The 53,603-nt window shown below is 71.2% G+C and carries 58 protein-coding genes, 1 tRNA gene and 1 other RNA gene (2 of these 60 running past the window's edge); 21 read left to right on the forward strand and 39 right to left on the reverse strand.

Annotated elements, in window-relative coordinates:
• The 3 genes from K8F61_RS06580 to otsB form a co-directional block, all read right to left on the reverse strand.
• Positions 1 to 1,560, reverse strand: the 5' portion of a protein-coding gene (locus K8F61_RS06580; RefSeq protein WP_067245747.1) for an acetolactate synthase large subunit. It extends 243 nt beyond the left edge of the window; only the first 1,560 of its 1,803 coding nucleotides appear in the window; it begins with the start codon at positions 1,558 to 1,560; its stop codon lies off the left edge, out of view.
• Positions 1,561 to 1,623: 63 nt separating this feature from the next.
• Positions 1,624 to 3,357: a dihydroxy-acid dehydratase gene (gene ilvD / locus K8F61_RS06585; RefSeq protein WP_067245744.1), complete on the reverse strand. Its 1,734-nt coding sequence runs from the start codon at positions 3,355 to 3,357 to the stop codon at positions 1,624 to 1,626.
• 9 nt (positions 3,358 to 3,366) lie between these two features.
• On the reverse strand, positions 3,367 to 4,164 hold the full coding sequence (otsB, locus tag K8F61_RS06590; protein ID WP_067245741.1) for a trehalose-phosphatase: 798 nt from the start codon (positions 4,162 to 4,164) through the stop codon (positions 3,367 to 3,369).
• Between the two features lie 142 nt (positions 4,165 to 4,306).
• On the opposite strand from otsB, the gene K8F61_RS06595 reads away from it, so the two are divergent.
• Positions 4,307 to 4,957, forward strand: a complete 651-nt coding sequence (locus tag K8F61_RS06595) for a GyrI-like domain-containing protein (RefSeq protein WP_231821109.1) — start codon at positions 4,307 to 4,309, stop codon at positions 4,955 to 4,957.
• Positions 4,958 to 4,971: 14 nt separating this feature from the next.
• On the opposite strand, the gene K8F61_RS06600 is transcribed toward K8F61_RS06595, so the two are convergent.
• Both K8F61_RS06600 and K8F61_RS06605 read right to left on the reverse strand, forming a co-directional pair.
• On the reverse strand, positions 4,972 to 5,262 hold the full coding sequence (locus K8F61_RS06600) for a DUF3467 domain-containing protein (RefSeq protein ID WP_067245735.1): 291 nt from the start codon (positions 5,260 to 5,262) through the stop codon (positions 4,972 to 4,974).
• A 23-nt stretch (positions 5,263 to 5,285) separates the two neighbouring features.
• Positions 5,286 to 6,701, reverse strand: a complete 1,416-nt coding sequence (locus K8F61_RS06605) for an alpha,alpha-trehalose-phosphate synthase (UDP-forming) (RefSeq protein ID WP_231821110.1) — start codon at positions 6,699 to 6,701, stop codon at positions 5,286 to 5,288.
• Between the two features lie 159 nt (positions 6,702 to 6,860).
• Here K8F61_RS06605 and K8F61_RS06610 point away from each other — a divergent pair, with 159 nt between their 5' ends.
• The 3 genes from K8F61_RS06610 to K8F61_RS06620 are packed head-to-tail and all read left to right on the forward strand — an operon-like array spanning position 6,861 to position 10,056.
• Positions 6,861 to 7,943, forward strand: coding sequence for a Bug family tripartite tricarboxylate transporter substrate binding protein (locus tag K8F61_RS06610; RefSeq protein ID WP_231821111.1), 1,083 nt, complete (start codon positions 6,861 to 6,863; stop codon positions 7,941 to 7,943).
• On the forward strand, positions 7,940 to 8,518 hold the full coding sequence (locus K8F61_RS06615) for a tripartite tricarboxylate transporter TctB family protein (RefSeq protein ID WP_067245728.1): 579 nt from the start codon (positions 7,940 to 7,942) through the stop codon (positions 8,516 to 8,518). Before K8F61_RS06610 ends, K8F61_RS06615 begins: the two co-directional genes overlap by 4 nt.
• The gene (locus K8F61_RS06620; RefSeq protein ID WP_231821112.1) at positions 8,518 to 10,056 is read left to right on the forward strand and encodes a tripartite tricarboxylate transporter permease; all 1,539 of its coding nucleotides are present in this window, start codon (positions 8,518 to 8,520) and stop codon (positions 10,054 to 10,056) included. The genes K8F61_RS06615 and K8F61_RS06620 overlap by 1 nt, the downstream gene beginning before the upstream one ends.
• A gap of 51 nt (positions 10,057 to 10,107) precedes the next feature.
• On the opposite strand, the gene K8F61_RS06625 is transcribed toward K8F61_RS06620, so the two are convergent.
• Both K8F61_RS06625 and K8F61_RS06630 read right to left on the reverse strand, forming a co-directional pair.
• The gene (locus K8F61_RS06625) at positions 10,108 to 10,767 is read right to left on the reverse strand and encodes a response regulator (protein ID WP_067245722.1); all 660 of its coding nucleotides are present in this window, start codon (positions 10,765 to 10,767) and stop codon (positions 10,108 to 10,110) included.
• Complete coding sequence (locus K8F61_RS06630; protein WP_067245718.1) at positions 10,764 to 12,350, reverse strand: sensor histidine kinase; 1,587 nt, start codon at positions 12,348 to 12,350, stop codon at positions 10,764 to 10,766. Before K8F61_RS06630 ends, K8F61_RS06625 begins: the two co-directional genes overlap by 4 nt.
• A gap of 164 nt (positions 12,351 to 12,514) precedes the next feature.
• Here K8F61_RS06630 and K8F61_RS06635 point away from each other — a divergent pair, with 164 nt between their 5' ends.
• Positions 12,515 to 13,519, forward strand: a complete 1,005-nt coding sequence (locus tag K8F61_RS06635; protein ID WP_067245715.1) for a tripartite tricarboxylate transporter substrate binding protein — start codon at positions 12,515 to 12,517, stop codon at positions 13,517 to 13,519.
• Here the strand turns inward: K8F61_RS06635 and K8F61_RS06640 are convergent.
• On the reverse strand, positions 13,512 to 14,801 hold the full coding sequence (locus K8F61_RS06640) for an MFS transporter (RefSeq protein ID WP_231821113.1): 1,290 nt from the start codon (positions 14,799 to 14,801) through the stop codon (positions 13,512 to 13,514). The two genes, K8F61_RS06635 and K8F61_RS06640, sit on opposite strands and share 8 nt — an antisense overlap.
• A gap of 245 nt (positions 14,802 to 15,046) precedes the next feature.
• On the opposite strand from K8F61_RS06640, the gene K8F61_RS06645 reads away from it, so the two are divergent.
• Together K8F61_RS06645 and K8F61_RS06650 are read left to right on the forward strand one after the other, a co-directional pair.
• Complete coding sequence (locus K8F61_RS06645; RefSeq protein WP_067243546.1) at positions 15,047 to 16,246, forward strand: aminotransferase-like domain-containing protein; 1,200 nt, start codon at positions 15,047 to 15,049, stop codon at positions 16,244 to 16,246.
• A 9-nt stretch (positions 16,247 to 16,255) separates the two neighbouring features.
• A complete protein-coding gene (locus tag K8F61_RS06650; protein WP_067243547.1) occupies positions 16,256 to 16,540 on the forward strand; it encodes a hypothetical protein in 285 nt (94 codons plus the stop codon).
• A gap of 12 nt (positions 16,541 to 16,552) precedes the next feature.
• Here the strand turns inward: K8F61_RS06650 and K8F61_RS06655 are convergent, their stop codons facing one another.
• The 3 genes from K8F61_RS06655 to K8F61_RS06665 are packed head-to-tail and all read right to left on the reverse strand — an operon-like array spanning position 16,553 to position 19,192.
• Entirely contained in the window at positions 16,553 to 17,761 is a 1,209-nt protein-coding gene (locus K8F61_RS06655) for an acetyl-CoA C-acetyltransferase (RefSeq protein ID WP_231821114.1), read from the reverse strand.
• Entirely contained in the window at positions 17,758 to 18,408 is a 651-nt protein-coding gene (locus tag K8F61_RS06660) for a CoA transferase subunit B (protein ID WP_174522510.1), read from the reverse strand. Before K8F61_RS06660 ends, K8F61_RS06655 begins: the two co-directional genes overlap by 4 nt.
• Before the next feature lies 1 nt (position 18,409).
• Positions 18,410 to 19,192 carry a CoA transferase subunit A gene (locus K8F61_RS06665; protein WP_231821115.1) on the reverse strand — a complete coding sequence of 261 codons (783 nt, stop codon included), beginning with the start codon at positions 19,190 to 19,192 and terminating at the stop codon, positions 18,410 to 18,412.
• Positions 19,193 to 19,294: 102 nt separating this feature from the next.
• Between K8F61_RS06665 and K8F61_RS06670 the strand changes: the two genes are divergently transcribed.
• The 4 genes from K8F61_RS06670 to K8F61_RS06685 are packed head-to-tail and all read left to right on the forward strand — an operon-like array spanning position 19,295 to position 22,135.
• Entirely contained in the window at positions 19,295 to 20,089 is a 795-nt protein-coding gene (locus tag K8F61_RS06670; protein ID WP_231821116.1) for an IclR family transcriptional regulator, read from the forward strand.
• A 57-nt stretch (positions 20,090 to 20,146) separates the two neighbouring features.
• Positions 20,147 to 20,578, forward strand: a complete 432-nt coding sequence (locus K8F61_RS06675; RefSeq protein WP_067243550.1) for a MarR family winged helix-turn-helix transcriptional regulator — start codon at positions 20,147 to 20,149, stop codon at positions 20,576 to 20,578.
• The gene (locus K8F61_RS06680; RefSeq protein WP_231821117.1) at positions 20,575 to 21,810 is read left to right on the forward strand and encodes an MFS transporter; all 1,236 of its coding nucleotides are present in this window, start codon (positions 20,575 to 20,577) and stop codon (positions 21,808 to 21,810) included. Before K8F61_RS06675 ends, K8F61_RS06680 begins: the two co-directional genes overlap by 4 nt.
• A 49-nt stretch (positions 21,811 to 21,859) precedes the next feature.
• Positions 21,860 to 22,135, forward strand: coding sequence for a hypothetical protein (locus K8F61_RS06685; RefSeq protein WP_067243552.1), 276 nt, complete (start codon positions 21,860 to 21,862; stop codon positions 22,133 to 22,135).
• A 12-nt stretch (positions 22,136 to 22,147) separates the two neighbouring features.
• Here K8F61_RS06685 and K8F61_RS06690 read toward each other — a convergent pair whose 3' ends face one another.
• Positions 22,148 to 22,615 carry a hypothetical protein gene (locus tag K8F61_RS06690; RefSeq protein WP_231821118.1) on the reverse strand — a complete coding sequence of 156 codons (468 nt, stop codon included), beginning with the start codon at positions 22,613 to 22,615 and terminating at the stop codon, positions 22,148 to 22,150.
• A 79-nt stretch (positions 22,616 to 22,694) separates the two neighbouring features.
• The gene (locus K8F61_RS06695) at positions 22,695 to 23,363 is read right to left on the reverse strand and encodes an SIMPL domain-containing protein (protein ID WP_219085576.1); all 669 of its coding nucleotides are present in this window, start codon (positions 23,361 to 23,363) and stop codon (positions 22,695 to 22,697) included.
• Between the two features lie 97 nt (positions 23,364 to 23,460).
• Between K8F61_RS06695 and K8F61_RS06700 the strand changes: the two genes are divergently transcribed.
• On the forward strand, positions 23,461 to 25,161 hold the full coding sequence (locus K8F61_RS06700) for an MSCRAMM family protein (protein ID WP_231821119.1): 1,701 nt from the start codon (positions 23,461 to 23,463) through the stop codon (positions 25,159 to 25,161).
• A 127-nt stretch (positions 25,162 to 25,288) separates the two neighbouring features.
• Positions 25,289 to 25,658: a transfer-messenger RNA gene (ssrA, locus tag K8F61_RS06705) on the forward strand.
• A gap of 79 nt (positions 25,659 to 25,737) precedes the next feature.
• On the opposite strand, the gene K8F61_RS06710 is transcribed toward ssrA, so the two are convergent.
• The 5 genes from K8F61_RS06710 to K8F61_RS06730 are packed head-to-tail and all read right to left on the reverse strand — an operon-like array spanning position 25,738 to position 29,736.
• Entirely contained in the window at positions 25,738 to 26,337 is a 600-nt protein-coding gene (locus K8F61_RS06710; protein WP_231821120.1) for a DUF4304 domain-containing protein, read from the reverse strand.
• A 4-nt stretch (positions 26,338 to 26,341) separates the two neighbouring features.
• Positions 26,342 to 27,217, reverse strand: coding sequence for a protein phosphatase 2C domain-containing protein (locus K8F61_RS06715; RefSeq protein ID WP_231821121.1), 876 nt, complete (start codon positions 27,215 to 27,217; stop codon positions 26,342 to 26,344).
• 23 nt (positions 27,218 to 27,240) lie between these two features.
• Positions 27,241 to 28,296 (reverse strand): phosphogluconate dehydrogenase (NAD(+)-dependent, decarboxylating), encoded by a 1,056-nt coding sequence (gnd, locus tag K8F61_RS06720; protein WP_219085580.1) that lies wholly within the window; start codon positions 28,294 to 28,296, stop codon positions 27,241 to 27,243.
• A 49-nt stretch (positions 28,297 to 28,345) separates the two neighbouring features.
• Positions 28,346 to 28,915: a hypothetical protein gene (locus K8F61_RS06725; RefSeq protein ID WP_231821122.1), complete on the reverse strand. Its 570-nt coding sequence runs from the start codon at positions 28,913 to 28,915 to the stop codon at positions 28,346 to 28,348.
• A complete protein-coding gene (locus K8F61_RS06730) occupies positions 28,912 to 29,736 on the reverse strand; it encodes an inositol monophosphatase family protein (RefSeq protein ID WP_067243561.1) in 825 nt (274 codons plus the stop codon). The genes K8F61_RS06725 and K8F61_RS06730 overlap by 4 nt, the downstream gene beginning before the upstream one ends.
• Before the next feature lie 94 nt (positions 29,737 to 29,830).
• On the opposite strand from K8F61_RS06730, the gene K8F61_RS06735 reads away from it, so the two are divergent.
• A tRNA-Lys gene (locus tag K8F61_RS06735) sits at positions 29,831 to 29,906 on the forward strand.
• A gap of 103 nt (positions 29,907 to 30,009) precedes the next feature.
• Here K8F61_RS06735 and K8F61_RS06740 read toward each other — a convergent pair.
• A complete protein-coding gene (locus K8F61_RS06740; protein ID WP_231821123.1) occupies positions 30,010 to 30,159 on the reverse strand; it encodes a hypothetical protein in 150 nt (49 codons plus the stop codon).
• 471 nt (positions 30,160 to 30,630) lie between these two features.
• Here K8F61_RS06740 and K8F61_RS06745 point away from each other — a divergent pair, with 471 nt between their 5' ends.
• A complete protein-coding gene (locus K8F61_RS06745) occupies positions 30,631 to 31,089 on the forward strand; it encodes a GNAT family N-acetyltransferase (RefSeq protein WP_231821124.1) in 459 nt (152 codons plus the stop codon).
• Between the two features lie 73 nt (positions 31,090 to 31,162).
• Positions 31,163 to 32,167 (forward strand): adenosine deaminase, encoded by a 1,005-nt coding sequence (locus K8F61_RS06750; RefSeq protein WP_231821125.1) that lies wholly within the window; start codon positions 31,163 to 31,165, stop codon positions 32,165 to 32,167.
• 6 nt (positions 32,168 to 32,173) lie between these two features.
• Here the strand turns inward: K8F61_RS06750 and hflX are convergent, their stop codons facing one another.
• Positions 32,174 to 33,679 (reverse strand): GTPase HflX, encoded by a 1,506-nt coding sequence (gene hflX / locus K8F61_RS06755; protein WP_231821126.1) that lies wholly within the window; start codon positions 33,677 to 33,679, stop codon positions 32,174 to 32,176.
• A 74-nt stretch (positions 33,680 to 33,753) separates the two neighbouring features.
• Between hflX and K8F61_RS06760 the strand changes: the two genes are divergently transcribed.
• On the forward strand, positions 33,754 to 34,395 hold the full coding sequence (locus K8F61_RS06760; protein WP_231821127.1) for a class I SAM-dependent methyltransferase: 642 nt from the start codon (positions 33,754 to 33,756) through the stop codon (positions 34,393 to 34,395).
• A gap of 21 nt (positions 34,396 to 34,416) precedes the next feature.
• Here the strand turns inward: K8F61_RS06760 and dapF are convergent, their stop codons facing one another.
• Positions 34,417 to 35,289 (reverse strand): diaminopimelate epimerase, encoded by an 873-nt coding sequence (gene dapF / locus K8F61_RS06765; protein WP_231821128.1) that lies wholly within the window; start codon positions 35,287 to 35,289, stop codon positions 34,417 to 34,419.
• Positions 35,290 to 35,392: 103 nt separating this feature from the next.
• On the opposite strand from dapF, the gene K8F61_RS06770 reads away from it, so the two are divergent.
• Positions 35,393 to 36,031, forward strand: coding sequence for a ClpP family protease (locus tag K8F61_RS06770; protein WP_067243567.1), 639 nt, complete (start codon positions 35,393 to 35,395; stop codon positions 36,029 to 36,031).
• A gap of 1 nt (position 36,032) precedes the next feature.
• Positions 36,033 to 36,635, forward strand: coding sequence for a ClpP family protease (locus K8F61_RS06775; RefSeq protein ID WP_067243568.1), 603 nt, complete (start codon positions 36,033 to 36,035; stop codon positions 36,633 to 36,635).
• A gap of 47 nt (positions 36,636 to 36,682) precedes the next feature.
• On the opposite strand, the gene K8F61_RS06780 is transcribed toward K8F61_RS06775, so the two are convergent.
• The 15 genes from K8F61_RS06780 to K8F61_RS06850 all read right to left on the reverse strand — a co-directional run bounded on the left by K8F61_RS06780 (position 36,683) and on the right by K8F61_RS06850 (position 50,776).
• Positions 36,683 to 37,063, reverse strand: coding sequence for a helix-turn-helix domain-containing protein (locus K8F61_RS06780; protein ID WP_067243646.1), 381 nt, complete (start codon positions 37,061 to 37,063; stop codon positions 36,683 to 36,685).
• A gap of 65 nt (positions 37,064 to 37,128) precedes the next feature.
• The gene (locus K8F61_RS06785; protein WP_067243569.1) at positions 37,129 to 37,668 is read right to left on the reverse strand and encodes a dihydrofolate reductase family protein; all 540 of its coding nucleotides are present in this window, start codon (positions 37,666 to 37,668) and stop codon (positions 37,129 to 37,131) included.
• Positions 37,669 to 37,711: 43 nt separating this feature from the next.
• Positions 37,712 to 38,155 carry a GNAT family acetyltransferase gene (locus tag K8F61_RS06790; RefSeq protein WP_231821129.1) on the reverse strand — a complete coding sequence of 148 codons (444 nt, stop codon included), beginning with the start codon at positions 38,153 to 38,155 and terminating at the stop codon, positions 37,712 to 37,714.
• On the reverse strand, positions 38,152 to 39,129 hold the full coding sequence (miaA, locus tag K8F61_RS06795) for a tRNA (adenosine(37)-N6)-dimethylallyltransferase MiaA (protein ID WP_231821130.1): 978 nt from the start codon (positions 39,127 to 39,129) through the stop codon (positions 38,152 to 38,154). Before miaA ends, K8F61_RS06790 begins: the two co-directional genes overlap by 4 nt.
• The gene (gene miaB, locus K8F61_RS06800) at positions 39,126 to 40,673 is read right to left on the reverse strand and encodes a tRNA (N6-isopentenyl adenosine(37)-C2)-methylthiotransferase MiaB (protein WP_231821131.1); all 1,548 of its coding nucleotides are present in this window, start codon (positions 40,671 to 40,673) and stop codon (positions 39,126 to 39,128) included. The genes miaA and miaB overlap by 4 nt, the downstream gene beginning before the upstream one ends.
• A gap of 106 nt (positions 40,674 to 40,779) precedes the next feature.
• Complete coding sequence (locus K8F61_RS06805; RefSeq protein WP_231821132.1) at positions 40,780 to 41,520, reverse strand: regulatory protein RecX; 741 nt, start codon at positions 41,518 to 41,520, stop codon at positions 40,780 to 40,782.
• A 50-nt stretch (positions 41,521 to 41,570) separates the two neighbouring features.
• The gene (gene recA / locus K8F61_RS06810; RefSeq protein ID WP_067243572.1) at positions 41,571 to 42,623 is read right to left on the reverse strand and encodes a recombinase RecA; all 1,053 of its coding nucleotides are present in this window, start codon (positions 42,621 to 42,623) and stop codon (positions 41,571 to 41,573) included.
• A gap of 272 nt (positions 42,624 to 42,895) precedes the next feature.
• Positions 42,896 to 43,120 carry a DUF3046 domain-containing protein gene (locus K8F61_RS06815; RefSeq protein WP_067243652.1) on the reverse strand — a complete coding sequence of 75 codons (225 nt, stop codon included), beginning with the start codon at positions 43,118 to 43,120 and terminating at the stop codon, positions 42,896 to 42,898.
• A 40-nt stretch (positions 43,121 to 43,160) separates the two neighbouring features.
• Positions 43,161 to 43,469, reverse strand: a complete 309-nt coding sequence (locus tag K8F61_RS06820; protein ID WP_025103227.1) for a helix-turn-helix domain-containing protein — start codon at positions 43,467 to 43,469, stop codon at positions 43,161 to 43,163.
• A 144-nt stretch (positions 43,470 to 43,613) separates the two neighbouring features.
• Complete coding sequence (locus tag K8F61_RS06825) at positions 43,614 to 44,102, reverse strand: CinA family protein (protein WP_231821133.1); 489 nt, start codon at positions 44,100 to 44,102, stop codon at positions 43,614 to 43,616.
• Positions 44,099 to 44,683, reverse strand: a complete 585-nt coding sequence (gene pgsA / locus K8F61_RS06830) for a CDP-diacylglycerol--glycerol-3-phosphate 3-phosphatidyltransferase (RefSeq protein ID WP_231821134.1) — start codon at positions 44,681 to 44,683, stop codon at positions 44,099 to 44,101. The genes K8F61_RS06825 and pgsA overlap by 4 nt, the downstream gene beginning before the upstream one ends.
• A complete protein-coding gene (locus K8F61_RS06835) occupies positions 44,683 to 47,469 on the reverse strand; it encodes an FtsK/SpoIIIE family DNA translocase (RefSeq protein WP_067243576.1) in 2,787 nt (928 codons plus the stop codon). The genes pgsA and K8F61_RS06835 overlap by 1 nt, the downstream gene beginning before the upstream one ends.
• 83 nt (positions 47,470 to 47,552) lie before the next feature.
• Complete coding sequence (locus tag K8F61_RS06840) at positions 47,553 to 49,229, reverse strand: ribonuclease J (RefSeq protein ID WP_067243578.1); 1,677 nt, start codon at positions 49,227 to 49,229, stop codon at positions 47,553 to 47,555.
• Between the two features lie 106 nt (positions 49,230 to 49,335).
• Entirely contained in the window at positions 49,336 to 50,313 is a 978-nt protein-coding gene (gene dapA / locus K8F61_RS06845; protein WP_231821135.1) for a 4-hydroxy-tetrahydrodipicolinate synthase, read from the reverse strand.
• A gap of 28 nt (positions 50,314 to 50,341) precedes the next feature.
• Positions 50,342 to 50,776, reverse strand: coding sequence for an EF-Tu/IF-2/RF-3 family GTPase (locus K8F61_RS06850; RefSeq protein WP_231821136.1), 435 nt, complete (start codon positions 50,774 to 50,776; stop codon positions 50,342 to 50,344).
• Positions 50,777 to 50,819: 43 nt separating this feature from the next.
• Here K8F61_RS06850 and K8F61_RS06855 point away from each other — a divergent pair, with 43 nt between their 5' ends.
• The gene (locus tag K8F61_RS06855; protein WP_067243585.1) at positions 50,820 to 51,359 is read left to right on the forward strand and encodes an NUDIX domain-containing protein; all 540 of its coding nucleotides are present in this window, start codon (positions 50,820 to 50,822) and stop codon (positions 51,357 to 51,359) included.
• 22 nt (positions 51,360 to 51,381) lie between these two features.
• Here the strand turns inward: K8F61_RS06855 and K8F61_RS06860 are convergent, their stop codons facing one another.
• Genes K8F61_RS06860 through K8F61_RS06870 form a run of 3 tightly spaced genes read right to left on the reverse strand, consistent with a single transcriptional unit; the run spans position 51,382 to position 53,425 of the window.
• Positions 51,382 to 52,143, reverse strand: a complete 762-nt coding sequence (locus K8F61_RS06860) for an SDR family NAD(P)-dependent oxidoreductase (protein WP_231821137.1) — start codon at positions 52,141 to 52,143, stop codon at positions 51,382 to 51,384.
• Complete coding sequence (locus K8F61_RS06865; protein WP_067243589.1) at positions 52,143 to 52,619, reverse strand: dihydrofolate reductase; 477 nt, start codon at positions 52,617 to 52,619, stop codon at positions 52,143 to 52,145. Before K8F61_RS06865 ends, K8F61_RS06860 begins: the two co-directional genes overlap by 1 nt.
• Positions 52,616 to 53,425 carry a thymidylate synthase gene (locus tag K8F61_RS06870; protein ID WP_231821138.1) on the reverse strand — a complete coding sequence of 270 codons (810 nt, stop codon included), beginning with the start codon at positions 53,423 to 53,425 and terminating at the stop codon, positions 52,616 to 52,618. Before K8F61_RS06870 ends, K8F61_RS06865 begins: the two co-directional genes overlap by 4 nt.
• 124 nt (positions 53,426 to 53,549) lie before the next feature.
• Here K8F61_RS06870 and K8F61_RS06875 point away from each other — a divergent pair, with 124 nt between their 5' ends.
• Positions 53,550 to 53,603, forward strand: the 5' portion of a protein-coding gene (locus K8F61_RS06875; RefSeq protein WP_231821139.1) for a TlpA family protein disulfide reductase. It continues 408 nt past the right edge of the window; 54 of the gene's 462 nt are visible here — the first part of the coding sequence; the start codon lies at positions 53,550 to 53,552; the stop codon falls past the right edge of the window.

Consider the following 53,603-nt stretch of genomic DNA (forward strand, 5'->3'; position numbering starts at 1 on the left):
CGAGCCGTGGCCCGTGTTGAGGTCCGTGTTGGAGTGACGGCCGTCGTAGAAGAGCGTCTGCCACTGCCGGACCATGCCGAGCGAGGAGTTGTTGATGATCGCGACCTTGATCGGGATGTTGTTGATGACGCAGGTCGCGAGCTCCTGGTTGGTCATCTGGAAGCATCCGTCGCCGTCGATCGCCCACACCACGCGGTCGGGCTCGGCCACCTTCGCGCCCATGGCCGCCGGCACCGCGTACCCCATGGTGCCCGCTCCCCCGGAGTTGAGCCAGGAGTTGGGGCGCTCGTACTTGATGAACTGCGCCGCCCACATCTGGTGCTGCCCGACCCCGGCGGCGTAGACCGCCTCGGGTCCGGTGAGCTCGCCGATGCGCTGGATCACGTGCTGCGGCGCGAGCAGGCCGTCCGTCGTCGGCGAGAAGCCGAGCGGGAACTCGGTGCGGAGGCCGTCGAGGTACGACCACCACTCCTCGATGTCGGGCTTCTGGCCGCCGGTGAGGCCGCGGAACGCCGCGTCCAGGTCCGTCAGGACGTCCTTCACGTCGCCCACGATCGGCACGTCGGCGGTGCGGATCTTGGAGATCTCGGCCGGATCGATGTCGACGTGCACGACCTTCGCGTTCGGGGCGAACAGCGCGGCCTTGCCCGTCACGCGGTCGTCGAAGCGCGTCCCGACGGCGAGCAGCAGGTCCGCCTCCTGGAGCGCGAGGACCGCGGGAACCGTCCCGTGCATCCCCGGCATGCCGAGGTGCTGCGGGTGCGAATCCGGGAACGCGCCGCGCGCCATGAGCGTCGTCACGACGGGCGCGCCCGTCGACTCGGCGAGCTCCTTCAGCTCCGCCGAGGCACGGCCGCGGACGATGCCGCCGCCGACGTACAGCACGGGCTTGCGGGACTCGGCCAGCAGCGCGGCGGCCGCCTGGATCTGCTTTCCGTGCGCCTTCGTCACCGGGCGGTACCCGGGCAGGTCGTACTTCGGCGGCCAGACGAACGGAGCCTTGGCCTGCTGCGCGTCCTTGGTGATGTCCACGAGGACCGGGCCGGGGCGCCCGGTGCTGGCCACCTCGAAGGCGGCGGCGATGGCGCCGGGGATGTCCTCGGCGCGCTTGACGAGGAAGGAGTGCTTCGTCACCGGCATCGTGATGCCCACGATGTCGGCCTCCTGGAACGCGTCGGTGCCCATCAGCGTGGAGAACACCTGGCCGGTGATCGCCACGATCGGGATCGAGTCCATGTAGGCGTCGGCGATCGCCGTGACGAGGTTGGTCGCGCCGGGCCCGGAGGTGGCGATCGTGACGCCCACCCGGCCCGAGGCGGTCGCATAGCCCTCGGCGGCGTGACCGCCGCCCTGCTCGTGACGGACGAGGATGTGGCGGACGCCGGTGGAGTCCAGCAGGGGGTCGTAGACCTCCATGATGGCGCCGCCGGGGATGCCGAAGACATCCGTGACCCCGAGGAGCTCGAGGGAACGGACGACGGCTTGGGCTCCCGTCAGTTCGGGAGCGGCTGCAGGACGGGCGGGCGGCCGTGGCACGGCCGGCGCGGAGTCAGCGGTCATGGGATTCCTTGCGATCGATGATCGGATGACGGGGTGGGCGCCGCCGGACCGGCGGCGCGGGCCTCAGCCCGTCGTGGCTCCTTCGGCGGCGGAGCGCACGAGTCGGGAGTACTTGGCAAGAACGCCTCGGGTGTAGCGCGGAGGAAGCGGCTCCCAGCCTTCCCGGCGGGAGCTCAGCTCGGCCTCCTCGACGAGTAGGTCGAGAGTCCGAGCCGCGATATCGACCCGAATCAGATCACCATCGCGCACGAAGGCGATGGGACCGGCGTCCACCGCTTCGGGTGCTATGTGGCCGATGCACAGGCCGGTTGTGCCGCCTGAGAATCGTCCGTCCGTCAAGAGTAGTACATCTTTTCCGAGCCCCGCGCCCTTGATGGCCGCGGTGATCGCCAGCATCTCCCGCATGCCGGGGCCGCCCTTGGGTCCCTCGTAGCGGATGACCACGACGTCGCCGGCGCTGATCTCTCCGGCTTCCAGCGCGTCCATCGCCGCGCGCTCGCGCTCGAACACCCGCGCGGGCCCCTCGAACACGGCGGCGTCGAAGCCGGCCGTCTTCACCACGGCGCCCTCCGGCGCGAGGCTGCCGTGCAGGATCGTCAGGCCGCCGGTGGCGTGGATCGGGTCGTCGAAGCGACGGATGACGGTGCCGTCGACCGGCTGCGGGTCCAGTTCGCGCAGGTTCTCGGCGAGGGTCTTGCCGGTGACGGTCAGCGCGTCGCCGTGGAGCAGCCCCTCGTCCAGCATCGCCTTCATGATGACGGGGATCCCGCCGTGACGGTCGACGTCGTTCATCACGAACTGGCCGAACGGCTTGAGGTCGCCCACGTGCGGCACCTTGTCGCCGATCCGGTTGAAGTCGTGCAGGGTGAGGTCCACCCCGGCCTCGCGGGCGATCGCGAGCAGGTGGAGCACCACGTTGGTCGAGCCGCCCAGCGCCATCGCGAGCGCCACGGCGTTCTCGAACGCCTCGGGCGTGAGGATGTCCCCGGTCGTGATCCCCAGGCGCAGCAGGTTCACCACGGCCTCGCCGGAGCGGTGCGCGAACTGGTCACGGCGGCGGTCCGCGGACGGCGGCGCGGCGGAGCCCGGAAGGCTCAGGCCGAGCGCCTCGGCGACGGACGCCATCGTGTTCGCCGTGTACATGCCGCCGCACGCGCCCTCACCGGGCGCGAACGCGCACTCGATCCGCTTGAGGTCCTCCTCGCTCATCCGGCCGGACAGGCACGCGCCGACGCCCTCGAAGGAGTCGATGATCGTGATGTCCTTCTCCGTCCCGTCGGACAGCTTCACCCAGCCCGGGGCGATCGACCCGGCGTAGAGGAAGACGCTGGAGAGGTTGAGCCGGGCGCTGGCCATGAGCATGCCGGGGATCGACTTGTCGCACCCGGCGAGCAGCACGGACCCGTCGAGGCGCTCGGCCATCATCACCGTCTCGACCGAGTCGGCGATGACCTCGCGGGAGACGAGGGAGAAGTGCATCCCCTCGTGCCCCATCGAGATGCCGTCGGAGACGGAGATCGTGCCGAACTGCAGCGGGTATCCGCCTCCCGCGTGCACGCCCTCCTTCGCCCCCTGGGCGAGCCGGTCCAGGCTCAGGTTGCACGGCGTGATCTCGTTCCAGCTCGACGCGATGCCGATCTGGGGCTTGTCCCAGTCCGCGTCGCCCATGCCGACGGCACGGAGCATGCCGCGCGAGGTCGTGGCCTCGATGCCGTCGGTGACGACGCGGCTGCGGGGCTTGATGTCGATGTCTGAGCGCGCGGCGAGCGCGCCGGTGGAAGGCTCGTTCGGGGACATGCTCGCAGTCTATTCCTGCGCCGACGCCCTCTCGTGCGCGAGAACGCCGAGGAGCAGGCCCATCCCTTGTGGATCCTCCACACGAAGGACCGCGGCCGTCTCGCCCGGGCCGACGCGGACTCCGACGTCCTCGGGACCGAGCGTGCGCATGGCGTCCTCGTCGGTGACGTCGTCGCCGGCGAACAGCACGGCGGTGGCGCCGTAGTGCTCCCGCAGCCGCGCGATCGCGGCGTCCTTGCCCTCGCTGCGCCAGGAGAACTCCCGGATGTGGTGGCCGGTCCGACGCCGCCAGCGCGGGATCCGCCGCGCGGCCCATTCGTCCACGAGGGCGAACGCGCGGTCCTCGTCCCCCTGCGTCGCGCGGCGGGCGTGGACGCCGAACCCGAGGCTCTTGGGCTCGAAGTCGATGCCAGGGATCGGGCGGATGAGCTCCTGCACCTCGGCCTCGATCTCGCCGCGTCCGTCCGGCTCGGCGAGCGCCGCGTCATCGTCGCCGCCGGCCTCTCCCGGGAACCAGTACTGCACGCCGTGCGACCCCGCGAGCGCCAGCCGCGAGTCGTCGGCGTGCTCCGCGATCTCCCGGAGGTGGTGGAGGCTGCGCCCGGAGACGTACGCGACCGTCGTGTCCGGCAGCGCGGCCAGCCGCGCGACCGCCTCGGCCACCTCCGGGAGCGCGCGCGCCGACATCGGGTCGTCGACGTGCGGAGACGCCGTCCCGTCGAAGTCGAGCGCGACGAGCAGCCTCGGGGTCCGGGCGAGCGCAGTCAGCGCATGGTCGGCGGTCTCGGGCGTCCAAGGGCGGGTCATCGTTCCTCCGTGTTCGCAAGCGGTCGGTTCCAGTATCCCGTGCCGGTCCCGCAACGGGTCCGGGGGTCCTGCTCTCACGGACTCTCCCGTTCCCGCGCACGGTGACGTTGCGGCCGGGCGCCCGCTGTGCTCGGCTGTCCTCATGAGTCCCGAGCGCCCCGTCACCAGCCGCCCGGCCGGAAAGGCCGACCTGGTCAAGACCCTGGACGCGTACCGGGCGCGCCGCGGCGAGTTCCGTGTCGTGGACGTGCCGCCTCTGCAGTACCTGATGGTGGACGGACACGGCGATCCCAACGTCTCCCCCGACTACGCCTCGGGGATCGAGGCGCTCTATCCGCTCGCCTACGCGCTGAAGTTCGCCAGCAAGCGCGTGCTCGGGCGGGACTACGTCGTCCCGCCCCTGGAGGGACTGTGGTGGGCGGAGGACATGGAGACGTTCACCGCCCGCCGCGACAAGTCCCAGTGGGACTGGACGCTGATGATCCTCACCCCCGACTGGATCGGACGGGAGGCGTTCGAGGAGGCTCTCGCCGCCGTCCGTGCGAAGAAGGCCCCGCCCCGCATCGACGACGTGCGTCTGGAGACACTCGAGGAGGGGCTCTGCGTGCAGACGCTGCACCTCGGGCCGTACGACGATGAGGGGCCCGTCCTGGAACGGATGCACGACGAGATCATCCCGGGCGAGGGACTGCGACGGACCGGCATCCATCACGAGGTCTACTTCAGCGACGCCCGGCGGACCGCGCCCGCGCGTCTGCGCACACTCCTGCGCCAGCCCGTCGAGCGCGTCTGAGGACGACGTCCCGCCTATCGACGGCCCTGCTCGGCCTCCCACGCGCTGTACTGCTTCTCCAGCGCCTTCATGATCTCCCACACCTGCGCGGCCGGGACCCGCACGCGGCTGACGAGCTCCGCATCGGCGACCGTCTGCCCGGCGTTCTCGGGATCCGGACGCATCGGCTGAGAGAGGGCGAGGAAGTCGAGCACGAAGGTCTCGCTGGTGTGCCAGACGCCGGCGAAGTCGGCGTAGTGGCCGGCGACCCGGTCGTCGGGGACCTTGACGTTGAGTCGGGGCGGGGAGGACGCGGGCTGGCTCATCACCCCATGCTATGAGGCCCGTCTCAGCCGCGGGCGGCGCGCACCTCCCCGAGAGCCGTGAGGAACGCCGAGGACCACGCCGTGACGTCGTTCTCCAGCACGCGCTTGCGCAGCGCGCGCATGCGACGCCCCTGCTCGGCCGCCGGCATCTCCACCGCCGTCATGATCGCGTCCTTGAGGCCTTCGATGTCGTGGGGGTTGACCCGCACGGCCTGGCGCAGCTCGTCCGCGGCACCGGTGAACTCGCTCAGCACGAGCACGCCGCGGTTGTCGGCGCGCGTGGCGACGTACTCCTTCGCCACGAGGTTCATCCCGTCGCGCAGCGCCGTCACGAGCATCACGTCGGCGGCCAGGTAGAGCGCGACCATCTCCTCCCGGGGGTGCCCCTGGTGCAGGTAGCGGATGGCGGTGTGGTCCATGGTGTCGTGGTTGCCGTTGATCCTGGCGACCGCGAGCTCGATCTCGTCGCGCAGGTGCACGTAGGCGTCCACCCGCTCGCGGCTCGGGCTCGCGACCTGGACGAAGGTGCAGTCCTCGACGGAGAGGCGGCCCTGGTCGAGGAGCTCGCCGAACGCCTTGATGCGGTGCCGGATGCCCTTCGTGTAGTCCAGCCGGTCCACGCCGAGCAGGATCCGCTTGGGGTTTCCGAGCCCCTCCCGGATCTCCGCGGCGCGGGCCTGGATGTCCGGACGCGCGGCGAGCTCGCGGTACGGCCGGGTGTCGATCGAGATGGGGAACGACCGGGCGACGACCGGGCGCGTCCCCCCGCCGGGCACCGGCACGGAGACCGTGGAGGCCTTGATCTCGTGCTTCAGCCTCCGCCGGACCGCCGTGAGGAAGTACGTCGCGTCCTGTGCCCGCTGGAAGCCGATGACATCGGCGCCGAGCAGTCCCTGGAGCACCTGATCGCGCCAGGGAAGCTGCGCGTAGAGCCCGTGGGCGGGGAACGGGATGTGGTGGAAGTAGCCGATGGTGAGATCGGGACGCAGCTCGCGCAGCAGCTGCGGGACGAGCTGGAGCTGGTAGTCGTGCACCCAGACCGTCCCGCCGTCCGAGACCGCCTTCGCCGCCGCCTCGGCGAAGCGCCGGTTCACGCGGACGTAGGCGTCCCACCACTCCCGGTGATACTGCGGCGGCGCGATCACGTCGTGGTACAGCGGCCAGATCGTGTCGTTCGCGAAGCCCTCGTAGTACTCCTCGACGTCGGTCGACGAGAGCGTGACCGGGATCAGACGGATCCCGTCGATCTCGAACGGGGCGAGATCCAGGTCGGGCTGCCCCGCCCACCCCGCCCAGGCGCCGTCCACATCGTGCATGACGGGTTCGAGCGCGGCCACGAGTCCTCCCGGCGAGCGCCGCCAGGACTCCTCGCCGTCCCCGCTCACCACCCGGTCGACGGGAAGACGATTGGCGACGACGACGAACTCGGCAGCGGGCATGGTGCTCCTCCTCGGGGTCGGATTCCGCTTCCCAGGCTAGCGAGCGCCGGCCGTCCGGTTGACGCAACTTACGAAAGCTATGCGCGCCGCCGCCGCGCGACGCACCCTGGGTGGGCGGGTCATCGAGGATCCGCCCTCGTTCATCCTCTGAAAGGACAGATGATGCACTCAGAGCCCCGCGCCGACGCGGGCCTGCAGAACGACCCGGCGGTGGCCGTGTACACCGGGGTCCTCCCCGCGGAGAGGCCGCCCCGCCGCTGGCCCCGGATCGTCGGACGTGCCGCGTTCGCCGTGATCGCGGTGTCCTCCATCGTGGCGGCCACGGCCTTCTCCTTCGCCTCCGGCAGCACGGGCGCAGACCCGCGCTCCTCGCTGACGCTCATCGCGCCGGCAGGCGTCGGCGGCGGCTGGGACGGCTTCGCCCGGGAGCAGCAGCAGGCCATGCGGATCGACGGCATCGCGAACAACGTGCAGGTCGTGAACATCCCGGGTGCCGGCGGGACCATCGGCCTCAGCGCCTTCACCGGCATGGAGCCGACGGCCAACACGCTGCTGGCCACCGGCGCCGCCATGCTCGGCGGGATCGTGCTGAACCGCTCCTCGGTCGATCTCTCCGACGTCCGCCCGATCGCCCGCATCGCCGAGGACTACTCGGTGTTCGTCGTGCGCGCGGATGCGCCGTGGGACACGGTGGACGACTTCGCCGCGGCGTGGGACGCCGACCATCGCGGGATCCGCTTCACCGGCGGATCCGCCGGGTCGATCGACCACCTGCTCATCGCCCAGTTCGCCCAGGTGCAGGACATCCCGCCGGCGGAGATCACGTACATCCCGAAGTCCGGGGGCGGCGAGGCGATCCAGACCCTCATGTCGGACACCGCGGACGTCGCCGTCACGGGCTACAACGAGGTCGCCGACCAGGTCGAGGCCGGCCGGGTGAAGGTGCTGGCGATCTCCGCGCCGCAGCGACTGCCCGGCGTCGACATCCCGACGTTCGAGGAGGAGGGATACGGCGTGAACCTCGTCAACTGGCGGGGCCTGCTGGCCCATCCCGGCATCTCGGACGAGCAGTTCGAGGCCGTGCGTCAGATCGTCCGGGAGACGGCCGAGTCCGACGCGTGGGCGGATGCGCTCGCCCGGAACAAATGGGTGGACTCGTACCTCGACGGCGAGGAGCTCGAGAAGTTCCTCGTCGAGGACCAGGAGCGCACCGCCGCACTCGTGAAGGAGCTGGGACTGTGACCGCTGTCGACACCGCTGCCGCCGCCACGGCCAGGACCTCGTGGTGGACCGGGCGCGCGGGGCTCGTGATCCCCGCCATCCTCTTCGCCTTCTCGGCCTATCTCACGGTCGGGATCCTCACGATGCAGGTCCCCGAGGGCGCCTCCGCGCCCGGGCCGGCCTTCTTCCCGGCACTCATCGCGATCGCCGGGTTCGTCGTCTCGGTCCTGCTCGCACTCCAGTACATCCGCACTCCGGAGCCGGCCGAGCCCGCGACCTACAGCGAGTTCGACGAGGTGTCGGACTCCGCCCGGGCCGAGGCGGAGGCCGCCGCCCGGGTGAAGTACCGGTTCTTCTCCGACTGGGTGTGCGTGGCGTGGGCGGCCGGCGGGTTCCTCGCGTTCTCGCTGCTGCTCGTGCCCGCGGGATGGATCCTCGCCGGCGCGCTGCTGTTCTGGTGCGTGGCGCGGGCGATGGGCTCCCGCAAACCCCTGCTCGACGCGGTCATCGCGCTGATGATGTCGAGCCTCGTCTACCTGGCGTTCGGCGTCGCGCTGGGTCTGGACCTGCCGTCCGGCGTCCTGGGAGGTCTGTGATGGATGCGATCGGAATGCTGATGGAGGGGTTCGCGCACGCGTTCACCCCGATGAACCTGCTCTTCGTCGTCGTCGGCTGCCTCCTCGGCACCGCGGTCGGCGTGCTGCCCGGGCTGGGGTCGTCCATGGCCGTGGCGCTGCTGCTGCCGATGACGTTCGCGCTCGATCCGACGGCCGCGTTCATCATGTTCGCGGGCGTGTACTTCGGCGGGCTGTTCGGCGACTCCACCATGGCGATCCTGCTCAACACCCCGGGACAGGCATCGTCGATCGCCTCCACGTTCGAGGGGCACAAGATGGCGCGTGCGGGCAGGGCTCCCCAGGCCCTGGCCACCGCGGCCATCGGCGCCTTCATCGGCGGCATGGTGTCCTGTGTCGTCGTGGTCTTCCTGGCCCCGGCTCTCGCCGCGCTGTCCAGCGCGTTCGGACCGGCCGAGTACTTCGCCCTTGCGCTGTTCGCCTTCATCGCCACCTCCTCGGTGGTCGCCGACTCCGTGCTCAAGGGCATCGCGGCGCTCATCCTGGGCCTGGGGCTCGCCACGATCGGGATCGACTCGGTCTCGGGGGCGGAGCGCTTCAGCTTCGGCGTCCCGCAGCTGTTCGACGGCGTCTCGCTCGTGACCGTGACGGTGGCGATCCTGGCGCTCGGCGAGGTGTTCCACATCGCCAGCCGGATCCGCCGCGACCCCACGTCGCGGATCCTGCGCAGCAAGGGACGACCGTTCCTCAGCCGAGCGGAGTTCCGGGAGGCGATGCCGGCCTGGCTGCGCGGGACCGGGATCGGGCTGCCGTTCGGCGTGATCCCCGTCGGCGGTGCGGACGTACCGACCTTCATCGCCTATTCGGCGGAGAAGGCGTTGGACAAGCGGCGCAAGGACCCGCAGTTCGGACGCGGTGCGATCCGCGGTCTCGCCGCCCCGGAGGCGGCGGGCAACGCGACCACCGGGACCGCGATGGGCGCGCTGCTCGCGCTCGGGCTGCCCGTGTCGGCCACGGCCGCGATCATGCTCGCCGCCTTCCGCCAGTACGGACTGCAGCCGGGACCGCTGCTGTTCGAACGCGCACCCGAACTGGTGTGGGGGCTGCTCGCGAGCTTCTTCCTGGCCATGGTCGTACTGCTCATCCTCAACCTGCCGTTCGCGCAGCTGTGGGCGAAGCTCCTGCTGATCCCGCGCCCGTACCTCTACGGGGGCATCGCGCTGATGTGCGGCCTGGGCGTGTTCGCGACGTCCTCGTCGTCCTTCGAGCTCCTGTTGCTGCTGGGCGTCGGTCTGCTCGGGTTCGCCATGCGCCGCTTCGGAGTCCCGCTGGCGCCGCTGCTGATCGGCATGGTGCTCGGACCGCTCGCGGAGACCAGCATGCGTGACGCACTGCTGAGCTCCGGCGGCGACTACGGAACGTTCGTCGCCGGTCCGATCCCGCTCGTGATCTACGCGCTCCTGCTCGGGGCGCTCGCGATCTCGGTGGTGGGCCGGATCCGGACCCGGAAGACGGCCGCTCCCGTCGCCGCACCCGAGAAGGAGACCGCCGACGCCTGAGCCGTGACCCGGACCCCGCGTTCCCGTTCGCCGGAACGCGGGGTCCTCGCGTCACGGGAGCAGGTAGCGCCGCTCCGGGCGCCCCGCTCCGTAGCGCAGCCGCACCCGGACCTCGCCACGCTCGTGCAGATGCTCCAGATAGCGCCGCGCGCTCACCCGCGAGATCCCGATCCGGTCGGCCGCCTCCTGCGCGGACAGGTCCTCCTCTGCGGCGGCGAGCACCTCGCGCACGGCCCTCAGCGTCTCCTCCGCCAGTCCTCGTCCGGACCGGCCGGCGGCGGGGCCCGCGCCGAACACGCGGTCGACAGCGGCCTGGTCGGCCAGCCCCTCTCCCGGCGCGTCGTGCAGGTGGACCCGGTAGCGGGCCAGACGGTCGCTGAGCTCCTGACGCTCGAACGGCTTGACGAGATAGCCCGCGACGCCGCCGCGCAGCGCCTGCGCGACCGTGCGCTGCTCGCGCGCCGCGGTGATGACGATGGCGTCGAGCTCGGGACGGATCTGCCGCAGCCTCGGCAGGAGAGCCAGGCCGTGTCCGTCGGGCAGGTGCAGATCGAGGAGGACGAGATCCGGGGCGCGTTTGGCGACAGCGTCGAGCGTCGCACTGACGGTGTGCGCGATGCCGCACACGCGGAAGCCGGGCTCGTCGGCGACGAAGCCGGCGTGCAGGCCGGCGACGGTCGGGTCGTCGTCGACCACGAGGACGTCGATCACGGGTTCTTCTCTCCTTCGGCACGGTCTCCGGCGCGGCGAAGGAGCGTGGCGGTGAACACCGCGCCGTCCGTGTCCGCGCCCGTCACGTCTCCCCCGTTGCGGCGACAGACGTGCCGGACGAGGGCGAGTCCGTATCCCCGGCCTCCGGGGTCCGCGGCCTCCTTGGTGCTGACGCCGCGCGCGATCAGCAGCTCCGGATCCACGCCGCCGAAGCCCGGACCGGAGTCCTGCACGGTGACGGTGATCACCCCGTCCTCGTCGCGGACGTCGACGTCGACCTCTGCCGCCTCCTGCCCGGAGACGGCGTCGAACGCGTTGTCGATGAGGTTGCCGACCACCGTGATCAGGTCGTTCGACAGCGCAGGGGCGACGGCGCCGAGCTGTGCGTCCTCGTCCAGCAGCAGGCTCACCCGTCGCTCCGCCGCGACCGAGGACTTGGCGATGAGCAGCGCGGCGAGGGGCGGGTCCGCGATCTGCTCGGTCACGGCGTCCACCATGGCCGAGCGGGTGAGGGCGATGCCGGAGATGTAGCGGAGAGCCTGCTCCGCCTCCCCCGTCTGCAGCAGCCCTGAGACGGTGTGCATCTGGTTGGCGAACTCGTGGGTCTGGGCACGGAGCAGGTCGGTCGTCGTCCGGCTCGCCCCGAGCGCCTCCTCCAGCGCCAGCAGCTCCGTGCGGTCGCGGAGCGTCGTCACCGTGCCCACGGCCCGATCACGGGCACGGATCGGGCGGCGGTTGACCACGAGGAGGCGGTCGGCCACGACGAGGGGGGCGTCCGATCCGGGTTCGGCGGCGTTCGGTGCGAGGGCGAGCCGGACGGCGGGATCGGTGTCGATCTGGTCGAGCCGCTGCCCCTCCCTGACGCTCTGCCAGCCGAGGAGCTCTCGCGCCGCCTCGTTGAGCACCGAGACGCGGCCGTCCGCGTCCACGGCCACCACGCCCTCCTTCACCCCGCGGATCAGCGCCTCTCGGTGCTCGACGAGCTCCGCGATCTCCCCCGGCTCCATGCCGAGCGTCTGCCGCTTCAGCCGGCGCGACAGGAGGTAGGAGCCGCCGACGCCGATGGCCCCGAACACGGCGAGCGTGACGAGGAGGTCCGGGACCGCCGCGCGGATCCGCTCGGGCCACTCCGGGTAGTCCTGGACCGCGACGGCCACGCCGATGAGGGCTCCCGTCTCGTCGAGGACCGGTGCCCGGGACAACAGCACCGGGTGCGCCTCGAGGGAGGCGGTGCCGGTCCACGACCGGTCCGGTTCCGCCCCCGCCATCTCGGGCGGTGCCGGCTTGCCGCTTCGCGTCGGGTCGGTCGAGGCGACCACGCGCCCCTCCGCGTCGACGATCGCGGTCTCCGACAGCCCCGCGACGCCGCGGGCCGATTCGGCGGCGACGAGCAGCGCCTCGGGAGGGGCGCCCCCGGCGTCGGCCTCGGGCAGCAGCGCCCGCAGCAGCGGCGAGGCGGCGAGCGACTCGGCTGTCGAGAGGGTCCGACGGCTCTCCTGCTCCTCGAAGGTCCGCAGCGACTGGCCGAGGGACAGGTAGAGGACGCCGGAGAGCGCACCGGCCAGCACCACGAGCTGCAGCACGAGCAGCTGCGCGGCGAGGCTGAGGCGGACGGGCCCGCGGGGTTCGGCCAGGAGTCCCTCCCGATAAGGTGTGCCCAGGCGGGACGTGGGTGCGGTTGTGCTCCACCCTAGATCGACCGGGCGTCGAGCGGGGCGCATCCCGCCGCGAGCAGGAGGAGGCGACGATGCGACGACCCGCGTCCTCCGCCCTCCCCGCCGCGTCCTTCTCCCGGCGCACGCTACTGCGCGGTGCGGTCGCGGGGGCGACGGCGGCGGCCCTCGCCGGGTGCGCTCCGCTCGGACCCCAGGAGATCGACTCCCCTGCACGGCGGATCCTCGTTCCCGCCGCCGTCGGAGGCGGCTACGACCTCACTGCGCGCACGGCCGCGAAGATCCTGCTCACGGAGGGCATCGTCGCCCCGTTGCCCGACGTGTTCAACGTCCCCGGCGGAGGCGGTGTCCCGGGCCTCGTCCGGACGATCGCCGCCGCGGGCGAGGAGCATCTGGCGCTCGCGATGGGGCTCGGGATCGTCGGAGCGGCGTGGGCCTCGGGGATGACGGACGAGCTCGCCGCGCTCACCCCGCTGGCCCAGGTCGCCACCGAGCCGGGGGTCGTCCTCGTGCCCCCGGACTCGCCCTTCCGCACGCTCGACGCGGCGTTGGCGGCCTGGCGCGCCGACCCGGCGGGGCTGCGGGTCAGCACCGGCTCCTCCCCCGGGGGCCCCGATCACCTCCTCGTGGTGCAGGTGGCCAGGGCCGCCGGCGTGGACCCCTCCGCGATCCGCCTCTCCGCCGCCAGCGGTGGCGGAGAGCTGCTCTCCCGCCTGCTCACGGGCGAGGCGGACCTGGCGTTCGGCGGAGCAGGAGAGCTGCGCAGGCAGCTCTCCGCGGGAGTCGTGCGGGCGGTGGCGGTCTCCTCCGCCGAGCGCGTCGCCGGGCTCGACGTCCCCACCTTGACGGAGTCGGGCATCGACGTGGTGTTCCGCAACTGGCGGGGCTTCGTCGCACCGCCCGGGATCGGGGCCGCGGCGCGCGAGCGGTGGATCGACGACCTCTCGCGCATGCGGCGCGCCCGCGCCTGGCGGGACGCCCTCGTCGAGAACGGCTGGGACGACGCGTTCGTGACCGGCGCGGCGTTCGGGGAGCGGATCCGGCAACAGCTCGGCGTCGTCGCCGCGACCCTCAGCTGAGCGCCGCGACCCCGCCTCGGGCCGACCGGCGCGGGCCCCGCGCGCCGCGGTTCACCAGCGCGTTCGCGATCCCGGCGGCGACGACCACCGCCGCGGCCACGATCGGCAGCAGCAGGGCGGTCGCGATGCCGATCTCCTGCGCGACGTTCCCCGTGACGGCCGCGCCGACCGCCTGCCCGACGATCACCGCCGACCCCAGCATCGTCATCACCGTCGCCGAACGTCCCGCGGGGCTCAGCGCGGCGCCGAAGCTGTACTGGGTCACGAGCGTGGGGCCGATCCCGATCCCCATGACGGCCAGCGCCAGGACCATTCCGGCCACGTCGGACACGGTGAGCAGGATGAGCGCTCCGCCCAGCAGGATCCCGGCGAAGACGAGCCAGCGGGCCCGCAGGGAGAACCGCGCGGGAAGGAGGACGACGCCGAGGGCCAGCACCGCCGAGCCGATGCCCATCACCCCATAGAGCAGGCCCGCGGCCTCGGGATCTCCCCGCTCGGTCATGAACGCCGTCAGAGAGGTCAGCATCGTGCCGAAGAACAGCCCGACGCCGAAGATGCCGAGGACGACGACGAGCAGACGGGGCCGGAACAGCTCCCGCGCGGAGGACGGCGCCCGCCCGTCCTCCGTCCGTTCCCGCGAGACGTGCGCGGCCGAGGGGTGCAGGGCGAAAGCCCCGACCGAGAGCACCGTGAGCGCGGCGCCGATGGCCAGCGGCGCCCAGGGCGCGATGAAGGAGGCCAGCAGCCCCACGAGGAACGGCCCGATGATGAACACCGTCTCGTCCGCCGCCGACTCGTACGCCATGGTGGACGACACCGATCGCGCTCGGCGCTCCTCGGGGACGCGCTCGCCGATGAGAGTGACCAGACGCGAACGCGACAGCGGCGCCACCTGCGGAGCCGTCGCACCGATGGCGAAGGCGCTGGCGAGAAGAAGGGCCTCGGGGACGCCGAGATACACCGCGGACACGAACAGCCCCAGCGCCGTCGGATTCGCCACCGCGAGGACGAGCAGCACCCGCCGCTGCCCGAACCGGTCGGCCGCCGCGCCGAGCAACGGGCCGAAGCAGGCGGTCCCGATCCCGACCGCCGCCGAGGTCAGTCCGCCCAGGGACAGCGAACCGCGTCCCGCCACCGCGAGGGTGAGGACGCCGACGACCATCATGGCGAAGGGCATCCTGGCCAGGAAGGCGATGACGAAATACGGCAGGCCCGCGAGCCCGAAGACGCTCGGGGGTCGGGAGTCCGCGGCGAGCGAGGAAGAGTCTGTCTGCGTGATCATGGCGTCCGTCCGGGTGCAGGGCGGACGGCGAGGACACGTCCACGACGTGGCCCTGACCGATTCGGCCCTGGATCGAGGTGGCAGAGTGCCGCCGCATCCGTCGGGGAGCCGACGGCCGGTGGATGCACAGCTGGGTCGCGAGGGACGCGACCCGACCATTCTAGCGTTCCCGACACACGCGCTCCCGGGCGGTGTGCGGTGCCCTAGGGTGAGGGGATCATTCTCCCCGTGACGAAGGCCGGACGATGACGAGTGCCCCTCCCTCCCCCTCCACAGCATCCCTGCCCCCGCGCTCGACGCGCGTCGGGGGCGCGAAGACCTCCCCCGTCCGCGACCTCCTCGCGCTGACCGCGCGCCCCGAGGTCATCTCGTTCGCCGGCGGCCTGCCCGCCCCCGAGCTGTTCGACCTCGACGGGATCCGCGCCGCGTACGACGAGGTGCTGCGCACACCCGACGTGCTGCAGTACTCCCTGTCGGAGGGGGATCCGCGACTGCGGGAGCTGGTCGCCGAGGGATACCGGGCGGACGGGCTGGAGACGAGTCCCGCGGACCTCCTCGTGACGACCGGGTCGCAGCAGGCCCTGGGGCTGCTTTCCACCGCCCTGCTGGACCCCGGCGACGTCGTCCTCGTCGAGGAGCCCTGCTATCTCGCGGCCCTGCAGACCTTCTCGCTCGCCGGGGCCCGGATCGTCAGCGTCCCCTACACCGGCGAGGAGCTGGACCTGGAGGCCCTGGACCGGCTCGCCGCCGCCCACGCGCCGCGGTTCTTCTACACCGTTCCCACCTTCCAGAACCCGACCGGCCGCACGCACGACGAGAGCGCCCGCGCCCGGATCGCCGAGATCGCGCAGCGCCACGGGTTCCGCATCGTCGAGGACGAGCCGTACCGACAGCTCCGCTACTCCGGCTCTCCCCTGCCGTCCCTGGCGGCGTACGCCCCCGAGCACGTCATCAGCCTCGGGAGCTTCTCGAAGGTGATCGCCCCGGGGCTGCGCATCGGCTGGCTGCGTGCGACTGCCGACGTGCGACCGTCCGTGACGATCGCGAAACAGGCCGCGGACCTGCACACCTCCACCATCGACCAGGCGGCGGCTGCGCACTACCTCGATTCCGGGCGCGCCGCCCCGGCCCTCGAGCGGATCCGCGCCGCCTACGCCGAACGCCGGGACGCGATGCGCGCGGCGCTGCCCGAGGCGCTTCCGCCCGGGAGCACCGCGAACAGTCCGGACGGCGGCATGTTCCTCTGGGTCCGGCTGCCGGAGGGCCGCGATGCGACCGCCGCCCTGCGGACCGCGCTCTCCCACGACGTCGCGTTCGTCCCCGGCGCTCCCTTCTTCGCCGGCCCGCCGGACGAGCGTGCGCTGCGGCTGTCGTTCACGACCTACTCCCCGGAGAAGATCCGCGAGGGCGTCCGCCGCCTCGGCAAGGCGCTCGCCGACGGGTAGCGTGGAGGGATGCGAAACTACCTCTTCGGCAGCGGACTGTTCGCGGCGGTGACGAGCGGCATCGCCCTGCTGCGGGGCTCCCGGGACACGCCGGTCACCTGGCGGGCCCTGCTCGCATGGCTCGCCTGGGGGATCTCGCTGGCGCTCGCCATCGGCGCCGTCGTCGACATGCGCCGCGACGCGCGCGGGATCCCGGTGCCCGACGACTCCCCGGTCGCCGCCACCCAGCGCAAGCGTGCGGAGAAGGCGGAGAAGATCGCCGCCAAGCAGGAGAAGAAGGCCGCCAAGCGCTGATCCCTCGGCGGGTCAGCGGGTGAGGATCAACGCCTCGCCCTGGCCGCCGCCTCCGCACAGCGCCGCCACGGCCGTCCCGGAGCCCCGGCGTGCGAGCTCGTGCGCCAGGTGGACCGCGAGTCGCGCGCCGCTCGCCCCGATCGGGTGCCCGATCGCGATCCCGCCGCCGTGGACGTTGACGACGTCATCGGACAGGCCGAGCTCGCTCTGGGAGCGCGCGACCACCGCGCCGAACGCCTCGTTGATCTCGACGAGGTCCAGGTCCTCCACCGTGATCCCCTGCTTCTCCAGCGCCTTCTCTATCGCGCGTGCCGGCTGCGCGTGCAACGAGTTGTCCGGGCCCGCCGTCTGCCCGCTCGCTCCGACCGTCGCCAGCACGGGCCATCCGTGCTCCGCGGCGTGGGCCCGGGTCGTCACGACGAGGGCCGACGCGCCGTCCGAGATCTGCGAGGAGTTGCCGGCGGTGATCGATCCCCCCTCGGCGAACGCCGGACGGAGGCCGCCGAGGGTCTCCGTCGTGGTCTCCGGACGGATGCCCTCGTCACGGGTGAGCACGAGCGGGAACCCCTTGCGCTGCGGGACGGTGACCGGGACGATCTCGGCGTCGAAGACCCCCGCCTCGGTCGCCGCGGCGGCGCGCTGGTGCGACCGTGCCGCCACGGCGTCCTGCGCCTCCCGCGTCACCTCGAAGCGGGCGTTGTGCCGTTCCGTCGACGATCCCATGCTCTCCCGGTCGTACGCGTCGGTCAGGCCGTCGTACGCCATGTGGTCCAGCACCTCCACGGAGCCGTACGCCCATCCGTCCCGCGACCCCATCAGCAGGTGCGGCGCCCGCGTCATGGACTCCATTCCCGCGGCGACGACGGTGGTCGCGTCTCCGGTGCGGATCATTCGCGCCGCATCGATCACGGCCGTGAGCCCGGAGAGGCACACCTTGTTGACGGAGTGCGACGGCACGTCCCAGCCGATGCCCGCCCCGATCGCGGCCTGGCGCGCGGCGTTCTGTCCCGATCCGGCGGCCAGCACCTGCCCGACGATGACCGCGTCGACGTCCTCCGGCGCCACCCCGCCCTGCGCGAGTGCGCCGCGGATCGCGAACGCACCGAGCTCCGGGGCGGTGAACGGGGCGAGCTGTCCCTTCAGGCGCCCCTGCGGGGTCCGCGCGGCGGCGACGATGACGACGTCGTCCGGTCCTTCTGTACGCGCTGCGGCGTCGTTCATGCGTTCTCCACTCCCTCGGCGATCACGAGCGGCGGCTCGGTCGCATCGATCACATCCTGCACCGAGACCCCGGGAGCCGTCTCCACGAGGACCAGGCCGTCCTCGGTGACGTCGATCACGGCGAGGTCCGTGATGATCCGGTCGACGACGCCCTTGCCGGTCAGCGGCAGCGAGCACTCGTCGACGATCTTGGCCGAACCGTCCCTGGCGACGTGCTCCATGAGCACGATCACCCGACCGGCTCCGTGCACGAGGTCCATCGCGCCGCCCGGCCCCTTCACCATCTTCCCCGGGATCATCCAGTTCGCCAGGTCTCCGGCCGCCGACACCTGCATCGCGCCGAGGATGGCCGCGTCGATCTTTCCCCCGCGGATCATGCCGAAGCTCATCGCCGAGTCGAAGAACGACGTCCCCGGCAGGGTCGTCACGGTCTCCTTCCCCGCGTTGATGAGATCGGGGTCCACCTCCTCCTCCGTCGGGTACGGGCCGACGCCCAGGATGCCGTTCTCCGACTGGAGGACCACCGTCACACCCTCCGGCACGTGGTTCGGCACGAGCGTCGGGAGCCCGATCCCGAGGTTCACGTAGGCGCCGTCCCGGAGCTCCCGGGCGGCGCGAGCGGCCATCTCGTCGCGGCTGAGCGCCATCTCAGGCTCCTTCCTTCGTCGTGTCGCGGACGGTGCGGCGCTCGATGCGCTTCTCGATGCCCGTCCCGACCTCGACGACGCGGTGCACGTAGATCCCGGGCAGGTGCACGGCGTCGGGGTCCAGCTCCCCGGGCTCGACGAGCTCCTCCACCTGTGCGATGCAGATCCGCCCGGCCTGCGCGGCGAGCGGGTTGAAGTTCCGCGCCGCCTTGTTGAAGACGAGATTGCCGTGACGATCGCCGCGCAGCGCGTGGACGAGGGCGTAGTCGGTGACGATGGCCTCCTCGAGCACGTAGTCGTGCTCGATGCCGGCGGGGGCGAAGCGCCGCACCTCCTTGGCGGGCGACGCGACGGCCACTCCCCCGGCGCCGTCGTACCTGCGGGGCAGCCCGCCCTCGGCGACCTGGGTGCCGACGCCGGTCTGCGTGTAGAACGCCGCGATCCCCGCTCCGCCCGCTCGGAGCTTCTCGGCGAGGGTGCCCTGCGGGGTCAGCTCCAGCTCCAGCTCGCCGGAGAGGAACTGCCGCTCGAACTCCTTGTTCTCGCCGACGTAGGACGAGGTCATCTTGCGGATGCGCCCGGCGCCGAGGAGGATACCCAGGCCCCAGTCGTCGACGCCGCAGTTGTTGCTGACGATGCTGAGGTCGCGGGTCCCGCGCGCGTGCAGCGCCTCGATGAGCGCCATGGGGTTCCCGGAGAGGCCGAAGCCGCCGACCGCCAGCGACGCACCGTCCGGGATGTCCGCGACGGCCTCCGCGGCGGAGGCCCAGCTCTTGTCGATCACGCCGCACTCCTTCGTCGGTATCCCTCCACCGTGCGCGTCGCGACGAGCACCCGACAAGCGGATGATTGCCATGTGGACCCGCGTGTCGATACCGTCCATATCGTGGAACGCAACGACGCATCCCGTCGCACGGTGCCCGGAACCCAGGCGGTCGCCCGCGCGGCGGGCCTGCTGCGCCTCGTCTCGGCCTCCGCAGAGGGGGCCTCCCTGCAGGAGCTCTCCCGCGCCGCCGGACTCAGCCGCCCGACCGCTCACCGGCTGCTCTCCGCCCTCCGCGCGGAGGGGCTCGTCGACCAGGACGCCGAGACGGCGCGCTGGATGCCCGGCCCGGAGCTCTATCTCATGGGAACGGTGGCCGCGGCCCGGTACGACGTGACCGAGCTCGCCCGCGACATCGTCCGGTCGCTGGCGGTGAAGACGGAGGAGAGCGCCTTCCTCTCGGTGCGCCGCGCCGACGAGACGGTGTGCCTCCTGCGCGAGGAGGGGTCGTTCCCGATCCGCTCCTTCGTGCTCAGCGAGGGCGTGCGCTTCCCCCTCGGCGTCGCCAGTGCCGGGCTCGCGATCCTCGCCTTCCTCCCGGACCACGATGTGGATGCCTACCTGGACCGCCACCCGGAGCTGCCCGAGCGGTGGGGCCGCGCGCACGGCGCGGGTCCGCTGCGGGCCCGCCTGGCCGAGACCAAGGCGCGCGGATACGCCGTCAATCCCGGTCTCATCGTCGAGGGCAGCTGGGGCATGGGCGCCGCGGTGTTCGACCGGGACGGCCGCGCCGAGTGGGCGCTGAGCCTCACCGGCGTGGAGTTCCGCTTCGGCCCGGATCGGCTCCCCTCCCTCGGACGCACCCTCCTCGCACACGCCCACCAGCTCTCGTCGCGCCTCGCCGCCGCCCGGCGTTGACCTCTCATGGGCCCGGACTCCGGCCCATTTACATACCAGTTGATATATACTTGCGGCATGAATCGCGCCGAGATCATCCCGTCGATCGTCTTCTCCGCGCACGCGCTCACCCGCATCGCGGCCCACGCGACCGGCAACGAGGCGCCCGCCGCGCAGTGGCGCGCGCTGAGCCTGCTGGACGCCCAGGGCCCCCTCCGCGTCGGTGAGCTCGCGCGGGCGAGCCGGACGACCCAACCCGGGATCACCCGCCTGATCGGGCAGCTCGAACAGGACGGTCTCGTGACGCGCTCCCCCGATCCGGAGGACTCGCGGGCGACGGTCGTGACGGTCACCGAGGCCGGACGGGACGCGGTCCGCTCCTGGCGCCGCCAGATCCAGGAGGCGCTCGAGCCACGGTTCTCCGACCTCGACGACGACGACTGGGCGGTCCTCGCCCGCGCCGCCGCCCTCCTGCACAGTCGCACCGTCTCGGAAAGGACCCCCCGTTGAGCAGTTCCCCCTCCTCCGCACCGACCTCCATCTGGCGTCAGCCCGCCCAGGTGTGGGCCGTCGCCTTCGCCTGCGTGGTCGCCTTCATGGGCATCGGCCTCGTGGATCCGATCCTCCCCGCGATCGCCGACGCGCTGCAGGCCTCGCCGGTCCAGACCGAGCTGCTCTTCACCAGCTATCTGCTCGTGACCGGTCTCGCGATGCTCGTGACGAGCTGGATCTCCAGCCGGATCGGGGCCAAGTCCACGCTGCTCGTCGGGCTCGGCCTGATCGTGGTGTTCGCGCTGCTGTGCGCCGTCAGCGGGAGCGTCGACGCCGTCATCGGCTTCCGCGCCGGGTGGGGCTTGGGCAACGCGCTGTTCATCTCCACCGCGCTCGCCACGATCGTCGGCGCCGCCAGCGGCGGCAGCAGCGCCGCGATCGTCCTGTACGAGGCCGCCCTCGGCCTCGGGATCGCCGTGGGCCCGCTGCTGGGCGGACTGCTCGGCGAGCAGAGCTGGCGCGGGCCGTTCTTCGGCGTCGTCGCGCTCATGGCGATCGCCTTCATCGCGGTGCTCGTGCTCCTGCGGGGACCGGGTGAGAAGCGCGCCCCCGTCCCGTTCTCGGCGCCGTTCACGGCGCTGCGTCGCCCCGCCCTCGCCGTCCTCGCCGTGGCCGCCCTGTTCTACAACATCGGCTTCTTCGTGCTGCTCGCCTTCTCGCCGTTCCCGCTGGGCTTCGGGGCGATGGGCATCGGACTCACGTTCTTCGGTTGGGGCGTCGCCCTGGCGATCACGAGCGTATGGCTCGCGCCGCTGCTCCTGCGCCGCATGCCGCTGACGAGAATCATCCTCGTCGTCCTCCCGCTGCTGGCGGTGGATCTGATCGCGGCGGGGCTGCTGGTCTCGTCCCCCGCCGCTCTGGTGGTCTGCATCGTCGTCGGCGGTCTACTGCTGGGAGTCATGAACACCGTGCTCACCGAGGCGGTCATGGAGGCGACGGATCTCCCCCGCGCGGTCGCGTCGTCCGCCTACTCCGCGGTGCGGTTCCTCGGCGGCGCCGCGGCCCCTCCGCTGGCCGCGCTGCTGTGGCACGCGTTCTCCGCCACCGTGCCGTACCTCTTCGCGGCCCTCTCGGTGCTGGTCGCCGCCCTCGTCGTGCTCCTCGGGCGCCGAGCGTTGCGCCACATCGACCGCGGATCGCACGACGCCGCCGAGGACGCGGAGGCGATCCTCGTCGGCGACGCGGCCTGAGCCGCCCCACCGGCCCGGCACTGTCCGTGGAGACCTCTACCCTGGAAGCATGCTGATCGGTCTCATCCGCCCCGTCGAAACCCGTACCGCCACCGTGCAGGGCCACGAACTGGACGAGATCCAGGACCTGCTCGCCGCCCAGACCCCCGAGGGCTGGGAACTGGCGTCCGCTCCCGTCACCATGGCGAAGAAGGACACGGTCCTGACCGCCGAGGGGCTCATCGTGCGCCGCGACGGCCTTCAGGAGATCGAGGCGGAGGACCTGGCCGCGCTCGAGGCGAAGGTGCCCGCCGGTCACATGCTGATCTCCGTGCGCGAGGCCTGACGCGGCTCCCGGTCACTCGACCTCGAGGTCCTCGACCTCCAGATCGTCGTCGAGCTGACAGCGGATCGCCGAGCCTGGATACTGCTCCGGCGCGACGTAGAGCAGCGCCATCGCTCCATCGTCGAACACCACCACGCCGTCGAGCGAGATGTCGGCGGCGAGTTCGGCCTCGCGATCCACGGAATCCTCGTCGTCGCCGTAAGCGGCGGCGGTCAGCTCGGCCACCACGTCGTGCTCGCGGGCGTCGAGGACCTCCTCCGTCAGCCGGGCGAGCGCGTGACGGACGGTCTCCTGCATCCGCGCGAGGTCCGGATCGGCCGGCTCGCGCTCGTCGTCGTCCGCCTCGTCGTCGTCGTCGACGTCCAGGTCCTCCTCGTCATCGACGGCGAACTCCACGGTCACGTGCCGGTCCCCGGGGAGCACGGCCGTCGCGGTCAGCGTGCCGTCCTCGTCGGCGTCCACGTCTTCGAGATCGATCATTTCGCCTCCTCGCGATGCCATGATCGCACCGCCGCCGCGCTCGCGGAAGTGCCCGCGAGGAGGATTCGGACGAGGCCGCTCAGCGTGCGAGGAAGCGGGCCTCCACGGTCGCCGCGACGACGATGTCCTCGGCCTGGAACTGCATCCCGGCATCGCCCGCCGGTGCCGCGAAGGCCGCCGCGGCGCGCAGCGCTCCGCGCTCCTGCACGACCGGCGTCGGCCGGGACGAGATCATGCCCGTGTCGGCCACCTCGATCGGCTCCACCCGTTCGTAGCCCAGGGCCGTCGCATAGGCGGTCGCCCGGGACACGGCCACGCCGACCGCCTCCGCCGCCACTTCCTGCTCCACCCGTCGACGGGTCTGCGGCGTCAGCTTCCAGACCGTCGCTCCGATCGTCACACCTTCCCCGACGGAGACCTCCGTCACCCAGACGGACATCTCGGAGAGGTCGGAGAACGTGGCCGTGAACTCCACCGTCGCGTGGTAGACCGGGGCGAGGCGCTTGCCTTCGCTGTTCCACGGGCGCTCCGCACGGACCCCCATGCGCGTGCTGGACCACTCGGCGATCGCGCCGCTCTCCTCTCGGGCCGCGATCCCGTCGCGGACGGGAGCCGCGAGCGCCAGGGCACGCTCGACGACGTCCTCCCGGTGCGGGCCCTCGATCGTCACGGAGAGGTGCACGGTGGCCTGCTCGGGGGCGATGCGGACCTCGTGCTCGCCGCGCACGGTAATGGTGAGTTCGCTCATGCGGCGACTCTACGTCAGACGCCGTCATGAGAGGAGCCGAGGATTCCCCGGGCCCGGTTCGCCGTGACAACATACCGGTATGCGACGAACGACAGCGATGACGGGAATCGGCCTTCTCGTCGCGACGGCAGCCGTGGGCACCGCCCTCTCCGCCTCCGCCGCGACCACCACGTCCTGGGCGTCCTGGGACCCGCTGGAGGGCGGGCCCGGCGCGTACACGGGCGCCGTGACGATCGCCGACCAGCCCCCGCTGCGGGCGACGCTCGACTCGAACTCGCGCGGCGGCGTGGGCGTGTTCTCCGGCGGCAGCACGTGGCTCTCCGCGGACACGCCGGTCGGCCAGAAGTACGGCAGCAGCCGAGACCAGCCATATCTCAACCTCCGCCCCCAGGCGGACGGCCCGACCACCCCTTCGGTCACCACCTATACGTTCGACACCCCGGCTCCCGGCGCCGGATGGGCCTTCGTGCTCGGCGACATCGATGCGGACCAGGTGCAGATCTCGGCCGAGGGACCCGACGGCCAGGCGCTGACCTCGGACGAGCTCGGATACCGCGATTCGTTCAACTACTGCGACCCGGCGCTGTCCGGGAAGCCGTCCTGCACGGGCGACCCCGCGGACGTCCCCTCATGGGACCCGACGACCGCGACCCTGACCGGCAACGCGGACGCGAACGACACGGCCGGAGCCGCGGCCTGGTTCGAGCCGAATGCGCCGATCTCCTCTCTCACCTTCACATTCACCCAACGGTCCGGCTTCCCCGTGTACCAGACGTGGTTCGCGGCGTTGAGCCGGGACATCGCCGGCACTGTGTCCGACGCCGACAGCGGCGAGCCGGTCGCCGACGTGACGATCCGTCTGCTCGGCCCGGACGGGGCCGTCATCGGGGAGACCACGACCGGCCAGGACGGCACCTACCTCTTCCCGGAGAACCTCGCCTCCGACGGGTACACGGTCGAGATCGTCCCGCCGCCCGGTCGCGTGGCCGACGTCCCCCGGCGTGCCGTGGACCTCTCGGAGTCCGACGGCGTCGCCGACTTCACCCTGGGGGATCCCGCATCCGTGACGGTGCCGGTCTCGGGCACCGTGACCGACGAGGACGGCAACCCGGTGCCCGGCGCCGTCGTGACGCTCGACGACGGCACCACGGCGACGACCGGCGACGACGGCGCCTATGTCTTCTCGGAGGTCGGCCCCGGGGAGCACCGCGTCACGATCACGCCGCCGGACGGCTACACCCCGATCCGCGTGCCCGAGCCCTTCACCGTGCCGGAGCAGGATGCGCGGCCGATTCAGGACGTCGACTTCGTCCTGCAGTCCCCCTCCTCGATCTCCGGCTCCGTCGTGATCGACGGCGACGGGGTCGCCGAGGTCGTCGTCGACGTCGAGGGGCCGGTCGACCCGGATCCGGTCGTGACGGACTCGGAGGGCCGCTTCGAGGTGCCGGGCCTGGTCCCCGGCGACTACCTCGTGACGATCGATCCGCCGGCCGGTTACGTGGTCGACGGTGAGCCCACCCGTGAGGTGACGATCATCGACGGCGACGTCACGGGGATCTCGTTCGACGTCGTCCCCGCGCCGGGACCGACGCCCACCCCGACGCCTTCGCCGACCCCTTCGCCCACGCCGGGACCGACGACCTCGCCGTCGCCGACCGTCTCGCCGACTCCCGCCCCGGCGCCCGGCGGCGCGCTGCCCGCCACGGGCGCGGACCCGGCGGCGCCCCTGGCGATCGGCGGGCTCCTCCTGCTCCTCGGCACCGTCGCGCTCGTCGCCGTCCGCCGCCGACGGGCCTGACCGGGACGCATCCGTCGCCCGCGGAATGGCGTGGGCGGCGGATGCGTTGTAGTCTGTGATGCTCGGGTGCTTCGGCGCCCCTGACAACTCCACAGCGCGACAGCGGCTCCTTCGAGAGAAGGACCACGGGGCTGATCGGTTTCGACAGCGCCTGTGAATCCACGAGAAGCGGGCCGAGGATGCAGGGTTATCTCGTGAACGCTCCCTGCAAAACAATAAGTGCCAATGCAAAGCGCACTGACTTCGCCCTCGCTGCGTAAGCGAGCCCGATAGTCCGTCAGACCGTATGTGATCCCGGTACGGATTCTGGCGTCATCTAGGGATCTTGCTGTGCGGTGGCGTCCGGACGCCGCACGGGACTCTTCCCGGACTGGGCCTGTCGACTTAGGTGTCTGTGACAAAGGTCGGGGCCGAGCAGAACGTCTGCACAGACTGCGCCCGGAGAAGGCGTGGAGACTCAGCGTTGGACGGGGGTTCGATTCCCCCCAGCTCCACCAGCCGCTGTCGCTGTGGAAGGCCCCTCGGTCCCGTGCATACGGGCCGAGGGGCTTTTTCATATCCGGGCGGCCCCGGCGCTCACTCCGCGATGCGCTCCAGCGAGGCCCGGAGCGAGGTCGCGCGTTCGGGCACCCGAGGCAGTGCCGCAGACGCCAGCCGACGGGAGAGCTCGTCCTCCCCCGCCATCCGGGCCACCCGCGCCCACGTGAGCATGGTGGCGGGGTGCGGAAGGGTCGTGAGCGCCTCGCGGGCGGCGTCGAGGAACGTGTCCGGATACGCCGCGTACGGGCGAAAGAACGCCTCCGACTGCCGCGGCCACTCGGAAACGAGGAAGGCGACGGACTCCCGCGCCTCCTCGTCCGTCGCGCCCCACGCGAACTCGGCGTCGTCCGCGTTCCGGAATCCGGAGACGATCCCACCGCGCCAGGCGCAGTCGTGGTCCCGGAAGCGTTCGATCTCGGGCGCCTCTGCGCCGGCCACTCCGCCGAGGCCGAGCAGATGCGCGCCGAGGTTCACCTGGAACAGGTGCCGTCGAGGCTGGTGCTGGAGGTCCACGACGTGGACCACGCCGCCGTCGAGGACGCGCCTGGCCACATCGCCCTTGCGGGTGAACCCCTCGGCGGCGAGGAGGGGGAAGAACTGCGCGCGCAGATGCGCGTTGACGGTCGTCCGGTCCATGTCGTCACGCTATCGGTTCGGGCGTCGCGCCACCGTGCGGCGAGGAGAGGGACGCTGGGGGCACGAAGGACCCGACGACGATCGTCAGGTCGTCGAAGGGCTTGCCGCGGAACGTGCCGCGTTCGCGCAGACGCTCCTCCCCCGTGCGGATCTCGGCGGCGAGCTCTTCGAGCTCGCCCGACGCGGCGCGGGCCGCGAAGGAGGCGAGATCATGCGCTCCCACCAGTTGGAAGCCTCGCGTGCCGCCGTCGGACGCGGCGAGCACGGCAGCCGCTCCCCCGTCGCCGATCCGGCGTCGACCGGTCAGCGCCTCCCCGGCCGCGGCCGGGTCGGCCTGGGCGCACCAGAAGCCGCCCCGCACGTTCCGGGTCTCCTCCAGGGCGCGGAACCGCGTCGACCAGACCTCCTCGGGCGTCGGCGGGCGAGGCCCCGCCGTCTGAGCCAGGATCTCGGCCGTGCGACGCGTCACGGCCTCCTCGATGCGTCGGTCCGTGATCTCCTCAACACCTCCGTCCGCATGCAGGACCACGATCGAGGCATCGCACAGCACGAGGTGCTCCACGTCGTCGTCGTCGACGCGCCAGGCGGCGACCGTGGCGCTCGGCGATCCCCCGATCAGCGAGCAGCCGTCGCCGTGCGAGGCGGTCACGATGCGGATCGCCTCGGCGAGCGCGTCCGTCATCGCGACCCGGCGGTCCTCCAGGAGCTCGCCGAAGGCCGCCGCGAGGCTGCGGGCGTACCAGGCGACGCTGTGCACGCAGCCCCGGCGGACCGAGGCGTCCAGTCCCGCTCCGTCGACGACGACCCCGATGCCCGGGCGCAGGACGACCGCGTCCTCGTTCTCCCGATCCGGCCCCGCGGGCCACGACACCGCGAACATGCGCGGCGCCCCTCGTCGTGCGCTCACCCGGCGTCGGCGCTGCGTCCGCCCGCCTCCAGCACGTCGCCGGCCGGGCGCTCCTGATGTCCCCCGAACTGCAGCCGCATCGCAGAGAGCACCTGGTTCGCGAACTGGTCCTCGCCGCGCGACGCGAAGCGGCCGAACAGCGCCGCGGACAGGACCGGGGCGGGAACCCCCACGTCCACCGCCGCCTTCACGGTCCATCGGCCCTCTCCGGAGTCCGAGACCCGCCCGGCCAGCCCGTCCAGCGTCGGATTCTCGTGCAACGCCGCGGCGGTCAGGTCCAGCAGCCAGGAGGAGATCACCGAGCCGCGACGCCACAGTTCCGTGACCTTCGCGGTGTCGATCGGGAACTGGTAGAACTCCGGCTGCTCCAGCGGCGCGACCTCGGCGGAATGCTCCGCCTCGCGGACGCCCGCGTCGGCGTTGTGCAGGAGGTTCAGCCCCTCGGCGAGCGCCGCCATGGCGCCGTACTCGATGCCGTTGTGCACCATCTTCACGAAATGGCCCGCGCCGGACGGCCCGCAGTGCAGGTAGCCGAGCTCCTCCGGGGCCAGCTCGCCCTCGCGCCCGGGTGTGCGCTCCACGTCTCCGGCGCCGGGGGCGACCGTGCGCAGGATCGGCTCGATCAGCGTGACCGCCTCCTCCGGACCGCCGACCATGAGGCAGTAGCCTCGCTCCAGGCCGAACACCCCGCCGCTCGTGCCGATGTCCACGTAGTGCAGGCCGCGCGGGCGCAGCGCCTCGGCGCGGCGGACGTCGTCGTGATAGTTGGAGTTCCCGCCGTCGATGATGACGTCTCCCGGCTCCAGCACCGCCGCCACCTCGTCGACCACCTGGCCCGTGATCCCCGCCGGGATCATCACCCACACGACGCGGGGGCCGTCGAGCTGCGTCGCCAGGTCCGCGATGCTCTCGGCCCCGACCGCTCCCTCGGCGACGAGCTCGGCGACTGCCGCCGGGTTGACGTCGTACACCACGCATTCGTGCCCGTCGCGCAGCAGCCGCCGCACGATGTTCGCACCCATTCGGCCGAGTCCCACCATGGCCAGTCGCATCACGGTCCTCCTTGTCGTCGCTCCGCCCGGCGCCGCCCGCCGGACGGTCTCAGCGTGGTGCCTCGATCAGCACCAGTCCCTGCCGCGTGTCCGAGAACGTCACCCAGCCGTCGCCGAAGAGGTAGGTCGATCCGTAGCCGTCCGCGTCCTTCTCGAACGCGAAGTCCGGGTCGATGGTGATGTAGACACCGCGGTCGCTGTCCTCACGGATCCACCCCTGTTCGACGAGCTGGTGTTGAAGCGTCGCCGCGCGCTCGGCGTCGATCGGCGCCCATCCGTACATCTGCCCGCGGTCGGATGCGTGGGTGAAGTCCGCCCAGAGGCAGAGGAGGCCGTCGGGGACCACCTCCGGCCCGACCGAGAACTCGCGCTGTTCCGAGGTCCAGCCGAGCTTCTTCAGCGCATCGACGGTCGTGGCCGAGATCAGGGTGTCGCACGTGGGCGGTCCGGTCGGCTGATCGGACGGGGTCGCGGATCCGGCCGTGTCCTCGGACGGCGAGGAGGGCGCCCCGCTTCCCGTGCCCGCGCCCGAGGCGGAGGGGCTGCAGGCGCTCAGCATCGCCATCATCCCGACCGCGAGAACGGCCGGGAGGAGTCTGCGCGGCGCCCGCGCCGTCATGCGGTGTCCGCCGGTGCCGACGGAGGCCCGCCGAGCAGGCCCAGGAAAGCGTCGTGCAGGCGCCCGTTGGTGGCGAGCGCGGAGCGTCCGGACAGGGTCTTCCGCCCGTCGAACGCCGTCGCGCGGCCTCCCGCCTCCGCGACGATGGCGAAGGCGGCGGCGATATCGTACTCCTTCACGTCGAACTCGGCCACCATGTCGATGCGTCCCTCGGCGAGCAGCATGTAGGAGAAGACGTCTCCGTACGCGCGGTCCCGCCAGACGCGGCGGCTCAGCGCCACCAGGTCGTCGAGATGGCCGGCCTCGTCCCACTGGGCGATGCTCTGGAAGCTCACGCTCGCCTCGTCGAGGGAGGAGACGTCCGAGACGTGGATCCGGCGAGGCTCGGCCTCCGTGCCCGTCCACGCGCCGAGGCCCGCGCCGGCCCACCACCGACGCCCGAGGGCGGGCATGCTCACCACGCCGACGAGCGGCTTGTGGTCCACGGCGAGGGCGATCATCGTGCCCCACAGCGGAACGCCGCGCAGGAAGTTGGCGGTACCGTCGATCGGATCGATGATCCACTGGCGGTGCGTTCCGCCCTCTGCTCCGTACTCCTCGCCGAAGATGCCGTCCTCGGGACGCTCGGCCTGGAGGATGGCACGGATCGCGCGCTCCGTCGCCAGATCCGCGTCGGTGACGTGGGAGTGGTCCGCCTTGAGCGACACCGTCAGATCGGCCGCGTCGAAGCGCGGGAGCGACTGGGCGTCGGCGGCGTCGGCGAGGCGGAGGGCGAGCTCGAGGTCACCCCGGAAGTCGGTGGCAGCGGGGGTTTCAGACACGTCCTCAGAATACCCGCCGGGTCGGACCCGGCTCGATTTCGCGTCCTACGGATCCCCTGCTAGTGTTGTTCCTCGGCCGGGGAACACCGGCCACGCACCTCTAGCTCAATCGGCAGAGCAACTGACTCTTAATCAGTGGGTTCTGGGTTCGAGTCCCAGGGGGTGCACCACACCAACGACGGAAGGCCTGCTCGGGCGTGAATCCCGAGCAGGCCTTCCGTCGTTTCGGGCACGGGGACCGACGCCGGTCCGTCGTTCCCCGGGCGCGGGACGCTAGGCGGCGACGGTGTGCACGCTGAGGAACACCACGATCCATAGTGCGGTTCCCAGCGCGAGCGGGATCACGGTCACGAACCGGCGTCCCGTCCCTGGCCATCGGAGAGCCGCAGCCGTGAACACGACCAGCAGCACACTTCCGGCCATACCAGCGACCGTCGTCGGCCAACCGGTCTGAACACTGACCGTTCCGCCGCCGGCGCGATCCCATTCGCAGAGGATCCCAGCAGGAACGGCCGTCAACGATGCCTGACGCAGGGCATTGTCTATCGACGCCACGTCATCCGGCGCAGGGACATAAAAGCAACTCCCTACGACATTATCGCCACGATCGACGTATTGGCTTCCGGCCATGACGAGAACCGGAAACACGCACAGAACCGCGGCGAGGAAGAGAAGCCACCAGGTGGACCTTCGCGAGGCGCGCGGTACTGTGCGTGTCATGGTCGCGACACCCTAGCAGGCGGCCTGAACCGCCGCGTCGTCGCCGTCGTTCGACTCCCGCGGTGGTACCCGCCGACGGGTGCGGCCGCCACACGCTGACGGCGAAACGCCCGCCTGCGAGGGTGAGTCCGGATCGGGTTTGAACCTGCTGGCCGGGTCGGCCAGGATGATCTGATGCCCGAGGCCGCCCGCTCCGTCACGCTCCGACCCGCTCACGGACCCGCGGAATATCCGCAGCTCACCGAGATCTGGCGGAGCGCGGTCCGCGCCACGCACGACTTCCTCGAGGATGCGGACTTCGCCCGCATCGAGAGCAACCTCGCCTCCGTCTACTTTCCGGCCGTCGAGCTCATCGTCGCCGACCGGAGCGGCACCACGGTGGGGTTCGCCGGCGTCGCGGAGGGCAGCCTCGAGATGCTGTTCGTCTCCGACGACGCACGAGGCACAGGAATCGGCAGCCTCCTCCTCACCGAGGCCATCGCCCACCACGGCGTCATCAGGGTCGACGTGAATGAGCAGAACACCAGCGGCCGTGGCTTCTACCTCAGCCGGGGGTTCGTTCAGGTGGGCCGTAGCGAGCTGGACGGGGACGGCCGACCCTACCCGATCCTCCACCTCGCCCTCCCCGCATGACCGCGATCATCGGCACGAACTGCGAAGCGGGACGCTGACCACGAACGGCGCGGCGAGCGGCTACGGTGACCCCATGCCCACTTCGGATCCGATGACGACAGCCCCGGCCGCGAAAGAGAACCCGCCGTTCTGCGAGCTCCATGTGCACATCGAGGGAACCCTGGAGCCGGCGACGATCTTCGAGCTGGCCCGGGCGAAGGGGCTCACTCTGCCGTACGCCTCCGAGGAGGAGCTCCAGCAGGCCTATCGGTTCACGGATCTGCAGTCCTTCCTCGACCTGTACTACGACAACATGCGGGTGCTCCAGACGGAAGACGATTTCTTCACGCTGGGCGCGGCATACCTCCGCCGCGCCCACGCCGGCGGCGTGGTCCACGCGGAGATGTTCGTCGACCCGCAGGCGCACGCGAAGCGCGGGATCCCCGAGGCGGTGGTCCTCGCGGGACTCCATCGGGCGATCGCGGAGGTCGGCGGCCAGACCGGCATCACCGCGTCGATCATCGTCTGCGTCCTCCGGGACGACCCGGTGGAGGACGCCGCCCGCATGCTGGATCGCGTCCTCGACACCGGCTTCGCGGTCACCGGTCTCGGACTCGACTCGGCCGAGGTCGGATACCCGCCGTCGCTCTTCGCCGGCGTGTTCGACCGCGCCAGGGACGCCGGGCTGCGGCTCGTCGCACACGCGGGAGAGGAAGGACCGGCCGACTACGTCTGGGAGGCCCTGGACATCCTCGGCGTCGAGCGCATCGACCACGGGAACCGCGCGCTGGAGGACCCCTCGCTGGTCGCACGGCTCGCCGCCGACCGCGTCCCGCTGACGATGTGCCCGTTCTCCAACACCCGCCTCCGGGTGATCCGGGAGCTGTCCGACTTCCCCCTCCGGCGGGCGCTCGACGCGGGGCTCCAGGTCACGATCAACTCCGACGACCCGGCGTATTTCGGTGGCTACCTGGACGACAACCTGCGGGCGCTGGCCCGCACGTTCTCGCTGACCGCGGACGAGCTCGCGGAGCTCGCGCGCACCAGCGTGCGCGCGAGCTTCCTGAGCACCGATCAGAAGCGCCGCCTCGGCGCCTGACCCGCGTCAGACGGCGAACGGAGCCAGTTCCGCGGCCAGACGCTCCGACACGTGGGCGTGGATCGCCGTCCCCGCCTCCTCGTGCTCGGCCGAGACGAGCAGGCCCGTCTCATGCACGGCGGCCACGAGATCGCCGCGGTCGTACGGGACCACCGCGCGGATCTCCACCGCCGGCTTCGGCAGGGTCTCGTCGATCGTCGCCCGCAACTCCTCGATCCCCTCGCCGGTCCGAGACGACACGAAGTGCGCCCCCGGGACGAGGCCCCGCAGCACGAGCCGCTCGTCGTCGTCCAGCAGATCGGCCTTGTTGAAGACCACGATCTCCGGCAGGTCGCGCGCGCCGACGTCGCCCATCACGTCGCGGACGGTCTGGAGCTGACCGGCGGGGTCCGGGTGGGACCCGTCGACCACGTGGACGATGACGTCGGAGTCCGCGACCTCTTCGAGCGTGGATCGGAACGCCTCCACCAGCTGGTGCGGGAGGTTCCGGACGAACCCGACCGTGTCCGTCAGCGTGTAGACGCGGCCGTCGGCCGTCTCCGTCCGCCGGACCGTGGCGTCGAGCGTCGCGAACAGGGCGTTCTCGACGAGGACGCCCGCGCTCGTGAGCGCGTTCAGCAGGCTCGACTTGCCGGCGTTCGTGTACCCGGCGATGGCGACCGACGGGATCGTGTTGCGCTTGCGCTCCGCGCGCTTGGCCTCGCGAGCGGGAGCGAAGTCGCGGATCTGCTTGCGCAGGATCGCCATCCTCGTCCGGATGCGGCGGCGGTCCAGCTCGATCTTCGTCTCACCGGGTCCGCGCGACCCCATCCCGGCACCGCCGGCGCCGACCTGTCCACCCGCCTGGCGGCTCATGGACTCGCCCCAGCCGCGCAGCCGCGGAAGCATGTACTCCATCTGGGCGAGCTCGACCTGGGCCTTGCCCTCTCGGCTCTTCGCGTGCTGACTGAAGATGTCCAGGATCACCGTCGTGCGGTCGATCACCTTGACCTTCACGACGTCCTCCAGCGCGCGGCGCTGGCTGGGGGCGAGCTCGGTGTCGGCGATGACCGTGTCGGCGCCGAGCGCCGCGACGATGTCACGGAGCTCCTGCGCCTTTCCCCGCCCGAGGTAGGTCGCGGGATCCGGGTGCGGGCGGCGCTGGAGCACGCCGTCGAGGACGACGGCACCGGCGGTCTCCGCCAGCGCCGCGAGCTCGCGCAGCGAGTTCTCCGCGTCCTCCTGCGCGCCCTGAGGGTACACGCCCACCAGGACCACGTTCTCCAGGCGGAGCTGTCGGTACTCGACCTCGGTGACGTCTTCGAGCTCGGTGGACAGCCCGGCGACGCGCCGCAGCGCATGCCGGTCCTCGAGGTCCCACTGCTCGCCGTCCGCAGAGGAGTACGTCGCCGTCGCCTCGTCCTGCAGCGCCTGCGCGGCGCCGAAGACCCGCGGCTGCGTGCGCTGCTCCCCCGCTTTGAGGACGCGCTCGATCGCGTCGTCGTGATCGTCGTTCGTCGTGGACTGCGTCATCCGCACCTTTCTGTCGCTCTCCGCACCGGAAGAGCGCCTTAACCTTAGCCCCGGCTCTCCGCTACGCTCACCGTATGGGGTCCGACCACTACTTCACTGCGGCCCCCGCAAGCCCTGAGAACCTGCGTCGGATCCGGGTCACGCTTGCGGGCCGTGAACTCGAACTCACCACCGCCTCCGGGGTCTTCAGCCCCGATCATGTGGACGCCGGGACGTCCGTGCTGCTCGCGAACACCCCGCCTCCCCCGCCCGGCGGCAACCTCCTCGATCTCGGCTGCGGATGGGGTCCGATCAGCATCTCTCTCGCGCTGAGCGCCCCGCACGCGACGATCTGGGCCGTCGACGTCAACGAGCGCGCCCTGGATCTCGTACGCCGCAACGCCGCCGAACTGGGACTCGATAACGTCAACGCCGTCACGCCCGACGATGTTCCCGACGACGTCGTCTTCCGCACCATCCGCTCCAACCCTCCGATCCGGGTCGGCAAGAACGAGCTGCACGGACTCCTGGAGCGCTGGATCCCACGGCTGGACGAGCGCAGCGACGGCTGGTTCGTGGTCAGCCGGAACCTGGGATCGGACTCCCTGCAGCGATGGCTCGGCGCGACCTTCTCCCCCGGTTACAGCGTGTACCGCGCCGCCACGGGCCGCGGCTTCCGCGTCCTCAAGGTGCGCCGCCACGGCACGCCTCCCACCGAGGGCATCCCGGTCATCTGACCTTCACCGGGACGAGCAGCGTCAGGCGAGGTCGATCTCGCCCTGGAACACGATCTGCGCCGGACCGGACAACGCGACGTGCTCGCCGTCCTCCGCGGGGAACATCCGCACGCCGAGGACCCCGCCGGGGACCTCGACCCGCCAGGCGTCCGGTGCCGCGGACCCGGCCCAATACCGCACCGCGAGCGCGGTCGCCGCGACACCGGTCCCGCAGCTCAGCGTCTCTCCCACGCCTCGTTCGAACACCCGCATCCGGACGCGTCCGACACCGTCCTGGACGAGGGGGTCCGCCGGGACGACGAACTCCACGTTCGCCCCGGCCTCGGGGGCAGGCGCCAGCTCCGGCGACCGGGTCAGATCGAGCCCGTCGAGCTCCTCCTCCGAGGCGAGGGCGACGACGACGTGCGGGTTCCCCACGTCGATCCCCTGCCCCGGCCGGGGAACGCCGAGGCCGTGGGCACGAGCGAGCGGTTCACCGCCTGCGAGACGCCAGCGCCCCAGATCCACCTGATAACCGGTCTCGCTGCGCATCACGTCGCGCACGCCCGCACGGGTCCCGATCGGCAGCGTCGCGCCGTGCTCCAGCTCGGCGAGGCCGGAGCCCAGCAGGTAGTGCGCGAAGACGCGGACGCCGTTCCCGCACATCTCGGCGATGGAGCCATCGGCATTGCGGTAGTCCATGAACCACTCCGCCGCGGGCTCCTCCGCGAGAGCCGCCGCCCCCTCGGGGAGCGCGCGCGAGCGCACCACGCGCAGCAGCCCGTCCGCACCGATGCCGAAGTGCCGGTCGCACAGCGCGGCGACCTGCTCCGGCGAGAGGTCGAGCTCTCCGTCCGGGTCGGCGATGATGACGAAGTCGTTCCCGGTGCCGTGACCCTTGGCGAATGCGACCATCGCCCCAGTCTACGGGCCGGTCCTGCACCGCCATCCGCTCAGGGTGGATCAGCCCACGGCGGATCCGGGGCCGTGCCGATCCGCGACGCCGCAGGCTGGTCGCATGACAGAAGACGCTCCACGCAACCTGTTCGACGCGGACACCCGTCGCATGCTCTACGCCCGTCGGATCCTCGTCCTCGACGGCCCCCTCGACGACGACAACGGCGTGCTGCTGATGACGCAGCTGCTCGCCCTCGCCGCCGACGACGACCAGGCCGACATCACCCTGTGGATCCACTCGCCCGGCGGCTCGGTCCCGGCCATGCTCGCGATCCGGGACCTCATGCGCGCTGTCCCCTGCGACGTCGGCACCGTCGCGTTCGGGCTCGCCTGCAGCGCCGGCCAGTTCCTGCTGTCCGCGGGAACACCGGGGAAGCGCCGAGCGCTCCCGCACAGCCGCGTCCTCCTGCACCAGGGATCCGCGGGGATCGGCGGCACGGCCGTGGACGTCGAGCTGCAGGCCGCAGACCTCCGCCAGACCCGCGACACGGTGCTCGGGCTCATCGCCGAGGACACCGGCCAGCCCCTGGACCGGGTCTTCGAGGACTCCCTGCACGATCGCTGGTTCAGTGCCCAGGAGGCGCTCGAGTACGGCTTCATCGACGAGATCACGTCGTCGTTCCCCGTCATCATGCCGAAGGTCGCACGCCGCGCCGTCGGCCTCGTCGCCGAACCCGCCCCGCTTCGGGAAGGAGCCTGACATGGCCCAGTTCCTCATCCCCAACGTCGTCGCCCAGACGCCCCGCGGCGACCGGGTCATGGACGTGTACTCGCACCTGCTCGCCGAGAGGGTCATCTACCTCGGCACACCGCTGGACTCCGACGTCGCCAACTCCCTCGTGGCCCAGCTCCTCTACCTGGACGCCCAAGGCGGCGACCGGGACATCCAGCTCTACATCAACTGCGAGGGCGGGGACCCGAGCGCCATGCTCGCCGTGTACGACACGATGCGCTTCATCCGCTCCGACGTCGCGACGTTCTGCATGGGTCAGGCGGTCTCCGTGGGGGCCGTGCTCCTCGCTGCGGGCGCGAAGGGCAAGCGTGCCGCCCTCCCCCACTCGCGGATCGTGCTGCATCAGCCGGCCGCGCAGGGACGGGGTGCGATCCCCGACCTCATCCTCCAGGCCGACGAGATCGTGCGCGTGCGCAGCGAGCTCGAACGGATCCTCGTCGCGCACACCGGCCGGGCGGCGGAGGATCTCCGCTCCGACACCGATCGGGACCTGGTGCTGACCGCCGACGCCGCACGGACGTACGGGATCGTGGACGAGGTGATCGCTGAACGCCGGGAGCTCGTGCCCTGATCAGCTCGCGCGATCGGGGCCGGCCGGTGTCCCGGCCGGCCCCGTCGTCACGCCGCGAGGGCGAAGGCCGCCCGCGAGAACGTCGCCGCGGTCACCGCCGCGGGGACGGCGCGGGGAGCCATCCGCTCCGCGACGCCGAGCGTGAGATCCAGCAGCGTGAGGTCGAGGGCGCCCGCGACAGCAGCCAGCATCTCGCTGGACGGCTCCTTGATGCCCCGCTCCATCTCCGACAGGTACTGCGGGGAGACGCCGGCACGCCGCGAGGTCTCCACCAGCGTCTCGCCCCGGTCCATCCGCTCGGCGCGGAGCAGGTCGCCGACCACCTCCCGCCAGAGCGGCTCGGGCTCCCGCAGCGGCGCGACGGGACGAGGCGAGTCGGGGACGGATGCGTCGGGCTCGGGCGCGGGGCGGGGGGCGTTGTCGGTCATGGCCACATGCTAGGCGTGCGGCCGCGACGGCATCGAGCGGATCCGCTCAGAGCAGAACGCTCGGGTCAGACGTTCGTCCGGCCCGTCAGTACCCGGTATCGGCCGCACAGGAAGGCCCGGTTGCGCGCCACCTCCTGCAGCTCGAGGTCCAGCCGGCGCGGAAGCAGCGGCATCCCCGCGCCGAGCGTGACCGGAGCGTATTGGATCCAGACCTCGTCCAGCAGCCCCGCATCGGCGAACTGTCCCGCCAGATCCCCACCGCCGACGATCCACACGTCCTTGTCTCCCGCGGCCTCGACCAGCTCGGCGTGGACGGTCGGGATGTCCGCCTGCGTGAGCCGCACATCCCCCTGCGTCGGAAGGTCGAGATCGCGATGCGTGAACACCCAGGTCGGCTGACGATAGCTCCACCGCCCCTCTTCGTTGCGCATGACCCATTCGTAGGTGGAGGCGCCCATCGCGAGCGCGCCGATCCCCTCGACGAAACCGGGATAGGCCATGGGCCCTTCCATGTCGATGTCCTGTGAAAGCAGCCAGTCGAGCGAGTGGTCGGTCGTCGCCAGGAAGCCGTCCAGCGAGGACGCCGTGAAGTAGTGAGTCGCCATGCGCCCATCATCCCCGGGGCCACGGACATCGCCGGCCGTGCGGTCAGGCGCCCGGGCTGTCGGCGATCAGCCGCTTGCCCATCATCGCGACGTCGACCGGCTCGTAGTCCAGCCCTTCGTAGAACCGGAGGACCTGCTCGTTCTCCCGCCGGACCATCAGCTGGACCTTGGGGCAGCCCATCTCCGTCAGCAGCCGCTCCGCCTCCGTGACGAGGAGCCGACCGATCCCCTGCCCCCGTGCGGCGCCGGCCGTCGCGAGGTAGTACAGCCACCCGCGGTGCCCGTCGTACCCGGCCATGACGGAGCCCACGATGCGGTCCGCCGGATCGACCGCGACGAGGAAGAGCTCGGGCTGTACGGACAGCTTGCGGAGGATGTCCGCACGCGGATCGTTCCACGGTCGCGTGAGCCCGGCCTCCTCCCAGAGCGTGACGACGGCCTCGGTGTCGCTCGGTTCGAACGCGCGGAGCCGTGCTGCCGCCGTCATCGGGGCCTCTCCTCGGCGACAGCCTCCCGGAGGAACGAGGCCGTTCCCGCGAGAGCGTCGTGCCAGCGGACGTCCTCGTACCGCCGGAACCAGGACACCTGACGGCGCGCGTACCGCCGGGTCAGCGCCTGGGTCTGGGCGATCGCCTCCGCCTCCGACAGTTCCCCGGCGCCCTGCGCGAGCGCCTGGGCGTACCCGATCGCGCGGCGCGCGGTGATCCCCGATTCCAAGCCGTGCTCGCGCAGCCCCGCCACCTCGGCCATCAGTCCTTCCTGCCACATGCGCTCCACGCGTCGATCGAGCCTCTCCACGAGGACCGACCGCTCCACCGTCAGCCCGAGGATGCGCGTCCGCGGATGCCACGGCACGGGGCGGTCCGGCAGAGCCGCCCCGTGGGTCGCGCTCCCCTGCTCCAGCACCTCCAGCGCCCGGACGATCCGGCGCCCGTTCCGCGGGTCGATCCGCTGCGCGGTGACCGGATCCCGCTCGGCCAGCTGCGCGAACAGCGCCGACGGCCCCTTCTCCGCCAGCTCCGACTCCCAGCGCGCACGCACCGTCTCGTCCCGGGGCGGGAACCGGAAGTCGTAGAGCACGCTCGACACGTACAACCCCGATCCGCCGACGAGGATCGCGTCGGCACCGCGGGCATGGATGTCCTCGATCGCCGAGCGGGCCAGGGGCTGGTACCACGCCACGGCCGCCTCCTCGGTGACCTCCCGGACGTCGAGGAGATGGTGCGGGATGCCGCGCCGAGCGGACACCGGCAGCTTGGCCGTGCCGATGTCCATCCCGCGGTACAGCTGCATGGCGTCGGCGTTGACGACCTCCGCCTGCACCCCGTGCGATGCCAGGGCCTCGGCGAGATCCAGGGAGAGCTCGCTCTTCCCGGTCCCGGTGGCTCCGACGACCGCCCACAGCCGGGGCGGACGGCGACCGTCGCCCGGGCCGATCGCGTCCGGTCCCGGAAGGGTCACACGCCGACGCGCAGGGTCGGCAGCCCGAGGGAGACGGGGCGGGCCCCCGCGCCGTCGGCGGGCGCCGGAACCCCGCAGCTCTCCGCCTGCGCCCGGTCCCATGCGTCCCCGCCACGGGTGCGACGGATGCGCAGCGGCTTCCCGTCCGGGGAGTCCGCGAGGAGATGGAACGGCGCGGCGTGCGTCACCGTGACGGTCACGACGTCACCGGGCCTGGGGATGTCGGAGCCCTCCGGGACCTCGAAGTGCACGAGTCGGTTGTCCTCCGCGCGCCCGGTGAGGCGATGGGTCTCCGCGTCCTTCTTGCCCTCGCCGACGGAGACCAGCACCTCGATCTCTCGTCCCTGCTGCTTCTGGTTCTCCTCGAGGGAGATCCGCTCCTGCAGGGCGATCAGGCGGTCGTAGCGCTCCTGCACGACCTCCTTGGGAACCTGGTCTTCCATGGTGGCGGCCGGGGTGCCCTCGCGGATCGAGTACTGGAACGTGAAGGCGTTCGCGAACCGCGCCTGCTCGACGACGCGCATCGTGTCCTCGAAGTCCTCGTCCGTCTCGCCGGGGAAGCCCACGATGATGTCCGTCGAGATCGCGGCGTGAGGGATGCGCTCGCGGACGCGGTCGAGGATCCCGAGGAAGCGCTCGCTGCGGTAGGAGCGGCGCATCGCGCGGAGGATCCGGTCGCTGCCGGACTGCAGAGGCATGTGCAGCTGGGGCATGACGCTCGGCGTCTCCGCCATGGCGTCGATGACGTCGTCGGTGAACGCCGCCGGATGCGGGCTCGTGAAGCGGATCCGCTCCAGCCCCGGGATCTGCCCCGCCGCACGCAGCAGCTTTCCGAACGCCTGTCGATCACCGAACTCGACACCGTACGAGTTCACGTTCTGCCCGAGCAGCGTCACCTCGATCGCGCCGTCCTCGACGAGGAGGCGGATCTCGTTCAGGATGTCTCCCGGGCGGCGGTCCTTCTCCTTGCCGCGCAGGCTCGGGACGATGCAGAACGTGCACGTGTTGTTGCAGCCGACCGAGATCGAGACCCACCCGCTGTGAGCCGAGTCCCGCCGCGTGGGCAGCGTGGAGGGGAAGACCTCGAGGGACTCGAGGATCTCCATCTCCGCCTCGCCGTTGTGCCGGGCGCGCTCCAGCAGCCCCGGGAGGGAGCCCATGTTGTGCGTTCCGAACACGACGTCGACCCACGGCGCTTTGTTGAGCACGGCGTCCTTGTCCATCTGGGCCAGACAGCCGCCCACCGCGATCTGCATGCCCTCGTGCTTGTCCTTGCGGGACTTCAGGTGGCCGAGGGTGCCGTAGAGCTTGCCCGCCGCGTTGTCGCGCACCGCGCAGGTGTTGATGATGACGACGTCCGCCTCCGCGCCCTCGTCCACACGCACGTAGCCGGCGCTCTCCAGGGATCCGGACAGACGCTCGGAGTCGTGCACGTTCATCTGGCACCCGAAGGTGCGGACCTCGTAGGTGCGCGGGCGTCCCGCGTCGTCGAACGCTGCGATCGAGGGTGCGATGATCGTCGGCTCACTGGCTGGAGTGCTCATGATGTCAGCCATTCTACGGTCGGTCGGAGCACCCGGGCCCGCCCTCCGAACGGATCCGGACCGATGTACCGCCGCCCGGCCCCGCGGGCGTCCGAGCTCGACGGCGTCAGTCGGAGTCCTCGAAGCGGACGCGTCCGCGTGCTCCCGAGGAGCGGGTGTTCTCCCGCAGTGCCGTCCTGGCCGCCGTCATCGCGACACCGCCGCCGTAGCCACGCCGCGCGAGCTGCCCGACCAGGCGCCGCATCGCGGTGTCCTCGTCGTATCGCGCGAGCGATGCGGCCTTGCTCCGGGCGAACTCCAGCGCGCGATCGGCGTCGTCGTCCTCGAGCTCGGCCAGCGCCGCATCAGCGGTCTCCCGAGGGATGCCGCGTTGCTGGAGGGTTCGACCGATCGCGACGCGTCCCTGCCCCTTGCGCTGGGACCCCGCGGTCACGAGGTACTCCGCCAGCGCCGCATCGTTGAGGTAGCCGCGCTCTTCGAACTCGGCGATCACATCCGCCGCGTCGTCCGCCGGGACACCCTGCTCACGCAGTGCCTCCCGTGCTTCCCGGCTGGAGAGTTGCTTGGTCCTCAACCGGCGCACGAGGTACTCGGTCGCCTCTTCGATCCCCGGTCCAGCGTCGTCGGTCGCATCTCTCCGGGAGAAGCGGTCCGCCCGCTCGTCCGCGGCGAGCGGCCGCGGCGACTCCCCCGACGTCGACCGACGAGACGGATGCGCGGGGTGTCGCGAGCTCGGTGCCCTCTGCGGCTCCTCGGCCGTCGCCGCGTTCGGTCGGCGGGCGCCGCCGAACAACGGGATGACGGGAGCGAGCCGGTCGTCCTCCGAAGGCCCGCCCCCGCTATGCATGGCCCACCGCACTCATCGAGTCGCGTCGAGACATGGTCATCGCTTCCGGATCAGGCGGGACGCCGCTGCGCCAGCTCGTCCGCGGGCGCGGCCTCCGGAGCCGCTGCCCCGCCGACGCCCAGCTTCTGCTTGATCTGCGTCTCGATCGCGGCGGCGATGTCCGGGTTGTTGATCAGGAAGTTCCGGGCGTTCTCCTTGCCCTGCCCGAGCTGATCGCCGTCGTACGTGTACCAGGCCCCGGACTTCTTCACGATGCCGTGGTCGACCCCGAAATCGATGAGGCTGCCCTCGCGCGAGATGCCCGTGCCGTACAGGATGTCGAACTCGGCCTGCTTGAACGGCGGGGCCATCTTGTTCTTCACGACCTTCACGCGGGTCCGGTTCCCGACCGCCTCGCTGCCGTCCTTCAGCGTCTCGATCCGGCGGATGTCCAGACGTACCGAGGCGTAGAACTTCAGCGCCTTACCACCCGCGGTGGTCTCCGGCGAGCCGAAGAAGACGCCGATCTTCTCGCGGAGCTGGTTGATGAAGATCGCCGTGGTCTTCGTCTGGTTCAGGCCACCGGTGAGCTTGCGCAGCGCCTGCGACATCAGGCGAGCCTGCAGACCCACGTGGGAGTCGCCCATCTCGCCCTCGATCTCGGCCCGGGGAACCAGGGCCGCGACCGAGTCGATGACGACGAGGTCGATCGCGCCGGAGCGGATCAGCATGTCGGCGATCTCCAGCGCCTGCTCGCCCGTGTCGGGCTGGGAGACGAGCAGCTGGTCGATGTCGACGCCGAGCTTCTTGGCGTACTCGGGGTCGAGCGCGTGCTCCGCATCGACGAACGCCGCGATGCCTCCGGCGCGCTGGACGTTGGCGATCGCGTGCAGCGTCAGAGTGGTCTTACCGGAGGACTCCGGTCCGTAGATCTCGATGATGCGGCCGCGCGGCAGTCCACCGACGCCGAGGGCGACGTCGAGGGCGATGGAGCCGGTCGGGATGACCTCGACGGGAGCACGCTCGTCGCTGCCCAGTCGCATGACCGAACCCTTGCCGAACTGCTTGTCGATCTGAGCGAGGGCCGACTCGAGGGCCCGTTCGCGGTCTGCGGGTGATGGCATGGGATGCTCCTTCTTGCTCGCGTACTGCCGCCTGTAGGCTGTCGCGGCCGCCCCGGCTGGGGCGACTCTCCGACAAGGCGCATGACCTCTTCGGTCCGTCTGCCACGGTATGCGGGGCCACCGACATTCGCGTCGGCTCCGGGACCATCCGTGGACAACGACACCTCGTTGTCATCTGTGCAGAACGATACCCGTTTCTCGAACACAGCTTCGATGACACGCCGACGATCGACTGCCGTGTCATCGAACACGCCGAGAACGCGACGTGGGCGTCAGGAGCGCTTCGGCTCCTGACGCCCTGCTCCGTAGCGGCGGTGCGCCGGAACGTCCGTCTCCTCGCACAGTGCAAGCCAGATCTCCCGCGGCGGGACGCCGGCCGCGAGCGCTTCGGACGCCGTGCGCGTGCCGAGGGTGGTCAGGACCAGGTCGTCCAGCAACGCCGTCGCCCGGGCTCCGAACTCACCGTCGACGGCGCGGAGGAACTCGCTTCTTCGCACGCGGAGGGGCTCCACGCGTCGATACGCCGACCCCGAGGGGTCAGCGCAGCGACAGCTCCGGCTCGACCGAGGCCACGAGGTCGTCCGGAACGACGTCCGGGAAGACCTGGATGCCCTCGAGCACCGAGATGCGGTCCCCCACCTCGCGCATGATCGTCGAGATGGGCACGTCGAGCGCCTCGGCCACGGAGGCGAGGATCTCGCTCGACGCCTCCTTCTGACCGCGCTCGACCTCGCTGAGGTAACCGAGGGCGACCGAGGCCTTGCTCGCGACCTGGCGCAGCGTGCGACCCTTCTGCAGTCGGAAGTCCCGCAGCACGTCGCCGATCTCCTGTCGTACAAGGATCATCGGAACCCCCTCTCCTCAAGGCCCGTGTCGGATCTCGCGTCCGAACGGATCGTCAGTCTAACCCGACCTGTTGTCATCGAATCTACTTTTTCATCCTGTGCTTTGAATGTGAGCACACAGGACTCAACTTCGGTGACGTCGCTCTTATTCCACGCTTTCGGAAAGGACGCCGGAGACGACCGCGATCGCCGCCTCGACGCTCGCCGTGCGGATCATGGCCCGGTCGCCGTCGAACCGGAACGCCCGACTCGTCGACCGCTCGCCGATGCTCACGCCGATGTGCACGGTCCCCACGGGCTGCCCGCCCTGCGGCGTGGGCCCGGCGACGCCGGTCGTCGAGACGCCGACATCCGCCGCGCGGCCGTCGACGGCCAGCGCCGAACGCACCCCGTCGGCCATCTGTCGCGCCACCTCGGGGTGCACCGGCCCGTGAGCGGCGAGGAGCGCTGCGTCGACGCCGAGGACGCTGTGCTTGATCGGAGTCGCGTAGGCGACCACTCCTCCGCGGAGGACATCGGAGGCGCCGGGAACCGACACGAGCTCGGCGCAGAGCGCTCCGCCGGTCAGCGACTCCGCGACGGCCACGGTCCACCCGCGCCGCCGAAGCTCCGCCAGCAGCGCCTCGGTGCTCATTCCCCCGTCCGCCCGCTCCGCGCGCCGCGCACCTGGGCCACGACGTAGTCGATGCCGCTGGCCACCGTCAGCACCAGCACCACGACCATGAGGATCATGGTGACCACCGTCCACGGCGTCATCCCGACGAGCACGTGGAGCGGCAGCAGCGCCCATCCGAGAGCGACGCCCTGGACGGCCGTCTTGACCTTGCCCATCCACGCCGCCGCGACGACGTGCTCCTTGGCGATCACCAGACGGTGGACCGTGATCCCCCACTCCCGCACCAGGATGACCACGACGATCCACCAGGGCACCTCGCCGAGGATCGCGAGCCCGAGGAATCCCGCACCGGTCAGCAGCTTGTCCGCGATGGGGTCCCAGAGCTTTCCGAAGTCGCTGACGATGTCGTACTTGCGCGCCAGGAACCCGTCGACCCAGTCCGTCGAGATCGCCAGGATGAACAGCGCGCCGGCGATCCACCGGAGGACGAGGTCGTGAAGGCCCGCCGTGCCGCCCATCAGCAGGAGCACGAAGAACACGACGGCGAGCGGGATGCGCGCCACCGTGATCGCGTTGGGCAGCTGCCGCGGGATGGCCATCAGTCGCGTCCCGTCAGGCCCCAGGCGTCCTCGTCGCCTTCCGACTCCACCACCGGGAGGTCGCGATACTGCTCCTCCAGAGGATCGGCCCCGTACGGGTCGTCCGCCGCCGGTGCTCCCGCCGCAGGCGCCGACGCGGGCGCCGACGGCGCGGCGGGCGGCTCGTCGCCTCGGAGCCGCGCGAGGACGCCGGGAAGCTGCTCGGCCGTGACGAGGACGTCGCGCGCCTTGGAGCCCTCGGAGGGGCCGACGATCTCGCGCGATTCGAGAAGATCCATGAGGCGGCCGGCCTTCGCGAAACCGACACGCAGCTTGCGCTGCAGCATGGACGTGGAGCCGAACTGCGTCGACACGACGAGCTCGGCGGCCGCGAGGAGAAGCTCGAGGTCGTCGCCGATGTCCTCGTCGACCTCCTTCTTCTTCGTCTCGATGGCCTCCTGGACGTCCGGACGGTACTCCGGGCGGGCCTGGCCGGTGACGTGCTTGACCACGGCGTCGATCTCGCTCTCCTCGACCCACGCCCCCTGGAGGCGGAAGGGCTTCGAGGACCCCATCGGCGAGAACAGGGCGTCGCCCTGTCCGATGAGCTTGTCCGCGCCCGGGGCATCGAGGATCACGCGGCTGTCGGTGACGCTCGTCACCGCGAAGGCGAGCCGCGACGGGACGTTGGCCTTGATCAGACCGGTGACGACGTCGACGCTCGGCCGCTGCGTCGCCAGCACCAGGTGGATGCCCGATGCACGCGCGAGCTGAGTGATGCGGACGATGGAGTCCTCGACGTCGCGCGGGGCGACCATCATGAGATCCGCCAGCTCGTCGACGACGACGAGCAGGTACGGATACGGCTTGAGGACCCGCTCGCTGCCGGGCGGCACCTCGACCTCCCCCGCACGCACGGCGCGGTTGAAGTCGTCGATGTGGCGGAACCCGAACGACGCGAGGTCGTCGTACCGCATGTCCATCTCCTTCACGACCCACTGCAGCGCCTCGGCCGCCTTCTTCGGGTTCGTGATGATGGGTGTGATCAGGTGCGGGACGCCCGCGTAGCTGGTGAGCTCGACCCGCTTCGGGTCGATCAGGACCATCCGCACGTCCGACGGGCGGGCGCGCATCAGCAGGCTCGTGATCATCGAGTTCACGAAGCTGGACTTGCCCGAGCCGGTGGAGCCGGCCACCAGCAGGTGCGGCATCTTCGCGAGGTTGGCGACGACGAAGTTGCCGCCGACGTCCTTACCGACGCCGATGGTCAGCGGGTGCGTGCTCTTCTGCGCGGCCGTGGAGCGCAGGACGTCGCCGAGGGACACCGTCTCGCGGTCCGCGTTGGGGATCTCGATGCCGATCGCGCTCTTGCCGGGGATCGGCGACAGGATCCGGACGTCGTTCGACGCCACGGCATAGGCGAAGTTGTTGCTGAGCTGGAGGATCTTCTCGACCTTCACGCCGTGGCCGACCTCGACCTCGTACTGCGTGACCGTCGGTCCCCGGGAGAAGCCGGTGACCTTTGCATCGACGTTGAACTGGGTCAGGACGTTGGTGATCTGCTCGACGACGCGATCGTTCGCCTCGGAGCGCGCGACGGCCGGCGGTCCCGCGCTCAGCGTCCCCGGGGACGGCAGCACGTACGGGGCGACCGGGGCCTGCGGGCCGCGTTCGCCGGGACCGTCCGTGCCGAAGCCGTCGAAGCCCGCGAGCTCCGGGTACTCCCCGGTGTCCGACCCGTCGTCGAGCAGGGCCGTGCTCTGCTGCTCCGCGAGCGCGTCGGCCACGGAGCGCACGTCCGACAGCACCTCGGTCGCCGCGTCGTACGGGTCGTCGCGGATGACGGCCTGGTCGTAGGCGGGCGTCTGGTCCCCGGCCGTGTCGGTCGTGGGCAGCAGCTCCGTGAGGTCCTGGGAGCCCCGCATCGACGTCGGGACCGTGGGCGTGTCGTCGGGGTCCTCCTCGCGACCGGTCTTGTTCCGGCGCCACCAGGGCAGCGCGTCGTCGTCCTTCGGCCCCTCGACCTCGACGTCCTCGTCGGCAGGGGCGTTCTTCTCCTTCTTCTCCTTCGGCGTCCGCTCCGCGTCGAACATCCAGGCGTACAGGTCGCCCAGACGCGAGCCGATCCGGTTCGGCGGGGTCTTGGTGAGGATGAGGATGCTGAGGGCGGCGAGCAGGCCCAGCACGATGTAGCCGACGACGGGCGACAGCATCGCGAGCGGCTCGGCGACCAGCCAGCCGAACAGTCCGCCGGACTCGCTGAGCGCCGGCATCCCCTGACGCGGGTGCGGACGCGCGCCGGCCACGTGGCAGAAGCCGGCGAGCGCGAGCGTGAACAGGCCGAACCCGATGCCGATGCGGCCGTTGTCGTGCACGGACGAAGGATGACGGAAGAGCCAGCCGGCCAGGAGGATCAGGAGGACCGGCATGACGAACGCGACCCGTCCGACGAGCAGGCCGACCGAGTACGCGCTGATGTTGGACGCGACGTCGTTGCCGATGAAGAACCACTCGTTGACGGCGCCGGCGATCGCGAGCAGCACGAGCAGGAACGGGAAGCCGTCCCGGCGCTGCTCCTTCTCCAGCGCCTCCGGCCCGAAGGCGCGGAAGAGTCCCCCGACGCCGTGGGCCAGCCCGAGCCACGCGCGCACGGCGACGTTGGGCTTGTCGGGCTCGTCGATGTACTTCTTCGGCGCGGCCGCGCTCCGGCGCTTCGGCGCGGAGGCCGAGGCCGAACCGGAGCGGGAGCGCGTCGAGGACTTCTCGGACGCCTGTCCGCTCTTGGTCGCACTCGTACTCCTGGGCATGCCTCCACGCTACGGCCGCGGGCCGACATCTGCCCGCAGTGACGCGGGTTTCCCGGGATTTCCGGGCTTCGGCGGAGCCCCGGTCACGCCTCGATGACGAGCGGCACGATCATCGGGCGGCGACGCAGCTTCTGGTTGACCCAGCGGCCGATCGTGCGACGGACGACCTGCGAGAGGGCGTGGGTGTCGCGCACGCCGTTGCCCGACGCCTCCTTCAGGGCGGCGACGATCTTCGGAGCCACGTCGTCGAACACCGCGTCGTCCTCGGCGACGCCGCGGGCATGGATCTCGGGGCCCGAGATGATCCGCCCGGTCGCGGAGTCCACGACCACGATGACCGAGACGAACCCCTCCTCGCCGAGGATCCGCCGGTCCTTGAGGTCCGCGTCGGTGATCTCGCCGACGGTGGAGCCGTCCACGTACACGAAGCCGAGGTCGAGCTGGCCGGCCACACGAGCGACGCCGTCCGCGAGGTCGATCACGGTGCCGTTGGCGGCGATGATCGTGCGCTCCTCGGGGATCCCGGTGTCCTGCGCGAGCTTGGCGTTCGCGATCAGGTGGCGGTACTCCCCGTGCACAGGAAGGACGTTCCCGGGCTTCAGGATGTTGTAGCAGTAGAGCAGCTCGCCCGCCGCGGCGTGCCCCGAGACGTGCACGCGCGCGTTCGCCTTGTGGACGACGTTCGCGCCGAGCTTCGTCAGCCCGTCGATGACGCGATAGACCGCATTCTCATTGCCGGGGATCAGGCTGGACGCCAGGATCACCGTGTCGCCCTCGCCCGGCTCGATCGCGTGGTCGAGGTTCGCCATGCGGCTGAGCACGGCCATGGGCTCGCCCTGCGACCCGGTCGACATGTAGACGATCCGGTCGTCCGGCAGGTCGCGCGCCTTCTTGTAGTCGATGAGGACGCCGTCGGGCACCTTGAGGTAGCCGAGCTGCTCGGCGATCGTCATGTTGCGCACCATGCTGCGCCCGAGGAACGCGACGCGGCGGCCGTGGGCGTGGGCCGCGTCGATCACCTGCTGCACCCGGTGGACGTGGCTGGAGAAGCTGGCGACGATGACCCGGCGCGGCGCCTTGCCGATCACCTGGTCGAGCACCGGTCCGATCGAACGCTCCGTCGGCGTGAAGCCCGGCACGTCCGCGTTCGTCGAGTCGACGAGGAACAGGTCCACGCCCTCCTCGCCCAGACGCGCGAAGGCGCGCAGGTCCGTGATGCGGCCGTCCAGCGGGAGCTGGTCCATCTTGAAATCGCCGGTCGCGAGCACCATGCCCGCGGGCGTGCGGATGGCCACGGCCAGAGCGTCCGGGATCGAGTGGTTCACCGCGACGAACTCGAGGTCGAAGGGACCGACCCGCTCCTCCTGCCCCTCCTGGACGGTCAGGGTGAAGGGCTTGATCCGATGCTCCTTCAGCTTGGCCTCGACCAGTGCGAGGGTCAGCCCGGAGCCGATCAGCGGGATGTCGTTCTTCAGGCGGAGGAGGTAGGGCACCGCCCCGATGTGGTCCTCGTGGCCGTGGGTGAGGACGACGCCGACGATGTCGTCCAGGCGGTCCTTGATCGGCTCGAAGTCGGGCAGGATCAGGTCGACGCCGGGCTGGTGCTCCTCGGGGAACAGCACGCCGCAGTCGACGACGAGGATCTTGCCGTCGAACTCGAAGATGGTCATGTTGCGACCGACCTCGCCCAGCCCGCCGAGCGGGGTGACCCGGAGGGTTCCGGCGGCGAGCGGGGCAGGATCTGCCAGGGGAATGGACATGCGGTCTCCTCAGTCGGACACCCGTGTGCCCGTTCGTTGCCTTGCGCCCCGCCGGGCCCGCCACCGTGCCGCCCGAGCGGGCGGCACTGCGCGAGCCGCGCAGGGGCTATCGAGTTGTGCCGTGCACCTTGGGCAGGGCGCCGCCGGCGGCGGCGTTGCGGTCGGGACGGAAGTCGGAGAAGTCGGCGCCGGGCACGTCGGAGACCAGGGCCAGCTCGTCCTCGATGATCGCGGCCTCCCACTCCTCCGGGCCGACCAGGGGAAGGCGGACACGCGGGCTGCCGATGCGACCGAGACCGTGCAGCACGTACTTGGCGGCGACGGTGCCGGGGACGTGCGTCATCACGGCGCGCACGAGCGGCTCCAGCCGACGGTGCTCGGCAGTCGCGGCGGCGAGGTCGCCGCGGTTGACCGCGTCGACGATCGTCCGGTACGGCGCCGAGGTGATGTTGGCGGTCACGCCGATCAGGCCCGTGGCACCGATCGACAGGTGCGGGAGGACGTTCGCGTCGTCCCCCGAGAAGTACATCAGGTCGGTCTGGTTGAGCACCCGGCTGACCTCGGAGAAGTCGCCCTTCGCGTCCTTGACCGCCAGGATGTTGGGGTGCTTGGCGAGCCGCAGGATCGTCTCGTACTTGATGGGCACCCCGGTGCGGCCCGGGATGTCGTAGAGGATCACCGGCAGGTCGGTGGCGTCGGCCACCAGACGGAAGTGCGTGAGGATGCCGGCCTGGGTCGGCTTGTTGTAGTACGGCGTCACGATCATGATGCCGTCGGCGCCGGCCTTCTCGCTGGCCTTGTAGAGCTCGATCGCGTGCGCGGTCTCGTTCGACCCGCCGCCGGTGATGATCTTCGCGCGACCGGCGGAGACGTCCTTGCCGACCTCGACCAGACGGAGCTTCTCGGCGTCCGTGAGGGTGGAGGTCTCGCCGGTGGTCCCGGTGACGACGATGCCGTCCGCACCGTCCGAGATGACGCGGTCGATGTGCTTCTCGACGGCGGGCCAGTCGACCTCGCCGTCGGCCGTCATCGGGGTGATGAGGGCGACGAGCACCTGTCCGAAGGGATTGGGAGCGTGCGTCATGCTCTCAGCGTATCGGTTCGCCCGAGGCTCACGCAGACGGGGACGACGCCCGGATCACGTCGCCGCGCTCGACGGCGGGCCTGCCGCGGAGGAGGATCCCGGCGTTCGTGCCGGCCCCGACCTCGGTCGCCTTCTTGCGGAACATCTCGATCCCGGTCACGCGCGACGCCGCGACCGGAGCGCCGCCACGGAGGATCTCGACGTCCTGATCGACCCGCATCGTGCCGGAGAGGACCGTGCCCGTCGCCACGATGCCGCGACCGGTGATGGTGAAGACGTCCTCCACCCGGAACTCGCCGGCTCCGGAGCCGGTGTCGAGCGTGACCGGCACCGTCGATTCCGCGGCCGCAGCGTCCGCGGGGTTCGTCAGGGCCGTCAGGCGGGCGGCCTCGGCCTCGTTGTAGCGGCGCAGCGTCTCGCCCGCGTCGTCGCGGTCCCGCTTCTTCTTCCCGAACCAGCCCATCCTCCGATCCTACGGGCGCACCACCGCCCCCTAGGCTCGCTGCATGGCCTGGCAGACCCGCAGCACCCGCACCGTCTACGAGAACCCCTGGATCCGTGTCCGCGAGGACGAGATCGTCGGGCCCGCCGGCGAGGGGATCTACGGCGTCGTGGAGATGCGCCACCCCGCCGTCTTCGTCGTCGCGGTGGACGACCGCGAGCGGGTGTGCCTGGTCCGCCTGGATCGGTACACCACCGGGTCCTCCCTCGAGGTGCCCGCCGGCGGCAGCGACGGCGAGGACCCGCTCGTGGCCGCACGCCGGGAGCTGCTCGAGGAGACGGGGTTGACGGCGTCCGAGTGGACCCATATCGGCTTCATGAACGCGCTCAACGGGATCACGGTCGCCCCGGAGCACGTCTTCCTCGCCCGGGGGCTGGCGCAGGCGCGGACGGACGACGACGCGCAGCGGGAGGAGGGCATCGACGAGGTGTCGTGGGAGCCGTTCGAGGAGGTGCTGGGCATGATCGCCGACGGCCGGATCACCGACGGCGAGACCATCGCGGCGATCGCCTACGCCGGGATCCACCTCGATCGGTTCCGTTGACGGCCGCCAGCGCCGCTCTGCGTCAGACGCGACCCCTCCGGGCGACGCGCGCGGTCACGGAGGCCGGCAGCACCCTGGTGAGGGCGACGATCGCCTTGTAGCGGAGCGACGGGATCGAGACCGCTCTGCCGCGGGCCGCGTCGCGCAGCCCCTCGCGGACCACGTCGCGGGCGTCCAGCCACATCGCCCGGGGCACGCCCTCGTGTCCCGGCGCGAGGCCCATGCGCTCGTGGAAGCTCGTGTGGGTGAATCCGGGGCATACGGCGGTGACCGACACGCGGTCCTCGGCGTACTCGGCGTTCGCCCAGCGGCTGAAGCCGATCAGCCACCCCTTGCAGGCCGAGTAGGTGGAGCGCGAGATGAAGCCCGCGACGGAGGCGACGTTGACGATCCGTCCGCCGCGTCCGCGCATGACGCCCAGGGCCGCGTGCATCAGCCGCATGGAGGCCTCCACATGCACGCGCAGGTGGCGGACCTCGTCCGCGATGTCGTTGTCGGCGAACTGCAACGGCAGTCCGAAGCCGGCGTTGTTGACCAGGAGGTCCACCGGGCGCCCGGCGTTCGCGAGCCGGCGCTCCACGCGGGCGAGCTCCCTCGGGACGGACAGGTCGGCGGGGAGGACCTCCACGACGACGCGGTAACGCTCGCGCAGCGGCGCCGCGACCGCGTCGAGGTCGTCACGCGAGCGGGCGACGAGGACGAGATCGGATCCCCGCGCCGCGAGCTGACGCGCGAACTCCGCGCCGAGTCCCGCACTCGCCCCGGTGATCAGCGCGGTCGGCATCAGCGCTCGTACCCGAGGAAGCGGTATCGGATCCCGGTCCGGGAGGTCTGCCACTCCCCCTCGTCGACGAGTCGCCACCCTTGGCGCGACGGCGCGAAGGCGTCGCCCTCCACCACGAGATCGAGCTCGGTGACCTCCAGCCGGTCCGCGCCGCCGATCGCCTGCGCGTAGATCTCCGCGCCGCCGATGATCCAGATCCGGTCGCGACCACGGGCGGCGTCCGCCAGGTTCGCGACCCGCTGCGCTCCCTCCGCGCTCCAGTCCTGTTGACGGGTGACGACGATGTTCTCCCGCCCGGCGAGCGGCCGGAACCGCTCGGGCAGCGACTCCCAGGTCTTGCGTCCCATGACCACAGGATCCCCGAGCGTGGTCTCCTTGAAGTGCGCCATGTCCTCAGGCACCCGCCACGGCATCCCCCCGGAAGCGCCGATCACGCCGCCTTCCGCCTCGGCCCAGATCAGGCCGACCCAGGTCATACCGCCACCGCCGCGCGGATCGCCGGGTGATGCTCGTACCCCTCGACGACGAAGTCCTCGAAGCGGTAGTCGAAGATCGACTCGGGGGTGCGGGCGAACCGGAGGGTCGGGTACGGATACGGCTCGCGGGTGAGCTGCTCGCGCACCTGCTCGACGTGGTTGTCGTAGATGTGACAGTCGCCGCCCGTCCACACGAAGTCGCCCGGCTGCAGCCCCGTCTGCTGCGCGATCATCAGGGTCAGCAGTGCGTAGGAGGCGATGTTGAACGGCACCCCGAGGAACAGGTCGGCGCTGCGCTGGTAAAGCTGGCAGGACAGGCGCCCGTCCGCGACGTAGAACTGGAACATCGCGTGGCACGGCGCCAGGGCCATGTCCGGGATGTCGGCCGGATTCCACGCGGAGACCAGGAGCCGCCGTGAGTCCGGGTTGTCGCGGATCTGCTGGACGACCTGCTGGATCTGGTCGATGTGACCGCCGTCGGGCGTCGGCCAGGAGCGCCACTGCACGCCGTACACCGGTCCGAGCTCGCCCTCGGCATCCGCCCACTCGTCCCAGATCGTCACGCCGTTCTCCTGGAGCCAGCGCACGTTCGAGTCCCCGCGCAGGAACCAGAGCAGCTCGTAGGCGATGGACTTGAAGTGCACCCGCTTGGTGGTGACGAGGGGGAAGCCCTTCGACAGGTCGAAGCGGATCTGCCGGCCGAACGCGCTCGTCGTCCCCGTTCCCGTGCGATCGTCCTTGCGGGTGCCGTGCTCCAGGACGTCCCGGAGCAGGTCTTCGTACGGCGTGGGGATCGCGGCGCTCATGCGCATCACGATACCCGCGCCGGACCGCGGCGGGGCCCGTGACGCCCGCTCCGGATCCGTCCGTGCGCGGGTCATCCGGCGTCACATCCGGTCCCGGTCGGCCACACCGGCGTACCCTCGACGCATGTCCCTCCCGCTCGTCCTCGTCGTCATCGCGGCCCTGCTCGCGGTGACGGTG

Origin of the sequence: Microbacterium resistens, assembly GCF_021172025.1 — a bacterium.
In the GTDB taxonomy this organism is placed as follows: Bacteria; Actinomycetota; Actinomycetes; order Actinomycetales; family Microbacteriaceae; genus Microbacterium; species Microbacterium resistens.

Coding starts and splice junctions, on each gene's coding strand:
- ilvD (WP_067245744.1), bottom strand. CDS start 3,357: ATGTCCCCGAACGAGCCTTCCACCGGCGCGCTCGCCGCGCGCTCAGAC.
- otsB (WP_067245741.1), bottom strand. CDS start 4,164: ATGACCCGCCCTTGGACGCCCGAGACCGCCGACCATGCGCTGACTGCG.
- K8F61_RS06595 (WP_231821109.1), top strand. CDS start 4,307: ATGAGTCCCGAGCGCCCCGTCACCAGCCGCCCGGCCGGAAAGGCCGAC.
- K8F61_RS06600 (WP_067245735.1), bottom strand. CDS start 5,262: ATGAGCCAGCCCGCGTCCTCCCCGCCCCGACTCAACGTCAAGGTCCCC.
- K8F61_RS06605 (WP_231821110.1), bottom strand. CDS start 6,701: ATGCCCGCTGCCGAGTTCGTCGTCGTCGCCAATCGTCTTCCCGTCGAC.
- K8F61_RS06610 (WP_231821111.1), top strand. CDS start 6,861: ATGATGCACTCAGAGCCCCGCGCCGACGCGGGCCTGCAGAACGACCCG.
- K8F61_RS06620 (WP_231821112.1), top strand. CDS start 8,518: ATGGATGCGATCGGAATGCTGATGGAGGGGTTCGCGCACGCGTTCACC.
- K8F61_RS06635 (WP_067245715.1), top strand. CDS start 12,515: ATGCGACGACCCGCGTCCTCCGCCCTCCCCGCCGCGTCCTTCTCCCGG.
- K8F61_RS06640 (WP_231821113.1), bottom strand. CDS start 14,801: ATGATCACGCAGACAGACTCTTCCTCGCTCGCCGCGGACTCCCGACCC.
- K8F61_RS06645 (WP_067243546.1), top strand. CDS start 15,047: ATGACGAGTGCCCCTCCCTCCCCCTCCACAGCATCCCTGCCCCCGCGC.
- K8F61_RS06650 (WP_067243547.1), top strand. CDS start 16,256: ATGCGAAACTACCTCTTCGGCAGCGGACTGTTCGCGGCGGTGACGAGC.
- K8F61_RS06655 (WP_231821114.1), bottom strand. CDS start 17,761: ATGAACGACGCCGCAGCGCGTACAGAAGGACCGGACGACGTCGTCATC.
- K8F61_RS06660 (WP_174522510.1), bottom strand. CDS start 18,408: ATGGCGCTCAGCCGCGACGAGATGGCCGCTCGCGCCGCCCGGGAGCTC.
- K8F61_RS06675 (WP_067243550.1), top strand. CDS start 20,147: ATGAATCGCGCCGAGATCATCCCGTCGATCGTCTTCTCCGCGCACGCG.
- K8F61_RS06685 (WP_067243552.1), top strand. CDS start 21,860: ATGCTGATCGGTCTCATCCGCCCCGTCGAAACCCGTACCGCCACCGTG.
- K8F61_RS06690 (WP_231821118.1), bottom strand. CDS start 22,615: ATGATCGATCTCGAAGACGTGGACGCCGACGAGGACGGCACGCTGACC.
- K8F61_RS06695 (WP_219085576.1), bottom strand. CDS start 23,363: ATGAGCGAACTCACCATTACCGTGCGCGGCGAGCACGAGGTCCGCATC.
- K8F61_RS06700 (WP_231821119.1), top strand. CDS start 23,461: ATGACGGGAATCGGCCTTCTCGTCGCGACGGCAGCCGTGGGCACCGCC.
- K8F61_RS06710 (WP_231821120.1), bottom strand. CDS start 26,337: ATGGACCGGACGACCGTCAACGCGCATCTGCGCGCGCAGTTCTTCCCC.
- K8F61_RS06715 (WP_231821121.1), bottom strand. CDS start 27,217: ATGTTCGCGGTGTCGTGGCCCGCGGGGCCGGATCGGGAGAACGAGGAC.
- gnd (WP_219085580.1), bottom strand. CDS start 28,296: ATGCGACTGGCCATGGTGGGACTCGGCCGAATGGGTGCGAACATCGTG.
- K8F61_RS06725 (WP_231821122.1), bottom strand. CDS start 28,915: ATGACGGCGCGGGCGCCGCGCAGACTCCTCCCGGCCGTTCTCGCGGTC.
- K8F61_RS06740 (WP_231821123.1), bottom strand. CDS start 30,159: ATGGCCGGAAGTGTGCTGCTGGTCGTGTTCACGGCTGCGGCTCTCCGA.
- K8F61_RS06745 (WP_231821124.1), top strand. CDS start 30,631: ATGCCCGAGGCCGCCCGCTCCGTCACGCTCCGACCCGCTCACGGACCC.
- K8F61_RS06750 (WP_231821125.1), top strand. CDS start 31,163: ATGCCCACTTCGGATCCGATGACGACAGCCCCGGCCGCGAAAGAGAAC.
- hflX (WP_231821126.1), bottom strand. CDS start 33,679: ATGACGCAGTCCACGACGAACGACGATCACGACGACGCGATCGAGCGC.
- K8F61_RS06760 (WP_231821127.1), top strand. CDS start 33,754: ATGGGGTCCGACCACTACTTCACTGCGGCCCCCGCAAGCCCTGAGAAC.
- dapF (WP_231821128.1), bottom strand. CDS start 35,289: ATGGTCGCATTCGCCAAGGGTCACGGCACCGGGAACGACTTCGTCATC.
- K8F61_RS06770 (WP_067243567.1), top strand. CDS start 35,393: ATGACAGAAGACGCTCCACGCAACCTGTTCGACGCGGACACCCGTCGC.
- K8F61_RS06775 (WP_067243568.1), top strand. CDS start 36,033: ATGGCCCAGTTCCTCATCCCCAACGTCGTCGCCCAGACGCCCCGCGGC.
- K8F61_RS06780 (WP_067243646.1), bottom strand. CDS start 37,063: ATGACCGACAACGCCCCCCGCCCCGCGCCCGAGCCCGACGCATCCGTC.
- K8F61_RS06785 (WP_067243569.1), bottom strand. CDS start 37,668: ATGGCGACTCACTACTTCACGGCGTCCTCGCTGGACGGCTTCCTGGCG.
- K8F61_RS06790 (WP_231821129.1), bottom strand. CDS start 38,155: ATGACGGCGGCAGCACGGCTCCGCGCGTTCGAACCGAGCGACACCGAG.
- miaB (WP_231821131.1), bottom strand. CDS start 40,673: ATGAGCACTCCAGCCAGTGAGCCGACGATCATCGCACCCTCGATCGCA.
- K8F61_RS06805 (WP_231821132.1), bottom strand. CDS start 41,520: ATGCATAGCGGGGGCGGGCCTTCGGAGGACGACCGGCTCGCTCCCGTC.
- recA (WP_067243572.1), bottom strand. CDS start 42,623: ATGCCATCACCCGCAGACCGCGAACGGGCCCTCGAGTCGGCCCTCGCT.
- K8F61_RS06820 (WP_025103227.1), bottom strand. CDS start 43,469: ATGATCCTTGTACGACAGGAGATCGGCGACGTGCTGCGGGACTTCCGA.
- K8F61_RS06825 (WP_231821133.1), bottom strand. CDS start 44,102: ATGAGCACCGAGGCGCTGCTGGCGGAGCTTCGGCGGCGCGGGTGGACC.
- pgsA (WP_231821134.1), bottom strand. CDS start 44,683: ATGGCCATCCCGCGGCAGCTGCCCAACGCGATCACGGTGGCGCGCATC.
- K8F61_RS06835 (WP_067243576.1), bottom strand. CDS start 47,469: ATGCCCAGGAGTACGAGTGCGACCAAGAGCGGACAGGCGTCCGAGAAG.
- K8F61_RS06840 (WP_067243578.1), bottom strand. CDS start 49,229: ATGTCCATTCCCCTGGCAGATCCTGCCCCGCTCGCCGCCGGAACCCTC.
- dapA (WP_231821135.1), bottom strand. CDS start 50,313: ATGACGCACGCTCCCAATCCCTTCGGACAGGTGCTCGTCGCCCTCATC.
- K8F61_RS06850 (WP_231821136.1), bottom strand. CDS start 50,776: ATGGGCTGGTTCGGGAAGAAGAAGCGGGACCGCGACGACGCGGGCGAG.
- K8F61_RS06855 (WP_067243585.1), top strand. CDS start 50,820: ATGGCCTGGCAGACCCGCAGCACCCGCACCGTCTACGAGAACCCCTGG.
- K8F61_RS06860 (WP_231821137.1), bottom strand. CDS start 52,143: ATGCCGACCGCGCTGATCACCGGGGCGAGTGCGGGACTCGGCGCGGAG.
- K8F61_RS06865 (WP_067243589.1), bottom strand. CDS start 52,619: ATGACCTGGGTCGGCCTGATCTGGGCCGAGGCGGAAGGCGGCGTGATC.
- K8F61_RS06870 (WP_231821138.1), bottom strand. CDS start 53,425: ATGAGCGCCGCGATCCCCACGCCGTACGAAGACCTGCTCCGGGACGTC.